52 protein-coding genes and 2 pseudogenes (1 of these 54 cut by a window edge) are annotated in these 56,782 nt (G+C 65.2%); 28 read left to right on the top strand and 26 right to left on the bottom strand.

The window, feature by feature from the left end:
- Both PQR02_RS22145 and PQR02_RS22140 read left to right on the top strand, forming a co-directional pair.
- A protein-coding gene (locus PQR02_RS22145; RefSeq protein WP_408235825.1) for an alpha/beta fold hydrolase crosses the window boundary here: on the top strand, nt 1-2,740 show its 3' portion. The gene continues 680 nt to the left of window position 1, outside the view; only the last 2,740 of its 3,420 coding nucleotides appear in the window; the start codon falls outside the window, past its left edge; its stop codon occupies nt 2,738-2,740.
- Nucleotides 2,741-2,931: 191 nt separating this feature from the next.
- Nucleotides 2,932-3,714: a substrate-binding domain-containing protein gene (locus PQR02_RS22140; protein ID WP_408235822.1), complete on the top strand. Its 783-nt coding sequence runs from the start codon at nt 2,932-2,934 to the stop codon at nt 3,712-3,714.
- A 51-nt stretch (nt 3,715-3,765) separates the two neighbouring features.
- Here the strand turns inward: PQR02_RS22140 and PQR02_RS22135 are convergent, their stop codons facing one another.
- Together PQR02_RS22135 and PQR02_RS22130 are read right to left on the bottom strand one after the other, a co-directional pair.
- Nucleotides 3,766-5,202 (bottom strand): FAD-binding oxidoreductase, encoded by a 1,437-nt coding sequence (locus PQR02_RS22135; RefSeq protein ID WP_408235819.1) that lies wholly within the window; start codon nt 5,200-5,202, stop codon nt 3,766-3,768.
- On the bottom strand, nt 5,199-6,188 hold the full coding sequence (locus tag PQR02_RS22130) for an isopenicillin N synthase family dioxygenase (RefSeq protein WP_408235816.1): 990 nt from the start codon (nt 6,186-6,188) through the stop codon (nt 5,199-5,201). The genes PQR02_RS22135 and PQR02_RS22130 overlap by 4 nt, the downstream gene beginning before the upstream one ends.
- Before the next feature lie 334 nt (nt 6,189-6,522).
- Here PQR02_RS22130 and PQR02_RS22125 point away from each other — a divergent pair, with 334 nt between their 5' ends.
- From PQR02_RS22125 to hutC (PQR02_RS22105), 5 genes are all read left to right on the top strand, one after another.
- On the top strand, nt 6,523-7,350 hold the full coding sequence (locus PQR02_RS22125; protein WP_408235813.1) for a transporter substrate-binding domain-containing protein: 828 nt from the start codon (nt 6,523-6,525) through the stop codon (nt 7,348-7,350).
- 110 nt (nt 7,351-7,460) lie between these two features.
- Nucleotides 7,461-8,111 (top strand): amino acid ABC transporter permease, encoded by a 651-nt coding sequence (locus tag PQR02_RS22120; protein ID WP_408235810.1) that lies wholly within the window; start codon nt 7,461-7,463, stop codon nt 8,109-8,111.
- An 18-nt stretch (nt 8,112-8,129) separates the two neighbouring features.
- Nucleotides 8,130-8,792: an amino acid ABC transporter permease gene (locus PQR02_RS22115; protein ID WP_408235807.1), complete on the top strand. Its 663-nt coding sequence runs from the start codon at nt 8,130-8,132 to the stop codon at nt 8,790-8,792.
- A 13-nt stretch (nt 8,793-8,805) separates the two neighbouring features.
- Entirely contained in the window at nt 8,806-9,675 is an 870-nt protein-coding gene (locus PQR02_RS22110) for an amino acid ABC transporter ATP-binding protein (RefSeq protein WP_408235804.1), read from the top strand.
- A 50-nt stretch (nt 9,676-9,725) separates the two neighbouring features.
- A complete protein-coding gene (gene hutC / locus PQR02_RS22105; RefSeq protein ID WP_408235801.1) occupies nt 9,726-10,529 on the top strand; it encodes a histidine utilization transcriptional repressor HutC in 804 nt (267 codons plus the stop codon).
- Nucleotides 10,530-10,547: 18 nt separating this feature from the next.
- Here the strand turns inward: hutC (PQR02_RS22105) and hutC (PQR02_RS22100) are convergent, their stop codons facing one another.
- From hutC (PQR02_RS22100) to PQR02_RS22060, 9 genes are all read right to left on the bottom strand, one after another.
- Nucleotides 10,548-11,336 (bottom strand): histidine utilization transcriptional repressor HutC, encoded by a 789-nt coding sequence (hutC, locus tag PQR02_RS22100; protein ID WP_408235798.1) that lies wholly within the window; start codon nt 11,334-11,336, stop codon nt 10,548-10,550.
- A gap of 90 nt (nt 11,337-11,426) precedes the next feature.
- The gene (locus PQR02_RS22095) at nt 11,427-13,076 is read right to left on the bottom strand and encodes an HAL/PAL/TAL family ammonia-lyase (RefSeq protein WP_408235795.1); all 1,650 of its coding nucleotides are present in this window, start codon (nt 13,074-13,076) and stop codon (nt 11,427-11,429) included.
- 38 nt (nt 13,077-13,114) lie between these two features.
- Nucleotides 13,115-13,906 (bottom strand): ABC transporter ATP-binding protein, encoded by a 792-nt coding sequence (locus PQR02_RS22090; protein ID WP_408235792.1) that lies wholly within the window; start codon nt 13,904-13,906, stop codon nt 13,115-13,117.
- A 56-nt stretch (nt 13,907-13,962) separates the two neighbouring features.
- The gene (locus PQR02_RS22085) at nt 13,963-14,697 is read right to left on the bottom strand and encodes an ABC transporter permease (RefSeq protein ID WP_408235789.1); all 735 of its coding nucleotides are present in this window, start codon (nt 14,695-14,697) and stop codon (nt 13,963-13,965) included.
- Between the two features lie 14 nt (nt 14,698-14,711).
- Nucleotides 14,712-15,434, bottom strand: a complete 723-nt coding sequence (locus PQR02_RS22080; protein ID WP_408235786.1) for an ABC transporter permease — start codon at nt 15,432-15,434, stop codon at nt 14,712-14,714.
- An 88-nt stretch (nt 15,435-15,522) separates the two neighbouring features.
- Nucleotides 15,523-16,347 carry a transporter substrate-binding domain-containing protein gene (locus PQR02_RS22075; RefSeq protein WP_408235897.1) on the bottom strand — a complete coding sequence of 275 codons (825 nt, stop codon included), beginning with the start codon at nt 16,345-16,347 and terminating at the stop codon, nt 15,523-15,525.
- Nucleotides 16,348-16,650: 303 nt separating this feature from the next.
- Nucleotides 16,651-17,331 (bottom strand): methyltransferase family protein, encoded by a 681-nt coding sequence (locus PQR02_RS22070; RefSeq protein WP_408235783.1) that lies wholly within the window; start codon nt 17,329-17,331, stop codon nt 16,651-16,653.
- A 24-nt stretch (nt 17,332-17,355) separates the two neighbouring features.
- Nucleotides 17,356-18,198: an arylamine N-acetyltransferase family protein gene (locus PQR02_RS22065; protein ID WP_408235780.1), complete on the bottom strand. Its 843-nt coding sequence runs from the start codon at nt 18,196-18,198 to the stop codon at nt 17,356-17,358.
- A 192-nt stretch (nt 18,199-18,390) separates the two neighbouring features.
- On the bottom strand, nt 18,391-19,074 hold the full coding sequence (locus PQR02_RS22060; RefSeq protein WP_408235777.1) for a hypothetical protein: 684 nt from the start codon (nt 19,072-19,074) through the stop codon (nt 18,391-18,393).
- Between the two features lie 338 nt (nt 19,075-19,412).
- On the opposite strand from PQR02_RS22060, the gene PQR02_RS22055 reads away from it, so the two are divergent.
- From PQR02_RS22055 to PQR02_RS22030, 6 genes and pseudogenes are all read left to right on the top strand, one after another.
- On the top strand, nt 19,413-20,936 hold the full coding sequence (locus tag PQR02_RS22055; RefSeq protein ID WP_408235774.1) for a carbohydrate porin: 1,524 nt from the start codon (nt 19,413-19,415) through the stop codon (nt 20,934-20,936).
- A gap of 99 nt (nt 20,937-21,035) precedes the next feature.
- Nucleotides 21,036-22,187 (top strand): NHL repeat-containing protein, encoded by a 1,152-nt coding sequence (locus tag PQR02_RS22050; protein WP_408235771.1) that lies wholly within the window; start codon nt 21,036-21,038, stop codon nt 22,185-22,187.
- Between the two features lie 39 nt (nt 22,188-22,226).
- Nucleotides 22,227-23,531: an iron uptake transporter deferrochelatase/peroxidase subunit gene (gene efeB / locus PQR02_RS22045; protein ID WP_408235768.1), complete on the top strand. Its 1,305-nt coding sequence runs from the start codon at nt 22,227-22,229 to the stop codon at nt 23,529-23,531.
- 66 nt (nt 23,532-23,597) lie between these two features.
- A pseudogene (locus PQR02_RS22040) lies at nt 23,598-24,633 on the top strand (iron ABC transporter substrate-binding protein).
- The gene (locus PQR02_RS22035) at nt 24,634-26,238 is read left to right on the top strand and encodes an ABC transporter permease (protein ID WP_408235765.1); all 1,605 of its coding nucleotides are present in this window, start codon (nt 24,634-24,636) and stop codon (nt 26,236-26,238) included.
- A gap of 75 nt (nt 26,239-26,313) precedes the next feature.
- The gene (locus tag PQR02_RS22030; RefSeq protein ID WP_408235762.1) at nt 26,314-27,369 is read left to right on the top strand and encodes an ABC transporter ATP-binding protein; all 1,056 of its coding nucleotides are present in this window, start codon (nt 26,314-26,316) and stop codon (nt 27,367-27,369) included.
- On the opposite strand, the gene PQR02_RS22025 is transcribed toward PQR02_RS22030, so the two are convergent.
- A complete protein-coding gene (locus tag PQR02_RS22025; RefSeq protein WP_408235759.1) occupies nt 27,366-28,250 on the bottom strand; it encodes a LysR family transcriptional regulator in 885 nt (294 codons plus the stop codon). The genes PQR02_RS22030 and PQR02_RS22025 overlap by 4 nt on opposite strands.
- Before the next feature lie 112 nt (nt 28,251-28,362).
- Here PQR02_RS22025 and PQR02_RS22020 point away from each other — a divergent pair, with 112 nt between their 5' ends.
- Nucleotides 28,363-29,283 (top strand): DMT family transporter, encoded by a 921-nt coding sequence (locus PQR02_RS22020; RefSeq protein WP_408235756.1) that lies wholly within the window; start codon nt 28,363-28,365, stop codon nt 29,281-29,283.
- Between the two features lie 92 nt (nt 29,284-29,375).
- On the opposite strand, the gene PQR02_RS22015 is transcribed toward PQR02_RS22020, so the two are convergent.
- The 3 genes from PQR02_RS22015 to PQR02_RS22005 all read right to left on the bottom strand — a co-directional run bounded on the left by PQR02_RS22015 (nt 29,376) and on the right by PQR02_RS22005 (nt 31,496).
- Complete coding sequence (locus PQR02_RS22015; RefSeq protein ID WP_149672499.1) at nt 29,376-29,627, bottom strand: Txe/YoeB family addiction module toxin; 252 nt, start codon at nt 29,625-29,627, stop codon at nt 29,376-29,378.
- Between the two features lie 10 nt (nt 29,628-29,637).
- Nucleotides 29,638-29,931, bottom strand: coding sequence for a type II toxin-antitoxin system Phd/YefM family antitoxin (locus tag PQR02_RS22010; RefSeq protein WP_408235752.1), 294 nt, complete (start codon nt 29,929-29,931; stop codon nt 29,638-29,640).
- A 266-nt stretch (nt 29,932-30,197) separates the two neighbouring features.
- A complete protein-coding gene (locus tag PQR02_RS22005; protein ID WP_408235749.1) occupies nt 30,198-31,496 on the bottom strand; it encodes an MFS transporter in 1,299 nt (432 codons plus the stop codon).
- A 184-nt stretch (nt 31,497-31,680) separates the two neighbouring features.
- On the opposite strand from PQR02_RS22005, the gene PQR02_RS22000 reads away from it, so the two are divergent.
- Genes PQR02_RS22000 through mdcH form a run of 8 tightly spaced genes read left to right on the top strand, consistent with a single transcriptional unit; the run spans nt 31,681 to nt 38,761 of the window.
- Complete coding sequence (locus PQR02_RS22000; protein WP_408235746.1) at nt 31,681-32,457, top strand: GntR family transcriptional regulator; 777 nt, start codon at nt 31,681-31,683, stop codon at nt 32,455-32,457.
- Between the two features lie 4 nt (nt 32,458-32,461).
- The gene (gene mdcA, locus PQR02_RS21995; RefSeq protein WP_408235743.1) at nt 32,462-34,132 is read left to right on the top strand and encodes a malonate decarboxylase subunit alpha; all 1,671 of its coding nucleotides are present in this window, start codon (nt 32,462-32,464) and stop codon (nt 34,130-34,132) included.
- A 2-nt stretch (nt 34,133-34,134) separates the two neighbouring features.
- Nucleotides 34,135-35,130 carry a triphosphoribosyl-dephospho-CoA synthase gene (locus PQR02_RS21990; RefSeq protein ID WP_408235740.1) on the top strand — a complete coding sequence of 332 codons (996 nt, stop codon included), beginning with the start codon at nt 34,135-34,137 and terminating at the stop codon, nt 35,128-35,130.
- Nucleotides 35,118-35,432 (top strand): malonate decarboxylase subunit delta, encoded by a 315-nt coding sequence (locus PQR02_RS21985; RefSeq protein ID WP_408235737.1) that lies wholly within the window; start codon nt 35,118-35,120, stop codon nt 35,430-35,432. Before PQR02_RS21990 ends, PQR02_RS21985 begins: the two co-directional genes overlap by 13 nt.
- Nucleotides 35,429-36,313 carry a biotin-independent malonate decarboxylase subunit beta gene (locus PQR02_RS21980; protein WP_408235734.1) on the top strand — a complete coding sequence of 295 codons (885 nt, stop codon included), beginning with the start codon at nt 35,429-35,431 and terminating at the stop codon, nt 36,311-36,313. Before PQR02_RS21985 ends, PQR02_RS21980 begins: the two co-directional genes overlap by 4 nt.
- Nucleotides 36,310-37,125, top strand: a complete 816-nt coding sequence (mdcE, locus tag PQR02_RS21975; protein ID WP_408235731.1) for a biotin-independent malonate decarboxylase subunit gamma — start codon at nt 36,310-36,312, stop codon at nt 37,123-37,125. Before PQR02_RS21980 ends, mdcE begins: the two co-directional genes overlap by 4 nt.
- Nucleotides 37,125-37,829 carry a malonate decarboxylase holo-ACP synthase gene (locus tag PQR02_RS21970; protein WP_408235728.1) on the top strand — a complete coding sequence of 235 codons (705 nt, stop codon included), beginning with the start codon at nt 37,125-37,127 and terminating at the stop codon, nt 37,827-37,829. Before mdcE ends, PQR02_RS21970 begins: the two co-directional genes overlap by 1 nt.
- Nucleotides 37,829-38,761 carry a malonate decarboxylase subunit epsilon gene (gene mdcH / locus PQR02_RS21965; protein WP_408235725.1) on the top strand — a complete coding sequence of 311 codons (933 nt, stop codon included), beginning with the start codon at nt 37,829-37,831 and terminating at the stop codon, nt 38,759-38,761. The genes PQR02_RS21970 and mdcH overlap by 1 nt, the downstream gene beginning before the upstream one ends.
- A gap of 254 nt (nt 38,762-39,015) precedes the next feature.
- Here the strand turns inward: mdcH and yjfF are convergent, their stop codons facing one another.
- The 5 genes from yjfF to PQR02_RS21940 form a co-directional block, all read right to left on the bottom strand.
- On the bottom strand, nt 39,016-40,122 hold the full coding sequence (gene yjfF, locus PQR02_RS21960; protein WP_408235722.1) for a galactofuranose ABC transporter, permease protein YjfF: 1,107 nt from the start codon (nt 40,120-40,122) through the stop codon (nt 39,016-39,018).
- On the bottom strand, nt 40,119-41,162 hold the full coding sequence (locus PQR02_RS21955) for an ABC transporter permease (protein WP_408235719.1): 1,044 nt from the start codon (nt 41,160-41,162) through the stop codon (nt 40,119-40,121). Before PQR02_RS21955 ends, yjfF begins: the two co-directional genes overlap by 4 nt.
- The gene (locus PQR02_RS21950) at nt 41,159-42,790 is read right to left on the bottom strand and encodes a sugar ABC transporter ATP-binding protein (protein WP_408235716.1); all 1,632 of its coding nucleotides are present in this window, start codon (nt 42,788-42,790) and stop codon (nt 41,159-41,161) included. Before PQR02_RS21950 ends, PQR02_RS21955 begins: the two co-directional genes overlap by 4 nt.
- Before the next feature lie 195 nt (nt 42,791-42,985).
- Nucleotides 42,986-43,972: an ABC transporter substrate-binding protein gene (locus tag PQR02_RS21945; protein ID WP_408235713.1), complete on the bottom strand. Its 987-nt coding sequence runs from the start codon at nt 43,970-43,972 to the stop codon at nt 42,986-42,988.
- Nucleotides 43,973-44,176: 204 nt separating this feature from the next.
- Nucleotides 44,177-44,776 (bottom strand): alpha-ketoglutarate-dependent dioxygenase AlkB family protein, encoded by a 600-nt coding sequence (locus tag PQR02_RS21940; RefSeq protein ID WP_408235894.1) that lies wholly within the window; start codon nt 44,774-44,776, stop codon nt 44,177-44,179.
- 164 nt (nt 44,777-44,940) lie between these two features.
- Here PQR02_RS21940 and PQR02_RS21935 point away from each other — a divergent pair, with 164 nt between their 5' ends.
- The gene (locus PQR02_RS21935; RefSeq protein WP_408235710.1) at nt 44,941-45,525 is read left to right on the top strand and encodes a malonic semialdehyde reductase; all 585 of its coding nucleotides are present in this window, start codon (nt 44,941-44,943) and stop codon (nt 45,523-45,525) included.
- Between the two features lie 48 nt (nt 45,526-45,573).
- Here the strand turns inward: PQR02_RS21935 and PQR02_RS21930 are convergent, their stop codons facing one another.
- On the bottom strand, nt 45,574-45,912 hold the full coding sequence (locus tag PQR02_RS21930; protein WP_408235707.1) for a hypothetical protein: 339 nt from the start codon (nt 45,910-45,912) through the stop codon (nt 45,574-45,576).
- Nucleotides 45,913-46,289: 377 nt separating this feature from the next.
- Here PQR02_RS21930 and PQR02_RS21925 point away from each other — a divergent pair, with 377 nt between their 5' ends.
- Nucleotides 46,290-47,453, top strand: coding sequence for a metallophosphoesterase (locus PQR02_RS21925; RefSeq protein ID WP_408235704.1), 1,164 nt, complete (start codon nt 46,290-46,292; stop codon nt 47,451-47,453).
- Between the two features lie 20 nt (nt 47,454-47,473).
- Here the strand turns inward: PQR02_RS21925 and PQR02_RS21920 are convergent, their stop codons facing one another.
- Nucleotides 47,474-47,998: a hypothetical protein gene (locus PQR02_RS21920; RefSeq protein ID WP_408235701.1), complete on the bottom strand. Its 525-nt coding sequence runs from the start codon at nt 47,996-47,998 to the stop codon at nt 47,474-47,476.
- 394 nt (nt 47,999-48,392) lie between these two features.
- Between PQR02_RS21920 and PQR02_RS21915 the strand changes: the two are divergent.
- A pseudogene (locus PQR02_RS21915) lies at nt 48,393-49,096 on the top strand (MgtC/SapB family protein); the annotation flags it as partial.
- Nucleotides 49,097-49,259: 163 nt separating this feature from the next.
- Nucleotides 49,260-49,514: a GlsB/YeaQ/YmgE family stress response membrane protein gene (locus tag PQR02_RS21910; RefSeq protein ID WP_149672522.1), complete on the top strand. Its 255-nt coding sequence runs from the start codon at nt 49,260-49,262 to the stop codon at nt 49,512-49,514.
- Nucleotides 49,515-49,574: 60 nt separating this feature from the next.
- Here the strand turns inward: PQR02_RS21910 and scpC are convergent, their stop codons facing one another.
- From scpC to PQR02_RS21895, 3 genes are all read right to left on the bottom strand, one after another.
- On the bottom strand, nt 49,575-51,089 hold the full coding sequence (gene scpC / locus PQR02_RS21905; protein ID WP_408235698.1) for a succinyl-CoA:acetate CoA-transferase ScpC: 1,515 nt from the start codon (nt 51,087-51,089) through the stop codon (nt 49,575-49,577).
- Nucleotides 51,090-51,294: 205 nt separating this feature from the next.
- Nucleotides 51,295-51,513, bottom strand: coding sequence for a hypothetical protein (locus tag PQR02_RS21900; RefSeq protein WP_408235695.1), 219 nt, complete (start codon nt 51,511-51,513; stop codon nt 51,295-51,297).
- Between the two features lie 144 nt (nt 51,514-51,657).
- On the bottom strand, nt 51,658-53,850 hold the full coding sequence (locus PQR02_RS21895; RefSeq protein ID WP_408235692.1) for an FUSC family protein: 2,193 nt from the start codon (nt 53,848-53,850) through the stop codon (nt 51,658-51,660).
- A 199-nt stretch (nt 53,851-54,049) separates the two neighbouring features.
- On the opposite strand from PQR02_RS21895, the gene PQR02_RS21890 reads away from it, so the two are divergent.
- Nucleotides 54,050-55,021, top strand: coding sequence for a LysR family transcriptional regulator (locus PQR02_RS21890; RefSeq protein WP_408235690.1), 972 nt, complete (start codon nt 54,050-54,052; stop codon nt 55,019-55,021).
- Nucleotides 55,022-55,111: 90 nt separating this feature from the next.
- On the opposite strand, the gene PQR02_RS21885 is transcribed toward PQR02_RS21890, so the two are convergent.
- Entirely contained in the window at nt 55,112-56,491 is a 1,380-nt protein-coding gene (locus tag PQR02_RS21885) for an IS4 family transposase (RefSeq protein ID WP_408235687.1), read from the bottom strand.
- Between the two features lie 105 nt (nt 56,492-56,596).
- Between PQR02_RS21885 and PQR02_RS21880 the strand changes: the two genes are divergently transcribed.
- A partial coding sequence (locus PQR02_RS21880; RefSeq protein WP_408235684.1) for a transposase occupies nt 56,597-56,782 on the top strand: 186 nt, incomplete at its 3' end.

The following is a 56,782-nucleotide window of genomic DNA, read 5'->3' as shown; positions in this document are numbered from 1 at the left end:
CGCGCAGATTTTCACGGGGGCCGCGGTGCATTCGGTGACGCGCGAGCCCGGCGCGCAGCAATGGAAGGTGAGCTTCCAGCTAGTGCAGCTCGGGCGCGAAAGCTATGACGCGCCAGACCTGTTCGTGAGCGCGGATATCGTCATCGTGTCGGCCGGCACGATCGGTTCGACCGCCTTGCTGCTGCGCTCGCGCAAGGAAGGGCTGAGCACGTCGGACATGCTCGGCCAGCATTTCACCGGCAATGGCGACGTGCTCGCGTTCGCCTACAACACCGACGACACGATCAACGGCGTCGGCTGGGGCTCGCACGAGGCAGGCGAAATTGCGCCGGTCGGCCCGACCATCACCGGACTCATCGACAATCGCGGCACCGCTAACGTGACGGACGGCTACGTGATTGAAGAAGGCTCGCTCGCCGGGCCGGTCGGCGCGGCGCTGGTCGGCATGCTCGGCGGTGCCGCGCCGCTCGCAGGCGAGGACGTGGGCGGCCCGCGCTCGCTGCATGACCGGCTCGCCTATGACGCGCGCGTGATCGAGAGTTTGCTGCGCGGTCCGTATCATGGCGCGCTCAACCATACGCAAAGCTACCTGGTGATGGCGCACGACGACGAAAGCGGCCGGATCAGCGTCGACGACAAAGGCCGCGCGCGCATCGCGTGGGAAAACGCGGGCAAGCAGCCGATCTTTCAAACGGTCGAAGACGCGCTCAAACAGGCGACCGTGCCGCTCGGCGGCAAATACCTGCGCAATCCGATATCCACCGATATTCTCGGCAACCGGACCGTCACCGTGCATCCGCTCGGTGGCTGCGGCATGGGCGAGGATGCCGGACAAGGCGTGGTCGATCAGATGGGCCGCGTGTTCAGCGGCGCGGCGGGCAACGCGGTGCACGAGGGCCTGTATGTAATGGACGGCGCGGTGATGCCGATGTCGCTCGGCGTCAATCCGCTATTGACCATTTCCGCGCTGGCCGAGCGCAATTGCGCGCTGCTCGCGGCCTCGCATGGCTGGGCGATCGACTATGCGTCCAAGGGCGCCGCGGCGCCACCGCCCGCGCAACAGATCGGCTTGCGCTTCACGGAGATGATGGTCGGCAGTTACATGCCGGTCGTTCCGGGCCATGCTGGCGACGCCGCCGCGAGCCCGATCGAGTTCACGCTGACCGTCGAATCCGATGATCTCGCCGATATGATCGGCAATCCGCAGCATCTCGCCCGCACCGCCGGCACGCTGACCTGCCCCGCTCTGTCCGCGCAACCGATGACGATCACCGAAGGCACGTTCAATCTGTTCGTCGTCGACGCATCGGACGTCGACGAGCGCGACATGAACTACCGGATGACGCTCAATGCCGTCGAAGGCAAGACGTATTATCTGAGCGGCCAGAAGATCATCACGCGCACGTCGCCGGTCAATCTGTGGGAGCAGACCAATACGCTCTACGCCGAGCTTCGCGAGTCGCAACAGGCGGACGCGCCGGTGATCGGCAAGGCGACGCTGATCATCACGCCCGAAAACTTCCTCAAGCAGCAACGCACGCTCGAAGTCACCCATGCACCCGATCTGAAGACGCGCCTCGAATGGACGCTGAAGTTCGGCAAGTTCTTCGCGGGCGTGCTGTTCGACGAATACGGCGGCGTGGCCTCTCCGTTGCAGTTCCTCGGGCCGAAGCCGGCGCCGCGTCTGAAGCGGGCGCTGCGCGCGCCGGTGCCGCAAGTCGTTTTCTTCGATACGCCTGATGGAACCACGCTGCGGCTCACGCGCTACGTCGACCCCGCCCGCAACGCGACGCGCCCCGTGCTGCTGATTCATGGCTCGGGCGTGTCTAGCCGCATCTTTTCCACCGACCTGATCGCGACCAACATGGTCGAATATCTCTGCGCGGCCGGCTACGACGTGTGGCTCGTCGATCTGCGCGTCAGTATCGAAATGCCGAGCGTGTTGGTGCCGACCAACGTCGACAAGGTCGCTCGTGAGGACATCCCCGCCGCCGTCGCCAGGATCCGCGAGCTGACCGGCGCGCAGGAGATACAGGCGGTGGGTCACTGCCTCGGCGGGCTCGCGTTGAGCATGTCGTTGCTGTCCGGACTCGAAGGCGTGCGTTCGGCGGTCATCTCGCAAGTGTCGACGCATCCGGTGCCGGGCACGCTGCAAAAGATCAAGGCCGGCCTGCACATCCCCGACATCATGCAGCATCTCAACGTGCGCGATCTGACTGCGTATACGCAGGACGACGCGTGGCCGCAGAACCTGCTCGACGAAGCGCTGCGCCTCTATCCGATCGATGACGACGAGGAGTGCGGCAACCCGATCTGCCATCGCGCGACCTTTCTGTACGGCCTGCTCTATGAGCATGAAAAGCTGAACGAGACGCTGCACGCGAATCTGCAGGAATTGCTCGGCGTACACGATGTCGAGGTCTTCAAGCACCTCGCCGCGATGGTGCGCGCGGGCCGGGTCGTCGATGCCGCGGGCAGGGATGTTTATCTGACCGGCACGGACGGCATGAAGGGCCTGGCGGGCATGCGCCTGCCGATCGGCTTCATCCACGGCGATAGAAATGAAACCTATCTGCCGAAAAGCACCGAACTGACTTTCGACATGCTCGTCAAGCAATTCCCCGAACAGCCCTACGAACGGCATCTGATTCCGGGCTATGGGCACATCGACTGCATTTTCGGCAAGGACGCGTCGGTCGATGTTTATCCGGTGATCGCGCGGTATCTGAACGCGCATTGACCAGCGCCCTGCTTCGATCCACACCCGGCCGCCGCCCGCGCGACCAGGCTTCGCCGCGACGCGGCGGGTTCTCCTCTTGCCCGCGCTGCGGTATGGTTCACCCTGCGTAGCGGCGGCGCCACGCGCTTCGTTGCCGACGCGCCCGCCTTTCATTGCGCTTTTACCCACTTCGCAGGATCACGCTTATTCCGATGAAATCCTTCTTTCTCTCCATGCTGACCGCAGGGCTGCTGGGCAGCGCCGTCGCCGCCGCGAACGTGCAGGCGGCCGAGCTTCACGTGATGAGTTCAGGTGGCTTCACCGCCGCGTATAAACTGCTCGGCCCGAAGTTCACCGCGTCGACGGGCAACACGCTCGACACCATCCTCGGCCCGTCGATGGGCAACGCGCCCGAAGCCATTCCTCATCGGCTCGAACGCGGCGAACCCGCCGACGTGGTCATCATGGTCGGCTACGCGCTCGACGACCTGATCAAACAAGGCAAGGTCGTTCCGGGCTCTCGCGTCGAACTCGCGGATTCGCGCATCGGCATGGCCGTGCGCGACGGCGCGCCCAAGCCCGATATCAGCTCAGTCGATGCACTGAAGGAAACCCTGCTCCATGCGAAATCCATTGCTTACTCGGATAGCGCGAGCGGCGTCTATATCGAACGCGAGCTGTTCAAACGGCTCGGCATCGAGGATCAGGTAAAGGCCAAGGCGAAGATGGTGCCGAAGATTCCGGTCGCGTCCGTGGTCGCAAATGGCGATTACGAGGTCGGCTTCCAGCAGGTCAGCGAGTTGCTGCCGGTGCAAGGCGCGACGTTCGTCGGCAAGATTCCCGAATCGGTGCAATCGGTCACGCGATACGCCGCGGGCATTCCTGTCGGCGCGCAGCATCCGAAAGAGGCGAAGGCGCTGCTCGACTACCTTGCGTCGCCCGATGCGCAAGCGGCGGTTAAATCCACCGGGCTTGATTCCGTTGCGACGCATTGAAGATTCGCTCGGCGCGCCTCGGGTCACCCATTACGCGCCTTGCGCCGGCGCTCAGAACAGCTTGCCCGGATTCAGAATGCCGTGCGGGTCCAGCGCGTGCTTGATCGCGGCCATCGCCGCTAGCTCCGCCGGCGAACGCGAGATCGGCAGAAACTCGCGCTTGAGCAAGCCGATCCCGTGTTCCGCCGACACCGAGCCGTGCAACGGCCTGAGCATCTCGTAGACGAACGCGTAGACCGCATGATGATCGACACCGGCGATCGAATGGCCGTCGACGGTCACGTGCAGATTCGAATCCCCGATATGCCCGAAGAAATACGACGCGTTGCCCGGCCAGCGCCGATCGAGCGCCGCGCGGCAGCGGTCGACGAACGCGCCGATCTCGCCGATCGGCAAGCTCACGTCGAAGTTGATCGCATCGAGCCGTACCGGAAACTCCGCGGTGCATTCGCGAATCGCCCACAACGCGCGCGCATCGGCCACCGATTGCGCGATCACCGCATCGCGAATCGCGCCCGCCTCGAGCGCTTCGGTCAGCGCAGCGGCGAACCGTTCGCCGTCATCGCCCGCATCGAAGCTCGCGTGCTCGATCAGCGCAACCAGCGGATGCGCGGCGGCGAACGGCGAACGCGCGCCGGTCAGCTTCACGCCGAAGTCGTAGAAGTCCGGCCACATGATCTCGAACGCGCCGATGTCGTTGCCAAAGCGCTTCGATAGACGGCGCAGCAGGTTCACCGCGGCGTCGTACCCGTCGAGCGCCACGAGCGCCGTGTGACGCGCCGCGCGCTGCGGATAGAGCCGCAGCACCGCGCGCGTGATCACGCCGAGCGTGCCCTCGGAACCGATGAACCAGTGCTTGAGGTCATAGCCGGTGTTGTTCTTGACCATCTTGCCGAGCGAGCTCAGCACGTCGCCATTGGCGAGCACCACTTCGAGGCCGAGCACCTGATCGCGCGCGGTGCCTGACTGGATCACGCGGTTGCCGCCCGCGTTGGTCGCGAGATTGCCGCCGATCTGGCACGAACCGCGCGCGCCGAGATCGAGCGCGAGTTCGAAGCCGGCTTCGGCGGCGGCTTCCTGCGCGGCTTGCAATGTGGTGCCGGCGCGCACGGTCAACGTCGCCGACGCGGTATCGACTTCTTCGACGCCGCTCAAACGCTCGAGCGATAACGCGATGTCCGTGGCCCGCGCGATCGCGCCGCCCGCGAGTCCGGTCATGCCGCCTTGCGGCACCACCGGCTGATGCGCCGCGTGGCAGATCGCCAGCGCGCGCGAGACTTCTTCCGTGGTGCGCGGCAACAGCAGCGCAGCGGGACGCGTCGGGTCGTGACGCGTCCAGTCGGTCATCGCGCGTTCGCCGATCTGTTCGCCGGTGCGCACCGAATCGCCGCCGAGCGCGGCGCGCAATGCGTCAAGTGTCGACGCGAGCGGCGCGGCGGCGTTTGTTTCGACTGCTGTACCGCGGCTTGCCCTGGCTTGATCTGTCATGCAGTGGTCCCTTGCGTGCCTTGAGCCGCATGTTTCTTCCGATAGCCCATCGAATCGTTGATGCGCCCGAGGATATAGTCGCCCGCGGCGACCGGCTGATATTTGAGGTCGGCCTCGCTCGTGCCGAGTTCGCGCGGATCGACCATCGCGCCGTAAGTCGGATCATAGAACGTCGCGATCGAATAGCGCTCGCGTCCCGACGCATTGACCACGCGATGCAGCGTGGAGCGAAACCGGTCATTGGTCCAGCGGGCGAGCAGATCGCCGACATTCACGACGAAGCTGCCCTCGACGGGCGGCGCATCCACCCACGTGTTGTTGGCGATCTCGCGCACCTGCAATCCGCCCACCTGATCCTGCCACAGCAACGTGATGCATCCGTAGTCGGTATGCGGTGCGATGCCGAACTGATCTTCGTCCGATTGGGGCGGCTGCGGCGGATAGTAGACCATCTGCGTGCGTTGCATCCGCTTGGTGTAGCGCGGCGCGAAGAAACGCTCGTCGACACCGAGGCTCACCGCCACCGCGCGCAGCAGATCCGCGCCGCACGCCGCGACCGCGTCATAGTAGCCATACAGCGCGGGGCGCAGTTCCGGCATGAAGTCCGGCCAGTTGTTGGGCCCGCGCAGCGCCTGGCCCGCGAGCACGTCCGGATCGTCTTCGGGCAATTGGAGGCCGATGCTGAAAAACTCCTTGTAGTCGGGCCGCTTCGCCTGGTACATGGTTGCGTCGCCGAGCGCGTTGAAACCGCGATGCCGCTGATTGACCGCCACGCGTCGCTTGGTCTCCACCGGGAACGCGAAGAACCTGCGCGCCGCATCGGCGGCGGCATCGATCGACGCTTGCGGCACGCCATGATTGACGATGTAGAAGAAGCCGATCGTCGTGCACGCTTCGCGAATTTCCTGTGCCACGCGGCGCAGCGCCTGCGGGTCTCCCGCGCGCACGCCGGCGAAGTCGATGATCGGAATGCGGGTCACGGGCATGGCGTTGCTCCCTGAAGGGCCCTGAAGGGCGGTTGAATCGAATGACGACGACTGACCACAATCGACTGACGAAAGCGGCGCGTGCGCCGTGGTGGCAGCATCATGCGCAAGACCGCCTGCAATCCTTCACGCACCGCGCGCATTGCCGTTGTATATACCGCCAAAAGCACACCCGCAAGTTGCTTTTCAGCCCTTCATATAAGGGCTTTTCTCTAGCCACACGTTTATTTGTTTCACGCGAAAAACGCGGTATATACTGCCCCGCATGAACCGCGCCGAACGCGCCGAACGCATCGCTTTCGCACGGCACCGCTTTGCCAACCGGAGAATCCCCATGAGCATCCTTGCAGGCTGGAAGTGTCGTCTGGTCATGCTGACGTTGTGCGCGGCAAGCGTCGCCGCTCACGCGGACGACCAGCTCGCCAAAGTGAAGAAAGCCGGCGAACTGGTGGTCGGCACCGAGATGCAGTTCGCGCCGTTCGACTTCCTCGAAAACGGTCAGCAGGCGGGCTTCAACAAGGACCTGTTCGCCGAGGTCGGCAAGGAAATGGGCGTGAAGGTGCGCTTCATCGACCTGCCGTGGCCGAGCGTGCTGCCGGGTCTCGAAGCGGGCAAGTTCGACATGGTGGGCGGCCCGCTGACGGTCACGAAGGCACGCATGGACCGCTACACGTACACGTTGCCGGTCGCGGACGCCACCGACGCGCTGCTCAAACGCGCGAACGACGCGTCGGTCAAGCAATCGTCGGACATCGCGGGCAAGACGGTCGGCGCGGGCAAGGGCTCGGCGCAGCTCGACCAGCTGAAGACCTATGTCGCCACCTTGCCGAAGCCGCCTGAAATCCGCGAGTACGTCGACAACAATCAGGCTTACGCCGATCTCGCCGCCGGCCGCATCGCCGCCGTCGCGAACTCGATGACCAATATCGCGTATGTGGCCAAGCAACGTCCGGAGACGTTCGCGGTGGTGCAGCCGCCGTTCGGCGCGAAGGTGTACTTCGCGTATGCGCTGCGCAAGGACGCCGACAGCAAGCCGCTCGCCGACGCGTTCAACGCCGCGCTCGTCAAGATGCACAACGACGGGCGGCTCGCCACGTTGCAGAAAAAATGGTTCGGCGTCGCAATGGACGCGCCGACCACGATGCCCGCGCCGAACTATTGATCGCTGCACGCAGCGATCAAACTGAGTTGTCGATGCAGGTGTCTTGACGCGTGCGATGCGCTCCGCCGCGAGCCGCATCGCCGTCATCCGTTCCAGCGAGTGCGCCGCTTATGTTCAGCACGACTGTCTTCGTCCAGGGTTTGCCGCTGTTGCTGCACGCGGCGCTCGCCACCATCGGCATTTCGCTGACGGGGCTCGTGATCGGCTTCTTCGTCGCGATCGGCGTGTGCGCGGCGCGGCTCTCGCCCAAGTGCGCGGCGCGCATGATCGGCGGCGCTTATGTGTTCTTCTTTCGCGGCGTGCCGCTGCTGGTGCAGCTGCTGCTGGTGTACTACCTGCTGCCGTTCGCGGGCATCAACGTGTCGCCGGTGGTGGCGGCGATCAGCGCGGTGTCGCTGTGCTCCGCGTCGTATATCGCCGAGATTCTGCGCGGCGGCTTTCTCAGCATTCCGCCGGGTCATCTCGAAGCCGCGCGCATGCTCGGCCTGTCACCGTTCGACATGTTGCGGCGCATTCTGGTGCCGCAAGCTTTCCGCTTGACGCTGCCGTCGCTCGTCAACGAAATGGTGCTGCTCATCAAGGCTTCGTCGTTGATCTCGGTGGTCGGCGTGGCCGAGCTGACGCGCACCGCGCAGAACCTCGCCGCCAGCACGTACCGGCCGCTCGAAGCGTATCTCGCGGCGGGGCTGATCTACTTCGTGATCTGCGGTGCGCTCGCGCTCGTCGCGCATGCCGCCGAATATCGTTTTCAGCACGCCTGACCCACTTGAGCCCACGCCATGCAGACGCTCGACCCCTCCGTCATCACGCACAACCTGCAGCCGATCGCCGCCGGCCTCGCGACGACGCTCGGCACCTGGGCCGCGGGCGTCGCGATCGGCCTCGTGATCGGCTTTCTGATCGCCGTGCTGCAACTCTTTTGCGGGCGTTGGGTCCGGGGCCTGCTGCGCGTCTATATCGAACTGTTTCGCGGCACGCCGTTTCTCGTGCAACTGTTTCTGCTGTACTACGGCGGCCCGTCCGTCGGCCTCACCCTCGAACCGATGACGGCCGGCGTGCTCGGTCTGGGCCTATACGGAAGCGCCTATTTCGCCGAAGCATTCCGCTCCGGCTTTCAGTCGGTGCCGCCGGGACATCTCGAAGCGGCGTCGTGTCTCGGGCTCACGCGCTGGCAAGCCGTGCTGCGCATCCAGGTGCCGCAAATGCTGGTACTGATCGTGCCCGCGCTGACCAATCTGATCATCGTGCTGAGCAAGGAGACCGCGGTGCTGTCCATCGTCACCGTGCCTGAGCTGACTTTCGTGCTGACCGGCATCGGCTCGGCCACCTTCGCTTTTGTCGAAACGCTGCTGGTGCTGTGCGTGTGCTATCTCGCGCTGGTCGAACTGACCTCGCGCGCGGGCATGTGGGCCGAGACCCGCATCGCACGCTTCATCGCATGAATCCGGAGCCTTTATGAATGCCATCGCCGACATGCCCTCCTCCGCGTCCACCACTGGCATCGCCAAGCCGCCAGCCGCGCCGCTGATCGAAGTGCGCGATCTGCGCAAGCGCTTCGGCGAAATCGAAGTGCTGCGCGGCGTCGATCTGCAGATCGCGCGCTCCGAGGTGGTGTGCATCATCGGCCCGTCGGGCTCGGGGAAGAGCACGCTGCTGCGCTGCCTCGCCGCGCTCGAAACCTACGATCAGGGCGACGTGCGCATCGAAGGCGAGCTGCTCGGCTATAGCGAGCGCAACGGCAAACGGGTGCGCGCGTCGCAGGCGCAGATCAATCGCGTGCGCCGCAATGTCGGCATGGTGTTCCAGCAGTTCAACCTGTGGCCCCACATGAGCGCGCTAGGCAATGTGATGGAAGCGCTGCTGCGCGTGCGGCACATGTCGCGCGACGAAGCGCGCCGCCGCGCCAACGCGATGCTCGAAACGGTCGGCCTCGCGCACAAGGGCGATGCGCATCCGGCCAAACTGTCGGGCGGCCAGCAGCAACGTGTGGCGATTGCGCGAGCGCTGGCGATGGAGCCGCACATCATGCTGTTCGACGAGCCGACCTCGGCGCTCGATCCGGAACTGGTCGGCGAAGTGCTGCAGGTGATGAAGCAGCTCGCGCGCGACGGCATGACGATGGCCGTGGTCACGCACGAAATGGGCTTCGCCGCGCAGGTGGCCGACAAGGTGATGTTCATCGATCAAGGCCGCATCGCCGTGCGGGGCGATCCACGCGAGGTCTTTCACGACGCCACTCAACCGCGCTTGCGGCAGTTCCTGCAAAACTACTTCGACCGCAACGCGTTCTGGACGCGCGACGCCGGCGACGCGCCGCCGCTATGAACGCGCACCGGTTTCCGTCCTCCTCGCGCGAACGGTAGCGAGCGCCGCCCATGACCTCTCCGGTTCGCAGCAAGGCTCACGGCAAGCCGTCTTCCGACGCGGCGATGAAGAGCGCGCGCAGCGCCGACGACGTGCCCGCCGCGCGCTACGAACAGGTCAAGCAGCACATCCGCCAGATCATCGAATCGGGCGCGCGCCAGGCGGGCGACCGTCTGCCGTCTGAACTGGATCTCGTCGCGACGCTCGGCGTGTCGCGCATGACGGTCAATCGCGCGCTGCGCGAACTCGCGGACGCGGGGCTCGTCACGCGCGTCTCCGGCGTCGGTACTTTCGTCGCGCGCAGCAAGCCGCAATCGACGCTGCTGATGATCGCGCATATCGGCGACGAGATTCGCTCGCGTGGCCACGAATATCGTTGCGACACGGTGCTGTCGCAACGCGAGACGGCGTCGGTGATGGTGTCGAACGCGCTGGGGCTCGCGCCCGGCGCGTCGGTGTTTCATGTGATCTGCGTGCACCGGGAGAACGGCCTGCCGGTGCAGCTCGAAGACCGCTACGTGAATCCGGCGGTGGCGCCGGACTTCCTGTCGCAGGATTTCTCGGCGGTCAGGCCATCCGAGTATCTGCTCGAGATCGTGCCCGCGCACGATGTCGAGCATGTCGTCGACGCGGCGCTGCCGACGCGCGTCGAAGCCGAGCTGCTGCAAATCCGCGCCGAGGAGCCCTGCCTCACGCTGATGCGCCGCACGTGGACGAACGGCGTGGCGGTGACGTTCGCGCGCTTCGTGCATCCGGGCTCGCGCTATCGGCTGGGTTGCCGCTTCTCACCGGATATGTGGCAGCGCCAGGGGTGATGCACCCCAACGCGTGGGCTAAACGTTCCCCGCCAGATGAAAGCGTGACGCCGGATGCCATAAGCGCACCGACGTCGCCACATCGTCGCCGACCCATGTGCGACGCCACAGTTGCAGACACGGCTCGCCGATATCCATCATCAGATGCCGGCGCACGTACGCGTCGGGCTTTTGCGCGTAGATGCGAAACTCCGCGCGCTGGATCGGCGCGAGCCGCACCATATAGTGATTCGGCGTCTCGACCGTGAAGTCCTGTTGCAGGTAGTCGGGAAACACTTTCGGATTGACGTAGCGGTCCTCGTACTGGATCGGCTCGCCTTCTTCGCTGTGCACGATGCACGAGTGAAATGCCGGGCCGCTCGCCAGGCCGAGCGCTTCGAGCGCGAGCGGGTCGTCGCTCGGTTCGAGGGTCAGCACGCTCGCCGAATGCCGATGACCTCGGTCGGCGATTTCGTCGGCGATATTGCGGATTTCCAGCACCGTCGATTCATAGCGCTGCGGCGCGACGAACGTGCCCGAGCCTTGTACGCGCGTCAGCACGCGTTCGGCCGTGAGTTCGCGTAGCGCGCGCGAAACCGTCATGCGCGCGACGCCGAACTCCTTGACCAGTTCCATTTCGGATGGGATCAGCCCGCCCGGCTTCCAGTCGCCCTCGCTGATGCGCCTGATCACGTAACGCTTGATCTGCTCATACGCGGGCAATGCCTTGAGCGGCATCTCGCGATGGCGATGGGGTTGGCCATGCGGCTGCGCGGGTTGCGCGCTTTGCTCTGCTTGCGCTGTTTGCGCATTTGTAATTGTGTTCACTCCGACCTCGTGGGTAGTACGCGGCTGGTACAAGGTGTGCACCGTGGCCGGTTCGCCGGCGGATACGCCCGCTTACCGGCATTGTCTCCATCATGCCATGTGCGCGGCGGCCAGCCCGTTGTCGACTGCGGCGCTCGCGGCAGCCCGGATGCTGCCGGCGGCGGTCGGACTCGTCACCGTGGCGCGTGCCGGCTGCTGCGCACCGTCGACGGTGGTCACCGCTCGCGGCCCAATGTTACCCGGGTTCGGTAGAGGCGGCGGCGCTTCGTCGGCGATCATCCGGAACGCGACGCTCATGTCGTCCGCGAGCGGCCGGTCGTCGCGATAGGTCGGCACGGCGCGCCGCACGCGTTGCCGGAGCGCTTCGGTATGCGGCGCGCGCGGCGCGTCGCTGCTTTGCAGGTCGTAGGCTTGCGTGGCCGCCAGCAGTTCGATCGCGACGATACGCCCGGCGTTGTCGATGATTTCCAGCGCCTTGAGCGCGGCAGGCGTGGCGTGGCACAGGTGATCCTCCTGCAAGCCCGACGTGATGCCGCCGTCGAGACTCGCCGGCATGGCGAGGCGCCGGTTCTGCGCGACGAGCGAAGCCGCCGTGTACTGCGCGATCATGAAGCCCGAACAGGTGCCGCCCGGCTCCGCGAGAAACGCCGGCAAGCCGCTGACCAGCGGATTGACGAGGCGGTCGAGGCGCCGCTCCGCCATCGCCGCGACCTGCGCGATCGCCGTGGCCAGGCTGTCCATCGCCAGCGCGATCGACGCGCCCACCGCATGCGCCTGCGAATAGACGCGCGGCTCCTGCGGCGTGCCGGCGACGATCGGGTTGTCGGTGATCGACGCGAGTTCGCGATTGACCACGTCGGCGGTCGCGGCCAGCACATCGCGCGCGGCGCCGTGCACGTGTGGAATGGTCCGCATGCTCAGCGGGTCCTGGGTGCGCTGGCCGATCACCGCCGCGAGAATGCCGCTGTCGGCGAGTGTCGTGCGCAACCGCTCGCCGACCAGATTGAGGCCGGCGGAAATCCGCAACGCGAGCGAGTCTTCGTCGAACGCCGCGAGCTGGCCGCGCAAGTTCTCGAAGCTCATCGCCGCGATCATGTCGGTCCAGTCGAGCAGTCGCGCGGCGCGCGCCATCGCCAACGCCGCGAGGCCGGTGACGCACGGCGTGCCGTTGACCAGGCTCAGCCCTTCCTTGGCTTCGAGCACCAGCGGTTCGAGCCCCAGCATCCGCAACGCGTCGCGCCCCTTGAGGCGCTCGCCGCGATAACGCACATGCCCCTCGCCGATGCAAACGAGCGCGATATGCGCCATATGGCTCAGATAACCGACCGAACCGAACGCGGGCACCTCCGGCAGACAATCGGCATTGAGCAGCGCAACCAGTTGCCCGGCGACTTCGAGCCGGATGCCCGAATGTCCATGCGCGAAATTATTGACGGCCGCGGCCATGATCGCGCGCGTCTCGGCGACGCCGAGCGGAGCGCCGACGCCGACCGCGTGGCTCATCAGGATGTTGCGCGACAGCGTGCGCTGTTCGCCCGGCGACACGATCACGTCGCACAACGCGCCCACGCCGGTATTCACGCCATACGCGCGAATCCCGCGCGCGACGATCTGCTCGACGAGTTCACGCGCCGCCGCGATACGCGCGCGGGTGCCGCTGCAAAGTTCGAGTGGCTCGCCAGCCGCGACTGCTGCTATTTGAGTCCAGTCAAGAGGACGTTCGGAACGGATCACGGTCATAACGGTGTTTTACCTGGTCGATTACCTGGTGATACTGATCAATGCGTGCTGCGATCCTGATGACTCGACACGAACTGCCGGAAGCGCGCCGACTTGCAATCGACGAACACTTCGTCGGGCGTCCCGTCCGCATCCACCTGCCCCTGATACAGGAACAGCACGCGGTTCGACACATGACGCGCGAAACCCATCTCGTGCGTGACCACCAGCATCGTGCGGCCCTCTTCGGCAAGCGAGCGCATCACACGCAGCACTTCGCCCACCAGTTCGGGATCGAGCGCCGAGGTCGGCTCGTCGAACAGCATGACCTTCGGATGCATCGCCAACGCGCGCGCAATCGCCACACGCTGTTGCTGACCGCCCGACAGATGCGCCGGATAGTGGCCGCGTTTTTCCGCGAGGCCGACTTTGGCGAGCAGCGCCTCGGCCTCTTCGACCGACTCGGCGCGGCTGCGCTTTTGCACACGCATCGGCCCTTCGATCAGATTTTCCAGTACCGTCATATGCGACCAGAGGTTGAAGTTCTGGAACACCATGCCGAGTTGCGAGCGCACGCGGTCCACCTGGCGGCGGTCGCTCGGGTGCAGCTTGCCGTCCGCGCGGCGCTTCATCTTCAGCTCTTCGCCGGCGAGCGCGACCGAGCCGTCATCGGGCGTTTCGAGCAGGTTCAGGCAGCGCAGGAACGTGCTCTTGCCCGAGCCGCTCGCGCCGAGAATCGAGATCACATCGCCCTCGTGGGCATCGAGCGAAATGCCTTTGAGCACGTGATGATCGCCGAACGATTTATGAATGTTCTTGACCGACAGTGCGACGGGTGCCGTAGCGTTCATGGAGTTCTCCAGGTTCATCCGGAAGGGCCGGTCGTTCAGGACGCGGCGCGGCGTGCTTAGGTGGTGGCGGAGACCGGGCGGGTCGGCGCGGTCTGAATGGCGACCGGACCCAAATGGCGCGACAGACGCGTTTCGAGCAGGCCGAGCGCGCGCACGATCACGAAGTTCAGGAACAGATAGATCAGCGCCGCGCAGACGAATACTTCAGTCGTGCGATAGGTCTGCTGGATGATCTGCTGCGCGACGCCGGTCACCTCCCACACTGTGACGAGGCTGGCGAGCGCGGTCGACTTGACGAGCAGCACCGCTTCCGTCGAATACGCGGGCAGACACTGGCGCAATGCGATCGGACCGATCACGCGGCGCAGCAGCGCGAATCCCGACAGGCCGATCGAATAACCCGCCTCGATCTGGCCGACCGGCACGGCCATCAGGCCGCCGCGAATGATTTCGGCGGTATATCCCGCCGTGCATAGCGCAAGCGACAGCACCGCGCACAGGTACGGCTCGCGCAGCACCGGCCACAGGAAGCTCTCGCGAATCACGCCGAACTGGCCCATCCCGTAATAGACGAGGAACATCTGGATCAGCAGCGGCGAGCCGCGAAACACGAGGATATAAGCGCGTGCGAAGCGGTTCGGCAGCCAGCGCGGCGACATGCGCATCGTGACGATCACGAGCGAGAGCAGACCGCCGAGCACCAGCGACGAGAAGAACAGCCCGAGCGTGGTCGGCACGGCTGCGATCAGTTGCTTGAGCGTATCGAACAGAAAGTCGAAATCGAAATGCATGGTGCCCGCTCCCGTCAGTTGCGCGCGAAGTTGCGCTTGAAGGACCGGCCCACGCGCGCCTCGGCGCGGTTGAAGACCCGGTTCGAGATGCTGGTCATCAGCAGATACAGCCCGCCGCCCACCACGAAGAACGTGAAGTACTGATGCGTGGAGCCCGCCGCCACCTGGCTCGTGCGCAGCAGTTCCGCGAGCCCCGTGACGGAGATCAGCGCCGAATCCTTCAGGCTCAGCTGCCAGACGTTGCCGATGCCGGGCAGCGCGAAGCGCAGGACTTGCGGAATCAGAATGCGGCGCGCCATCGTCAGCGTGGGCATGCCGATCGAGCGCGCGGCTTCGAGTTCGCCGCGCGACACCGCCAGCACCGCCGCGCGATACACCTCGGCCTGATAAGAGCCCGAAATCATGCCGACCGCGAGCGCGCCGATTACGAACGGCGGCACGCCGACGAAACCTTCCGCGCCGAACCACTGGCCGACGGTGGTCACGAGCGTCGAGCCGCCGAAATAGAACAGATAGATCACGAGCAGCTCAGGCACGCCGCGAAACACGGTGGTGTAGATATCGCCGATCACGCGCAACGTGCGAAAGCGCGACAGCTTGGCCGCCGTCACCAGCGCGCCGAACACGGCGCCCACCGCGAGCGCCGCCAGCGTGAGCACGACCGTCATCAACGCCGCGAGCAGCAGCACGCCGCCCCAGCCTTCCGGCCCGAAGCCGAGCATTTGTATCAGAGCCATCCCCTACTCCTCGTTCATGACCGCGGATCGAACCAGCCGGCACACGCGATGTCGCCGCGCGTGCCGCATCTTCCGAGCGGCGTGCGCATCAAGGCGTCACGTCGGTCTTGAACCACTTTTCGGAAAGCTTTTTGACGGTGCCGTCGGCCAGCGCGGCGCCGATCGCGGCGTCGAACTTCGCTTTCAGCTCGGGGTCCTGCTTGCGGAATGCGAGTCCTTCGCCCGGTCCCCAGATCGGGCCGCCGATCTTCGGACCGGCCATCGTGATCGACGAGTTTTCTTTCTTGTCGAGGTTGGCCGCGTAGTAGGTCACGTCGTCGAACGACGCGTCGATGCGGCCGTTCGCCAGATCCAGATCGCGTTCGGGCGAGGTCTTGTAGACGCGGATGCTGGCGACGTCCTTGAAGCCGTCGTTGATGAATTTGGTGTAGACCGTGCCCGACTGGATGCCGATGGTCTTGCCCTTGAGCTGCTTGCGGAGTGAGTCGATGGCAGGCATATCGGCCTTCGGGTCGCCCGACAGCTTGACGATGCCGGCCGTGGGCACGGCCTTCGGCAACACCTTCACATCGGCCACCGCGAAGGTGGCGGGCGTCGCGGCGTAGGGCCGCGAGAACGCGATGATCTTTTCACGCTCCGGCGTGATCGAGACCGCATCCATCAGGACATCGAACTTACCGGCTTGCAGGCCGGGAATCATGCCGTCCCAGTCCTGGGCGACGAGGTTGCATTGCAGCTTGGCACGCTCGCACAGATTGGCGGCCAGTTCGGGTTCGAAGCCGCCCAGCTTGCCGCCCGGCAAGGTCAGATTCCACGGTGCGTAGCCGCCTTCCAGCGCGATCGTCACGGTCTTCCAGTCTTTAGCCTGCACCGATGCCGCAAAAATCGTCGCGGCGCCGAGAACGGCTCCCATCAATGCGTGTGCTGCCGTTCTGCGCTTCACTTTCACGTCGAAACTCCTTTGATTGAGGAAACCGCCGAGCTGGCTCTTCTAACTGCCGCCTGATTTGTATAGACAAGCTTGCACGAGTCAAAAAGCAGGAGCAAGAGGATTCAGCGCAAATCCGCCGAATCCTCGGGTAAGCCCCTAGATGGCACCGTCGAATAAGGCTCTGCGGGGAGTTCTTAATGACCGGAAGTCAAAGGAAGATGTCGCCGCGTGAATGTCGCACAGCGCATTTTGTCTAGACAGGTTCGCGCAAAGAAGAAATGCGCTCTACCAGATGAGCGGCACGAAGCGAAAGCGCACCCGCGCCATGTACTCCGTATAACCGTCGAGTTGCGCGGCCAGCAGCCGCTCTTCGCGCACCGCGCGCCAGCCCATGCCGAACACCATCACCGGCACCAGGGCGAGGCCCCACCATGAACCGAGCAGCAAGGGCGTGCCGACGAACATCAGCAACGCGGCGCAATACATCGGATGGCGGATATGCGCATAAGGGCCGCTGTCGATCACCTTGTGGCCGCGGCTCGTCTGAATCTTCACGACCGGCGCCGCATAGGTGTTGGCCTTGAACACGAAGCGGCACATGAAGATGCACAGGAACACGCACAGCGCACCGAGGCTGACCAGCGCGACCGGCAACGGCGCGGACCAGCGAAAGCGCATCGCGTCGAAGCCCATCACGACCAGCCAGCCCGACCACAGCAGCGCGACGCCCAGCATGAACAGACGGTCCCAGCGGCTCTGCTCCGCCTGTATGGGCAGCGCGAGACGCTCGGCGAGCAGAGCGGGATCATGGCGCGCGAGCCACACGCCGATCCATATGCTCAACACGCCCACCTCGATCAGATACCACCACGCCGCCGGCCAAGCCAGCGTGCCGGCCGCGCCGAACAGCAGCACGCCCATGCCGGCCAGCCAGAGCACAGTTTGCGAAATGAGGCGCGCGATCATGCTCGTGGTCCGCCATGGAATCCGTTATGCGCTCTGCGCCGGGGTACGCACGCGCTCGAATAGCGCCGCGATGTCGATGCCGATCTCGCCGGCATCCAGACCGAAGCGGTCGCGCAGACACGCGGCGAGTTCGTCGGCGCTGGCGAGTTGCCGTTCGTCGACGATCTCGCCTTTCGCCGTGCGCTCGTTCAATTGATCGTTGAACAACGTGAGACGCGTTGTTGGCAACACACGGCATACGATCAGGTTGCTCGCGAAAATCGAATCGGGCGATGTCGACGTGTACCAGTTCGACGTTTCATAGCCGATCCATTCGACCGACTGCAAGTCGAAGCGATAGACCCGCGCCCAGCTTTCGTCGTGAGCCAGCACTTCGAGATAGAGCGCCTCGCGCGCCGCGTCGGCGAGACGGAACGTGCCGTGCGGGGTCGGCTGCGCGAGGCCCGTGATCAAACGCAGCGGCGCGGTCAGGGTCACGCTGCCGAAGCCGACGTCGGCGATCCACGCGTCGGCGCCGATGTCGACGCGCAGCACCATGTGCGTGCGCGGCGGTATCGCGTCGGACTCGCGACCCCACAGCACGCGCCCGAGCAGCGGCGTGATCCTGAAGCCCAATTGCATCAGCACGTTGGCGAGCAACGCGTTCTGCTCGAAGCAGTAACCGCCGCGCCGCCCGGTGACGAGCTTGGACTCGACCGATTCGAGATCCAGCTTGACCGCACGACGCGTGAGCGGCGCGAGGTTCTCGAACGGGATCGCCGCGGGGTGCAACCGGTGGATTTCCTGAAGCACTTCGAGCGTTGCCGCGCGCGGGCCCTGGTAGCCTATGCGGGCGAAGTAGTGATCCAGATTGACGGTGTGTGACATCGGCGGAATCCCGGCAGGGTTGAGCTGGCCGCCTACGGGCCTGCGCGTGTGCATGCGGCGCGCGGCCAGGCGGCTTTCGGGACACGATCATAGCCGGTTTTGACGGGGGTCCGAGGCGGCGCACTCGACGTCCGGCAGTCTTTTTCGTGGCCGGAGCGCCGCCGGAGCGGCGCCTGAGACATCGGCCATGCGCTACTGGACGCCCTTCAATGCCGACGTCGCGATCGACGGCACGGTAATGCCGTGGCTCGACGCGAACTGCACCGCCGAATTGAGCGTCGACATCAGCGACTGCAACTGCCCCGGCGCCGATTGCGCGATATACGACGCGCTCTGCGCCGTCTGCGGATTCAGCCCGGACTGCAACAGCGAGGACGGACTCATCTGACCGATGCTACCGAGCCCCGACTGCAGGCTCGAATACTGGCTTACGCCCTTCCCAAGCGACGACAGGCCGTCCGTGAACGCCTGCTTGTTCACCGGCGTCGCCGACGCGCTGCCGCTCGCATGGCTCGCGAACGCTTGGGTCAGTTTGTCGGAGAGCGACTGCTGCGTACTGCCCACCTGCGTCAATTGACTCACCGACGGCGTTCCGCCGCCCAGCAGGCTCGCGGCCTGTTGCGCCTGGCCGGCGGCACTGCTCATGCCCATCGCCGACGCGAGGCTCGACTGGCCGCTGAGCACCTGCTGGTTCGCGCCGACATAGGTCTGCAGCAACTGCGACATGCCCCCTTCCGACGCCGGCGAGGCGCCCGCCGAGCTATCACCGCCACCGCCCAGTCCGAACTGCTTCAGATTCAGTTGTGCGTTTGCAACACCGCCAAACAGCAAGCCGCCGCTCGCCAGCATCGAAATCAAAAGATTGCGGGTCTTCATGTCCTTCTCCTTACTTTGGCTTTCCGGGTTGATCGTGCGCTTCGACACTGGGCTTTCGCGCGCGTTCGATGACCACAGCCATACGATCAGATTACATTTTCATTCGGTCCGAATTACATCTACATGCCATTTAGCGGCAGGACGTAACGATTGAAATTACAGGCCAGTAATATTGATGAGAATCGTTCTCATTTAAATTGACGGCCGTAATACGGATGAGTACGATTCTCGTTATCTGCTGCGCGGCGTCGCGGGCTGTTACGGCAAAAATCGCGGGATGGCTGGCATGCTGGCCCGCGATGCATAAATCAGTCGAAACAACGCCAATAAGGATTTCGATGAAGTTCGCCAAACTCAACGGCCCCACCGCCCAGATGCATCCACTTCGCGACTGCGCGACGCGCGCTAGTGCAACTCATCGTACGCGCTTGCCTTCGATGCGGCGCGCTGCCCTCTGCACCGCGTTCGCGTGGGCATCGTTGACGGCCGGCGCGGCCATTGCCGAACCCAATCCCGATGCCACCCCCGAAGCCCCTGAAGCCGACCTGAACATCAAGGCGACCCAGACCAGCCAGTGGACCGGTTTCTGGAATCGCGAGCAGATGCTCGGCGACATGGGCGGCCTGCGCCCGTGGCTCGGCAAGTACGGTGTGACGTTCTCGCTCACCGAGACCAGCGAAGTACTCGCGAATCTGCGCGGCGGCCTCGCGCGCGGTGCGGACTACGACGGGCTGACGACCGCCGCCGTCCAGATGGATACGCAAAAAGCGTTCGGCTTGCCAGGCGGCCTGTTCAACGTCAGCGCCTTGCAGATTCACGGCGCCAACCTGAGCGCCAACAAACTCGGCACGCTGAATACGGCAAGCGGCATCGAAGCCGACGACGCCACCCGCCTGTGGGAGTTGTGGTATCAGCAGTCGTTCCTGAACAAGCGCGTCGATGTGAAGATCGGTCAGCAGAGTATCGACCAGGAATTCATCACCAGCGCGTACTCGGCGCTGTTCCTGAACACCATGTTCGGCTGGCCCGCGCTGCCCTCGTACGACATGCCGTCCGGCGGTCCCGCCTATCCGCTTGCGGGTCTCGGCGTGCGCGTGCGAGGCCAGATCACGCCTTCGTTGACGGCGCTGGCCGGCGTGTTTTCCGGCGACCCGCTCGGCAACAACCCGGACAACATGAGCGGCACCAACTTCAACCTGCACAACGGCGCGCTGTGGATCGGCGAGTTGCAGTACGCGATCAACCAGCCGGCCGAGGGTGAAATGGTCGGCGCGGGCAGCAACGGTTTGCCGGGCACCTACAAGATCGGCGTCTGGTACAACTCCAACAGCTTCGCGGACCAGCGCTTCGACAACAACGGCTTGTCGCTGGCGAATCCGGCTTCGACGGGCATCGCCGCGAATCATCACGGCAACTACAGCATCTACGCGGTAGCCGATCAGATGGTCTGGCGTCCCGACCCGGACGAGCCGCGCAGCCTCGGCGTGTTCGCGCGCGTGATGGGCGGCCCCGGCGACCGCAACCTGGTGAGCATCGCGGCCAACCTCGGCGTCGTGCTGAAAGCGCCGTTCGCCGGCCGCGACAACGACAGCGTGGGCCTCGCGCTCACCTACATCAAGGTCCGCAACCACGTGAACGGGCTCGACCAGGATTTCCGCGCCTTCACCGGCGGCCCGTACGGCGTGCGCACCAGCGAAACCACGCTCGAGGCGACCTACCAGTATCAGGTCAATCCGTGGTGGCAACTGCAAGCCGACGCGCAATACACGTTCAATGCCGGCGCCGGCCAGAATCCGAACGACCCGACGCAGCCGCTGCGCAATACCTTCGTGGTCGGCGTACGGACCAATGTCACGTTCTGATGCAATTCGCGCCCACCCATACGCTATCGACAGACCCGATCCCATGCTTTCGATCATGACCGCAACCACCGTTTCGTGCGCAGGCACGCAGGCTCAATCGTGAATCAACCCACGCGCAAATTTTCGCCGCGCGCCGCGCGGACTCTCGTCGCCGCCGCTGCCGGCGCCGCCGCATTCGCGGCGGCCGCCAGCGCATTTGCCGAGCCGCAAGGATTCCTCGAAACCATCAAGCACCACACCACGCTGAGCAACACCGTGCCCGAGAACGGCGACCAGAACCCGTACGCGGTCGTGGTCGCGCCGGTCAGCGCGGGCACCATCAAGCAGGGCGACGTGCTGGTCGGCAACTTCAATAACTCGACCAATCTGCAGGGCACCGGCAGCACGATCGTCAACTATCGTCCGGACACCAAACAGATGACGGTGTTCGCCACGGTGCCGCGCGATCTGAAGGAATGCCCCGGCGGCATCGGCCTGTCGACCGCGATCACGATGCTCAAGTCGGGCTACGTGATCGTCGGCAGCACACCGAGCAACGACGGCACGACCGGCACCAAGGGCGCCGGCTGCCTGATCGTGATCGATCCGCAAGGCAAGATCGCATCGACAATCACGAGCCCGAACATCAACGACCCCTGGGGCAACATGGGCGTCGTCGACAACGGCACCAGCGCGACGCTGTTCGTCAGCAACGCGGGCTTCGGCGTGGGCGGTGCGCAAGGCACGCCGCCGGTGTTCAAGCAGGCCACCGTGCTGCGGCTGGACCTCGACGTGCCGGCCGGCAAGCCACCCGTCGTGAAGAAGGAAACCGTGGTGGGCAGCGGCTTCGGCGCGCAGGCGGACAAGGGTGTGTTCCTCGTCGGGCCGACCGGGCTCGCATTGTCGAACGATCAGAAGCTGCTGTACGTGTCCGACGCGATCGGCAACCGCATCACCGAAATCGACGACCCGTTGACGCGCGACACCAGCGCCGGCGTGGGCCGCCAGCTCACCGCCGATGGCCTGCTGCATCGCCCGCTCGCGATGGTCACCGCGCCCAACGGCCACCTGCTGGTGACCAATGCGCTGAACGGCCAGATCGTCGAAATCGATCCGGCGACCGGCAAGCAGATCTACGCGCGCTGGATCGACACCGACAAGGCGCAATCGCCGCCGGGCAACGGCGACCTGTTCGGCCTCGCGATGACGCCCGAAGGCGACGGCTTCTACTACGTAGAGGACGACGTGAACACACTGGTGCTCGCGAAGTGAGCAGGCCCGCTGCCACGCGACAATGAAGGCGAAGTAACCATGACAAACGATCAACCGCCGCGGCCCTCACGGCGCGGCTTTCTGAAGGCGGGCGGCGCCGCGGTGGCCGCCGGCGCTAGCCTCGGCGCGGGTCTCGCGGCGCCCCAGGCCGCGCTCGCCAAAGCCCAGCTCCACAGCGCCGATCCGCAGCTGGCCGTCGAGCCGTTCTACGGCGCGCATCAGGGCGGCATCGTCACGCCGCAGCAGAGTCACACCTACGTCGCCGCGCTCGATCTGACGACCGATAAGCGCGACGACGTGATCGCCTTGCTGCGCGCGTGGACCGACGCGGCCGCGCGTCTCACGCAAGGTGGCACGGCCGCCGCGCTGCCGGCGGGCGACGCCGGCGACAACAAGGCCGCGCCCGATTCCGGCGACGTGCTCGGTCTCGGCCCCAACGGTCTGACGATCACGTTCGGCTTCGGCCCGGGCCTGTTCGCGAAGGACGGCAAGGACCGCTACGGCCTCGCCGCGCGCCGCCCTGCCGCGCTCGTCGATCTGCCGCGCTTTAACGGCGATCAGCTGATTGCCGAGAAAACCGGCGGCGACCTCTTCATCCAGGCGTGCGCGAACGATCAGCAAGTCGCGTTTCACGCGGTCCGACAACTGACGCGGCTCGCATACGGCAGCGCGGCCATGCGCTGGGGCCAGGCCGGTTTCCTGTCGGGTCCGCGCGGGCAGACGCCGCGCAATCTGATGGGCTTCAAAGACGGCACCAACAACCCGTCGACCGCGAAGCCGCAATTGATGAACGAGTTCGTGTGGGCCGGCGGCTCCGCCGACGCGCCGTGGATGGAAGGCGGCACCTACACCGTCGTGCGGCGCATCCGCATCACGCTCGAACACTGGGACAACATGGAACTCGGCTTCCAGGAACAGGTGGTCGGGCGGCACAAGTACAGCGGCGCGCCGATCGGCAAGAAGAACGAGTTCGACGCAGTGGACCTGAAGGAAGAAGACAAGGACGGCAATCCGGTGATTCCGGAGAACTCGCACGTGCGTCTGTCGAATCGGGCGAGCAACAACGGCGCGCAGATTCTGCGCCGCTCGTACTCGTACAACGACGGCACGAACTTCTACATCGAGCGCTGGCCGCCATGGCGCCAGGAAACCGAGTACGACGCGGGATTGATTTTCGTCGCGCATCAGAGCGACCCGCGCACCGGCTTCATTCCGATCAACGACAGGCTCGCGAAGTTCGACATGATGAACCAGTTCACGACCCACGTCGGCAGCGCGATCTTCGCGGTGCCGCCGGGGGCGAAGCCGGGTTCGTATATCGGCGCGGGGCTGTTCGAGACGTAAGGCAGACGCTGGAAGACACAGACGACCTGGATCAACCAAACCTCACCACAACTGGACTTCTGGAACATGGCTTATTCCTGGTTTGGCACCCGCCTGCGTCTTGTGGGCAGCGTGGCCGCGCTCACGCTGGCTGCTTTCGCGACGGTGCCGTCGGCGGCCCGCGCTGCGTCGATCACGCTGTATAACGCGCAACACGAGCAGGTCGTCAATGTGCTCGCGAAAGACTTCGAGAAGCAGTCGGGCATTTCGGTGAAGATCCGCAACGGCGAAGGCCCGGCAATGGCCGCGCAGATCGTCGCCGAAGGCGCCGCTTCGCCCGCCGACGTGTACTTCACGGAAAACTCGCCGGAGCTGATGCTGCTCGAAGAAAAGGGCCTGCTCGCCAAGGTGGACGGCGCCACGCTCGCTGCCGTGCCGGCGCGCTTCAATTCGCCGAGCGGCGTGTGTGTGGGTCGCCGTGACCGCGCGTGAAAACGTGCTTGCGTACAACACCGCCAAACTGCAGCCCGCGCAACTGCCGCAATCGCTGTTCGATCTCGCCAAACCGGAATGGAAAGGCAAGATCGGCATCGCGCCGAGCGACGGCGACTTCCTGCCGCTGGTGAGCGCCGTGCTCGCGCTGAAAGGCGAACAGCAAACCGTGCAGTGGCTCAAGGGCCTGAAAGCCAACGCGCAGATTTTCGACGACGACGAAGGCGTGGTGGCCGCGGTGAACCGTGGCGGCGTCGCCACCGGCCTGATCAACAACTACTACTGGACGCGTCTGCATGCCGAACTCGGCGAGGCGAAGACCCGCAGCGCGATCCATCACTTCGGCAACGGCGACGCTGGCGCGCTGGTGAACGTGTCGGGCGCGGCGGTGCTGAAGTCCGCGCACAACCCGGACGGCGCACAGAAGTTTCTCGCCTATCTGGTCAGCGAGCGCGCGCAACAATTGATGGCGAATAGCCACGTGATGTTCGAATACCCGCTGCACGCGGGCGTGGCGCCGGACCCGATCCTCAAGCCGTTCGCCGAATTGAGCCCGCCGGCGCTGACGATCCGGCAACTGGGCGACGATAGCCAGGCCGGCATGCTGCTGCGCCAGGCCGGTCTGCTGTAAATGAGCGAAGCCCTGTCAGCCGGACCCCCGGCTATCCCCACCGCTCCGGCGCGCGCCCGTTTGCGCGCGCCGCGCGGTTTGTTCGCGGCAGCCGCGCTCAGCGCTTTGCTGGTGCTGCTACCGATTGCGTTTACGTTCTGGCGCGCCGCGAGCTTCGGCGCCGCCGAGGCGCTCGATCTGGTGTTCCGGCCGCTGGTCGGCGAACTGCTGGTCAATACGCTGATGATCACGGTGGCGACGACGCTCGTATGCGCGGTGATCGGCACCGCCGCCGCATGGTTCGTCGAGCGCACGCATTTGCCGGGACGTCGTGCGTGGGCCGTGCTCAGCGCCGCGCCGCTCGCGATGCCCGCCTTCATTTCGAGCTACGCGTGGGTCTCGCTCAGCGAGGATTTGCAGGACTTCAACGGCGCGTTGCTGGTGTTGAGCTGCGCGTATTTCCCGCTCGTCTATTTGCCGGTCGCCGCCGCGCTGCGCGGCATGGACCCGGCGCTCGAAGAAAGCGCGCGCGCGCTCGGCTGCAACCGCTGGAGCAGCTTCGTGCGCGTGGTGCTGCCGCAATTGCGGCCGGCTTTGCTCGGCGGCATGTTGCTGGTTGCGCTCGGCGTGCTGTCGGAGTTCGGCGCGTTCACGCTGCTGCGCTTTCGCACCTTCACCACGCAGATCTATGCGGACTTCCGCACCGGTTTCGACGGCGGCGGCGCTTCGCTGCTTGCCTGTCTGCTGATTGTGATCTGCCTGATCGTGCTGGCCTTCGAGTTTCGCGTGCGCGGCGCGGCGCGTTATGAACGCGTCGATCGCGGCGCGCGGCGCGCGGTGTTGCGCTACGAGCTCGGCGCGTGGCGCTGGGTGGTGGTCGCCGGCTTTGCGCTGCTCACCCTCACCACGCTCGGCGTGCCGCTCGGCATGATCGGCTACTGGCTCACGCAGCCGGGCGCGGCCGCCGTCACGCCGGCGGATGTGTCGCCCGAGCTGCTGCTCAATGCGACGCTGTCGTCGCTCGGCTTCGGCTTCGCCGCCGCGCTGCTGACCACCTTGCTGGTGGTGCCGCTCGCGTTCCTGCTGGTGCGCTACCCCGGCCGCTTCGCGACGCTGTTCGAACGCACGGTGTTTCTCGCGCAAGGCGTGCCGGGTCTGGTGATCGCGCTGGCGATCGTGTCGCTCGCGGTGCATGCGCTGCAACCGTTCTATCAAAGCGCGACGCTGCTGGTGGTCGCGTACGCGATGCTGTTCATGCCGGTCGCGCTGGTGAGCGTGCGCGCCGCTTTCATGCAGGCGCAGCCGCGCCTCGAAGAGACCGCGCGCGCGCTCGGCCTGAGCTGGCCGCAGACCCTGGTTCGCGTGATGCTGCCGCTCGCGGGGCCCGGGCTTGGCGCAGCGGCGGCGATGGTGTTCATCTCGGTCGTCACCGAACTGAACGCGACGCTGCTGCTCTCGCCTCTGGACACGCAAACGCTCGCCACCCAGGTCTGGGCCGACACGTCGACGATGGCCTTCGCCGCAGCCGCGCCGTACGCGGCGCTGCTCACCGGCATTTCGCTGCTGGCGTCGGGGCTGCTGTTCGCGCTGCTCGGCAGGTCGGCGCTGCTTGGCGAGCGCGGCTGAGCGGCTTGCGATGCCACTAACGCCGCCGACGCTCGCGACGCCGCTGAATCAACGCGCTTTTATGATCGGATTTTCATGAGCGAACTTCGTATCCGCGGACTGGGGAAATCGTTCGACGGCCAGCCGGTGCTGCACGGCATCGACCTGTCGGTCGAGCGCGGCACGCTGCTCGCGCTGCTCGGCCCGTCGGGTAGCGGCAAGACCACGTTGCTGCGTGTGCTGTGCGGGTTCGAACGCGCCGATGGCGGCAGCGTCGAGATCGACGGCCGCCGCATCGCCGCCGACCATCTGCACGTGCCGTCGGAACAGCGGCGCATCGGTTATGTGCCGCAGGAAGGCGCGCTGTTTCCGCATCTGTCGGTCGCCGACAACATCGTGTTCGGCTTGCCGCGCACGCAGCGCCGCGCGCGGCATCGGGTGGCCGAACTGCTGGAGCTGGTCGGCTTGCCGGCGGACTTCGGCGATCGCGCGCCCCAGCAGTTGTCGGGCGGCCAGCAGCAGCGTGTCGCGCTGGCCCGCGCCCTGGCGCCGGCGCCGACGCTGGTGATGCTCGACGAGCCGTTCTCGTCGCTCGACGCCGCGTTGCGGCTCGAAACCCGGCAGGCGGTGTCCAGCGCGTTGGCTGCCGCCGGCGCGACGGCCGTGCTGGTCACGCACGACCAGTCCGAAGCGTTGTCGCTCGGGCATGAAGTGGCGGTGTTGTGGAACGGCCGGCTGATCCAGACAGCGACGCCGGAGACGCTGTACCAGCGGCCGGTGACACGCGAACTGGCGTCGTTCGTCGGCGAGGCGGTGTTGTTGCCGGGGATGGCCCGACAGGACCGCGTGAGTTGCGAACTCGGCGACCTGGCGCTGGCCGCGCCCATCACCCAGGGCGCGGTCGATGTGATGGTGCGGCCCGAACAGATCCGCCTGCTGCGCGCCGGTGAGACGACATCCGATGGCGCGGCTTATGACGCCGTCGTCACCGAAGTGGTCTTCCAAGGGCAGGACGCCGGCGTGGCACTGCAATTGCAATCCGGCTCGCGGACGATGGTGCGCGCCCGGGTGCCGGGTTACCTGTGTCCACGGCCTGGGGAACAGGTGCGGGTTGCGGTGGATGGGAAGGTGACCGCTTATTTGCGGGGTTAGGGTTCCACCGCTCCCCGCGACGACGTGCGCAACGACAAATCCTGCACCATCTGCGCGGCCAGATAATCGCAAGTCGGGCGGTCTGATTTGGCGCTGCGCGCCACCACGATCTCCAGCGGCGCGATCTTCGGCAAGCCTTGCGCTTCGCCGAGAATCGCGAGCCGCGCCGGCACACTGCAACGCGTGAGCGCGATCACCGACAGCCCCGCATCGACAGTCGCCACCAGCCCCATCAGGCTGGCACTGCTGAACGCCGCCCGATAGCGAATCCGCGCGCCATCCAAGGCGGCGAGCGTATGCTGCCGCGCGACACAGCCGGGCTCGTAGAGCCCCACCGGCAACGGCGAGGCCGCCAGCACCGGCGTGTCCACCGACGCCCCCGCCCACACCATCGGTTCGCTGCGCGCGAACTCGCCGCGCAACTTGCGATCGCGCGTGACGAACGCGAGATCGATCTTGTTATCGGCCAGCATCGGTGCGAGCGACGTGCTCTGCGCGCAGACGATCTCGATCTCGACGTGCGGGTACAGATTCGAAAAGCGCCGCAACACCGGCGACAGCAGCGACGACACGTAGTCGTCCGGCGCGCCGAGCACGACGCGCCCCGTCACCTCGGGCCGCACGATGGCCGACCACGCCTCCTCATGCAGCGCCAGCACTCGCCGCGCGTATTCGAGCAGCGTATTGCCGGGCCGCGTGAGCGACAGATTGCGCGTGTTGCGGGCGAACAGCGTGGTGCCGAGCATGGTTTCGAGCCGCTTGATCTGCATGCTGACGGCCGCCTGCGAGCGATGCACAGTGGCCGCCGCCTTCGTGAAGCTGCCCGTTTCCACCACCGCGACGAAGCTGCGCAACAGATCGACGTCGAATTCCGGGTGCATGATTTATCAATTCAGCTGATGGAATTGCTCAATTTAATTCGTTTGTGGGGGCCGCGCAAGCCGCGCAATATTGGGGGACATCAGGTCAGACCACGTCACGGAGCCGTTTCGCATGTCCCTCACCCCTCGTCAACAAGGTGCGATCACGCTCGCGAGCGGCGGGCTTCTGATGGGCACGATCGGTGTCTTCGTCGAAGAAGCGCGGCTCGACGCGCCGACGCTCGTGTTCTTTCGCTGCCTGTTCGGCTTTCTGTCGCTCGCCGCGTATTGCGCGTGGAAGGGCTTCTTCACGCGCGCGCATTTCACGCGTCGCACCGTCGTGCTCGCGCTGGTGTCGGGCGTGCTGATGGTCACCCAGTGGGTCGGATTCTTCGACGCGATTCATCGCACCAGCATTGCGGTGGCGACCGTGGTGTTTCATGTGCAGCCGTTCTGGGTCGTGCTGATCGGCGCGGCGCTGTTCAACGAGCGCCTCGGCGCGGACCGGCTTGGCTGGATCGCGACCGCCTTCGTCGGTCTCGTGCTCGCATCGGGCGTCGCCGCGACGGAGAATCTGCAGGGCCATGCGAGCTACCTGATCGGCATCGGCGAAGCGCTGGTGGGATCGCTGCTCTACGCGAGTGTCACCCTGATTGCGAAAGGGCTCGGCAATTTACGGCCGCATCTGCTGACGCTCACGCAATGCGCGGTCGGCGTGGTGTGCCTGCCGTTCATCGCGCCGCTTGGCGCCGTGCATATCGGCCCGATGCAGTGGTTCTGGCTGGTCGGCATGGGCGTGCTGCACACAGGACTCTCGTATGTATTGATCTACGGCGCGCTGCCCAGACTGAGCACGCCGGTGATCGCCGTGCTGCTGTTCGTCTATCCGCTCACGGCGATCGTGGTGGATGCCCTCGTGTATGGCCGGGCGCTGTCGCTGCCGCAGCTCGCGGGGATGGCGCTGATCGTGGTGGCGAGCCTCGGCGTCAATCTCGGCTGGCCGCTGATATCGTGGCTGCGGGCCGGCGGGCGGGCACGGCGGCACGCCGATTGAGACACGGTCGACCGCCGCATCTTGCGACGGCGCCGACACTGCCCGCTCGCACCGCTGCGGCGAACAGGAACAAGCTTCGCGGCTGCCTTCTTCTAACGGTCGTAATGAAAGCGGCAAGCGATCACGTAAACTTTGCCCGCTCTCGGCAAGTAGACCAGCCGGTCGGCAAGCGTGATACGGCGCGACCATAAGCCGCTCAGGCTGCCGACCAATGCCTCCGGCTTTCCCGTGCCGCTGTACGGATCGCGCCGGCACTCTTCCAGCAACGTGTTGATCTTGCGCAAGACCTTCGGATTGGTCTCCTGCCAGTACAGATAGTCGTCCCACGCTTCGTCGGTAAACATAAAAACGCTGTCAGCCTTTGCGGCCTCCACGTTGCGGCTTTTCTGTTGGTTCATCGGTCAGCAGTTCGCGCACAGTCGCACCGCCGGCGTTCAATTGCGCGATGGATCGGGCAAGCCGCTGGGCGTTCTTCGACGAACTCAACAGATACAAGGTCTCCTGCATCGCGTTGAAATCGTCGAGTGACACCATGACCACGTTCTCGCCGCTTTGCCTCGTGATAAGCATTGGCGTGTGATCCCGGCAGACGTCGTCCATCGCTTGCTTAAAGCCGGCACGCGCCTCGCTGTAAGTAAGGACGTTCATTCGTTATCCGATCTGAGAGGTTGCCCTCCAGCCGCTCCTGTCAAGAAGTTAGAGACGATTCCCACCGCACGGAAAGCTCTCACGGCCACGACCGCCGGTCGAGACCAGCGGTTTCCGAAGCATAAAAATCCTTCCGGGGTTCGGCAGTCATTGTACATAGAACTGTACAGATCGGCAAACCCAAAACTGGCGGAGAAAAGCGTCGTCCAACCGAGGGAAAGCATGCCCGCTCGCAGCCGCTCGCGCCACTCGGCCGAACGGCGACCTCACTGGGGCAGCACTTCCCCTTTCGTCTCCGGAGCGAACGGAATCACGAACAGCCCGATCACGAACGCGAGCGCGGTCAACGCAACCGGCACGCCGAGCGTATGCATGTGCAGCACCGCCGCGCCGAGCAGAAAGTTGACGCCGGCGCCGACGAACCGCCCGAACGACGTGCAGAACGCAAACGCCGTGGCCCGCACGCGGGTTTCGAACTGCTCCGGCAGCCACAAGCTGAACAGCGCGAAATTGCCGCCGAAGAAGCCCAGCACGAACAGCCACGCGATGAACGGCGCGAGCCCGTTCGGCAGATAGAGCGCCCAGCCGAAACTGCCGAGGATCGACACCGCCATGCCGACGAAATAAATCGCCAGCGTCTTCTTGCGGCCGATGCGCTCGGCGATCGGCGGCAACGCGAGGCAGCCGAGAATCGTCCCGATGGACAGCAGCCCCGTCGCCAGCGACGCCATTCTGATCGAATCGCCTTTCGCGAGACCGGCGCGGGTCGCCAGTTGAATCACCGCGGACGGCTCGTACACCGCGCCGGCCCACAGGCCGATGATCGCAATCGTCAACAGGATGCACGCGACCCAGGTTCTGCGCCGATAGGCCGGCCCAAGGATTTCGCGCAACGGACGGGTGCGCACGGTGCTTGCTTCAGCTTTTTGCCACTTCTCCGGCTCCTTCACGCGCAGCAGGATCAGAATTGCCACCACCACCGGCACCGCGCCGGTGAGGAACATTGCGCGCCAGCCGAAGTGCACGCCGATCGTGTAATTGAGCGCCGCGGCCAGAAAGAAGCCGGCGTAGTAGCCCGTTTGCAGATAGCCCGCGCCCATCTTGCGGCGATCCTCCGGCCACGCTTCGGCCACGTAAGTGCCGGCCAGCGCCCACTCGCCGCCGATGCCGACGCCCGCGATGAAGCGATAGATGCCGAGTTCCCACACATTCGTCGAGGTCGCGGCGAGCCCCGTGAAAATCGCGAACGTGAAGATGGTGCCGGCCAGCACCTTGGTTCTGCCGAAGCGGTCGGCGAGCGGCCCCCAGATGAACGACAGTCCCCAGCCGACCAGGAACAGCGCGAACAGGATCGACCCGGCCAGCCCGACGTTCGCCGGCGTGGCCGCGAAACCCGAGCGCGGCAGCAACTCGGTCAGGGCCGGCGTCAGCACCAGCGCGTAGATGAACGAGTCCATGCCGTCGAGCGTCCAGCCCGCCCATGCCCCCCAGAATCCTACGATCTGCGAACGATTGAGCGGCGTGCGGCGCCGCGCGACCGGCGTGCGGTCGGTCAGTGTATTCATCATGCTCCTCCGGTCCTACGGTTGGCATACGTAACAGGAACGACGAGATGGCGCGCTGATTGAGGCAGTGCTTCGCGGCCCCTCGTCGTATAACGAAAGCAGGCCGCGCGGCAGGCCCGGTGGAAAATTCTTCCGGGTTTGTCCTCGTGCCAAACGCGTCTTTTTATATATAATATTTGATGCTATGAGCGACGCAACAGATGGTTTTCCCCTGGTCACGCCCGCGCGCAGCCCGTTTTTGCCCGCTGCAGCGCCGCGTGAGAGCACCCCGCGCGTGATCGCGGAGGCGCTGCGCACGGCGATTGTCGACGGCACCCTGGCGCCGGGCGCGCCGCTGCGGCAGGACGCGATTGCGCGGCACTTTTCTGTCAGTGCAATTCCCGTGCGCGAAGCGCTGCGCCAGCTGGAAAGCGAAGGCTGGGTGCGCGCCGCGGTGCACAAGGGCGTCACGGTCGCGCCTTTGTCGGCGGACGAAGCGCGCGAGATCTACGAGATCCGTTCCGCGCTGGAAAGCCTCGCCATCAGCCTCGCGATTCCAAACCACACCACCGCGACGCTGCGCGAAGCGACGAGTCTGTGCGAGGCCGCCGAGCGCGAGCCGGACCCGTCGCTCTACGTCGCGCGCAATGCCGCGTTTCACATGAGCCTGTACGCGCCCGCCGGGCGCGCGCAACTGGCGGACATGATCGGCGTGCTGCATCGGCGGGGCGAACGGTATCTGCGCCTGAAGTTCGGCTTGCCCGTGTACAAGGGTGAGTCCGACAATGAACACGCCGCGCTGCTCGACGCCGTGCAACGCCGCGATGTCGCGGCGGCGCAATCGCTGGTGGTCGCGCATCTGCTCGGCACCGGCGAACTGCTGCATCGTTTTCTGACCGAACGCGCGCAGGCGGAAGCCGCGCTCGCGCATCAACCGAGGCCGCGCGGCAAACGCCCGCGCGCCACCACCGGAGTTGACTGAGCCGATGATCCGATCCGCCGAAACCGCTGCGTCACCACCCGCCGCCCGTCGCTGGACCACGCGCCGCGACGAGAAGAACCGCCGCCTGGCCGCCATTGCACCCTGGCTCGAAGACGGCGTCCTGCCGACCCACCGCATCGTCGATGCGCTCGAAACGCTGATCCAGCCCGGCGACCGCGTCGCGCTCGAAGGCGACAACCAGAAGCAGGCCGACTTTCTGTCCCGCTCGCTCGCCAAGGTCGATCCGCAAAAGATCCACGACGTGCATCTGCTGATTTCGAGCATTAGCCGTCCTGAGCATCTGACGCTGTTCGAGCGCGGCATCGCGCACAAGGTGGATTTCTCGTTTGCCGGGCCGCAGAGCTTGCGGGTCGCGCAACTGCTCGAAGACGGCCAGCTCGAAATCGGCGCGATTTATACGTACGTCGAGCTGTACGCGCGCATGTTCGTGGACCTGACGCCGCAGGTCGCGCTGCTTTGCGCGGAAAAGGCCGACCGGCACGGCAATCTGTACACCGGCCCGAATACCGAGGACACGCCGACCATCGCCGAAGCCGCCGCGTTCCGGCATGGCGTCGTGATCGTGCAAGTCAACGAAATCGTCGACGAACTGCCGCGTGTCGACATTCCCGGCTCGTGGGTGGACGTGGTCGTGCAGGCGGACCGGCCGTTCGCCGTCGAGCCGCTCTTCACACGCGATCCGCGCCACATCGGCGACCTCCAGGTGCTCACCGCGATGATGGTGATTCGCGGCATCTACGAACCGTATGGCGTCGCCTCGCTGAATCACGGCATCGGCTTCGACACCGCGGCGATCGAGTTGCTGCTCCCCACTTACGGCGAGTCGCTCGGGCTGAAGGGCAAGATCTGCTGCAACTGGACGCTCAATCCGCATCCCACGATGATTCCCGCGATCGAATCGGGCTGGGTCGACAGCATCCATTGCTTCGGCAGTGAGGTCGGCATGGAGGCGTATATCGAGGCGCGCCCCGACGTGTTCTTCACCGGCAGCGACGGCAGCCTGCGCTCCAACCGCGTGCTGTGCCAGCTGGCCGGCCAATACGGCGTCGATCTGTTCATCGGCTCGACCTTGCAGATCGACGCCGACGCGAATTCGTCGACCGTCACGCGCGGGCGTCTCGCCGGCTTCGGCGGTGCGCCGAACATGGGCCACGATCCGCGCGGCCGGCGTCATTCGAGCGAAGCCTGGCTCAAGCTGTTGAAGGACCAGGGGCCGGTGTCGCGCGGCCAGAAGCTGGTCGTGCAACTGGCCGAGACTTACAAGAAAGGCGGCGAACCGACCTTCGTCGATGAACTCGACGCCGTCGCGGTCGGTGCGAGAAACGGCATGCCGGTCGCGCCGGTGATGATCTATGGCGACGACGTCAGCCACGTCGTCACCGAGGAAGGCATCGCGCATCTGCACAAGGCCGAAGGCATCGACGAGCGGCGCGCGGCGGTGGCCGCCGTGGCCGGCGTGACGCCGATCGGCTTGCGCGCGAAGCCGGAGAAGACCGCCGAATTGCGCCGGCGCGGCATCGTCGCGTATCCCGAAGACCTCGGCATCCGGCGCGGCGAAGCCAAGCGTTCGCTGCTGGCCGCCCGCAGCATCGACGATCTGGTGACGTGGTCGGGCGGTTTATACGCGCCGCCTGCGCGCTTCAGGAGCTGGTGACGATGGCGCCCGCTGCCTTGTCCAGGCGCGCGGAAGGACGAGCGAATGCGACGCTGGCCGCGCCTGCGGATTCGCACGCCACGCTGGCACCCGTCTCACCCGACGATGCGCATCTGGCGCGTTACGCGGTCACTGCGCTGATCGACGAAGCACAGCTCACGCCCAAGCCCGCGCTGGTCGACCGGCGCGGCAGCGGCGCGCATCGCGACCTCGATCTCGCGACGATGCTGCGTTCGGCGCATTCGCTCGAACCGACCTTCGCGGCGCTCGCGCGCGCCGCGCGGCGCCGTGGCGAACCGTCCGCGCTGCTGCGCACCGAACTCGCGCAGATCGGCCTCGCCGGCGAGCAGGACATGTTGCGCGCTACCGGCGGCAGCAACGCGCATCGCGGTGCGATCTGGATCGTGGGCCTGCTGGTGGCGGGGGTGGCTGTCGAGGCGCGCGCCGCTGCATCCGCGCTGGCGCCTGCGGTTGCGTCCGGCCATGCCAGACATCCAAGCGCAGCGCGAATCTGCACACGCGCCGCGCACATCGCGTGCTTCCCGGACCGTTTCGCCGCGCCCTCGGACAGTCACGGCGAACGCGCACGCCAGCGCTATCAGGTGGGCGGCGCGCGCCGCGAAGCGCAGGACGGCTTCCCGCATGTGATCGACGTGGGCCTGCCCGCGCTGCGCGCGGCGCGCGCCCGGGGAACCGGCGAAAACGCCGCGCGCGTCGACACACTGCTGGCCATCATGGCCTCGCTCGACGACACCTGCCTGCTGCATCGCGCGGGCCTGCCCGGTTTGCGCGCCGGGCAACACGGCGCGCGACGCGTGCTGGACGCCGGCGGCAGTTCGATGCCGGCGGGCCGCGCCGCGCTGGCCGCGCTCGAACACGAACTGCTGTCGCTCAACGCATCGCCTGGCGGCGCGGCCGACCTGCTCGCCGCCACCCTCTTTCTCGACATGCTGGCGCCTCACGACGCCGGCCGGAGCCCAGACCCATGGAACATCTGACCTTCGACTATCCGGCGCAACGCGCCGTCACGACCCGCGCGCATGTCGGCGTGGTCGGCTCGGGCGATCTGGAAGTGCTGCTGTCGCCCACCGGCAGCCCCGGCGCGCTCGCCGCGCACGTGGTCGTGCGCACCAGTGTCGACGGCTATAGCCACATCTGGAAGAGCGTCCTCGACCGCTTCTTCACCCGCTACGACGGCGCCGCGCAAATCGAAATCAACGACTTCGGCGCGACACCCGGCGTAGTCGCGCTACGGCTCGCGGAAGCGGTCGAAGCCGCCGAAACGGGAGACGACGCATGAACCCGCTTGCAAGCGCTCATTCCGCGCCGCTATTGCGCGACAGTTTCATCGAACTGCCGGCGCGCGAGCGCGCCCGCTCGTTGCTGGACGCGGGCAGCTTTCGCGAACTGCTCGGCCCGTTCGACAAGATCGAGTCGCCGTGGCTCGCGCTGCAAGGCGTCGTCTGCCAGGCCGACGACGGCTGCGTGATCGCGCGCGGCACCATCGGTGGCGAGCCCGCGGTGATCGCGGCGATCGAGTCCGCGTTCCAGGGCGGCAGCATCGGCGAAGTGTCGGGCAGCAAGATCGCCGCGGCGCTCGATATGGCGTTGCGCGACTGCGAACGCGGCAAGCTCGTGCGCCCGGTCGTGCTGTTCGAAACCGGCGGCGTGCGATTGCAGGAGGCCAACTTGGGCCTCGCGGTGATCGCGGAGATTCAGGCGGCGATCGTCGCATTGCGCCGGCATGTGCCGGTGGTCGGCGTGATCGCCGGCATGGTCGGCTGCTTCGGCGGCATGTCGCTCGCGGCCGCGCTGTGTTCGTATCTGATCGTGACGAAGCAGGGCCGGCTCGGCATGAACGGCCCCGAGGTGATCGAGCAGGAAGCCGGCATCGACGAACTCGATGCGAGCGACCGCCGCCGCGTATGGCAACTGATCGGCGGCGAGCAGCGCACGGCGACCGCGCTCGCCGATCGGCTGGTCGACGACGCCGCCGACGCGGTGCGCGCCGCCGTGCATGCGGCGTTCGCGCAAGGGGTGCCGGCCGCGCATCGCAGCGAACAGGTCGAGGTGTTTCTGAAGCGGCTCGCGCTGATCGATCCCGCCAGCGTCACGCCGCAGAGCATGCGTGACGTGTACAACCCCGAACTTCACGACGCCACCGGCAGGGAGCAGGCATGAGCGACACCTTTTCGAGCCGCGGCGCGCGCTGGTTCCACGCGCTGGCCGGTGAACCGTCGGGCAAGCCGCCCGTGTGGAGCGGCGATGCGTCGCTCGGCGGCGAGACCGCGCGCTTCATCGCGGTCGTGCCCGACCCCGCCAACCGCTTCCCGCGCGCGACCGATAACGTGGTCGGCCTCGAACAGGGCTGGCAGCTCGCGCGCGCCGTGCGCGAGGCGATCGAACAGGATGCGGCGGCCGGCGCGCGCCGGCCGATCGTCGCGATCGTCGATGTGAAGAGCCAGGCGTACGGCTATCGCGAGGAAATGCTCGGCATCCATCTCGCGTGCGCGGCCGCCGTCGACGCGTATGCGTGCGCGCGCGAGGCCGGCCATCCGGTGATCGCGCTGATCGTCGGACCGGCGATGTCGGGCGCGTTCCTCGCGCACGGCTATCAGGCCAACCGCATCGTCGCGCTCGACGCGCCCGGCACGCTGGTGCACGCGATGGGCAAGGAAGCCGCCGCGCGCGTCACGCGCCGCACGGTCGAAGAACTCGACGCGCTCGGCGAAACCATCGTGCCGATGTCGTATTCGATGGCGTCGTTCGCGAAGCTCGGGCTGCTCGACCGCTTGATCGAAGGCGTCGATGCGGATGCGCCGGACGCGTCGCAAATCGAGCACGTGCGCGAGGTGCTGGCTGAGCAGATTCGCAGCGCGCGCGACGGCGAGCGCACGCTCGCGCATCGGCTGGAATCGGTGGCGGCGCGCACGAATCGCGCGGCGTCGATCGAAGTGCGCCGGCGTCTCGCCGAACAATGGGATGCCGTGTGATGCGGGTGTGCGCAGCGCCACCATTTGCCGGCGCGCATGCGCTGGCATGCGACGCGCGCTGGCGGCCGCACGACCTGCTGCGCTTGCGGCGCCTGCCCGCATTCGACGACGAACCGGCGTGGGTCCGCGCGGCATTCGAGCGCGCGCCCTATGCGGTCGTCAGACGCGCACTCGCCGCCGAGGGCTTCGTCGCGATCGGTGTGCGCGGTGTCGGGCGGGCGCAGCGGTATGGCGCATGGGCACAGGCTGACGATATCGAAAGCGCCGTGCCGCCAGAAGCGTTGAGGCAAACCGCGCCGCCGGCCGGACGCGCTGCGCTGCCACCGTTCGCGGCCCTCGCCTGTTTGCGGAGCGACGCTGCCGGCCCGCTCGCCGGTTTTGATTGGGGACCGACGGGCAGCGCCGGTTTTGAACTGGCAACACGAGTGGCAACGGTGACCGCGTCGAGCGATCTCGATCTGCTGATCCGTACGCCCGAACCGCTCGCGCACGATCTCGCCCACGCATTGTTCGATCAACTGCAAGCGCTCGCGACACATGCCGGCATGCGTATCGACGCGCAACTCGAAACGCCCGTGGGCGGTGTCGCGCTGGCAGAGTGGGCGGCGGGCAAAGCGCGCGTGATGGTCCGCGGCGCGCGCGGCCCGCAATTGATCGCCGAGCCTTGGGCCGCCGCTCGGGTAACGCGTAGCGGTGTCGTCTGATGCTCGCGCTGCTGTTTCCAGGTCAAGGGGCGCAGACCGATGGCTTTTTGCACAATCTGCCGCCCAATCGCGCGGTGCGCGACACGCTCGAAGAAGCCTCCCAGGTGCTCGGCGTCGATGTGCTGACGCTGGACACGCCGGAAGCGCTCCGCTCGACCGTCGCCGTGCAGCTCGGCCTGACGATAGCGGGTGTGGCGCTTGCGCGCGCGCTCGCCGATGAACAGCTCGCGCCTGAGATCAGCGCGGGGTTGTCGGTCGGCGCGTATGCGGCGGCGGTGAGCTGCGGCGCGGTGCAGTTCGCCGACGCGTTGAAGATGGTGCGGCGGCGCGCCGAGCTGATGGAAGCGGCATACCCTTCCGGATATGGCCTCGCGGCGATTTCAGGTTTGACCGAGTATCAACTGGAAGCACTCGCCGCGCGGCATGCGGATGAGGATCGGCAGCGCGTCTATATCGGCAATGTAAATGCGCCGCGCCAGATCGTGATGGCGGGCGCGAACGATGCGCTGGACGCGTTCATCGTCCGCGCGCTGGCGGCGGGCGCGCGCAAGGCCACCCGGCTCGCGGTGAACGTGCCGTCGCATTGCGAACTGCTCGCGCAGGCCACCGATGAACTCCTCGCCTATGCGAGCGAAGTGCCTTTTCATGCGCCGCGCAGCACCTATATCGGCAATCGCGGCGGCCGGCCGTTGTATAAGGCCGACGCGATCCGCGACGATCTCGCCACCAACATGCGCTACACCGTGCGCTGGTTCGATGCGCTCACGGCGATACAGGAAATGGGCGCCCGCGTGCTGATCGAAGCGCCGCCGGGACAGGTGTTGAGCGACATCGCGCGCGATAACTTTCCAGACACTACCGCGCTCGCGGCCAGCAGCTTTTCGTTCGAAAGACTCGTGGCGACGGCTCGTAAGCGGCTTGCGATGGATTGAACGGAGCGCGAGGCGTCGCTGCGAATCGCGGCCGCTTCGCCAGCACGCCGCGTCCAGATCAACTGCCGTTTCAACGCCTTCGCATGCTGATCGCTCGCGCTGCGCGTGGGGCTGCCAACCGTAAGCCATCGGCGCTCACTCAGCGCGACGCGGATCGGCGATCCACACCCGCGCTGAAACCGCGCCATGCTCAAGGAAGGCAGCTCACCGCCAGAGCCGCCGCAGCGCAAGCAGCAACGCAACCACGCCCCACCTCACGCCTGCTCCGGCGCCCGCCCAAGCACCTGCGAATCCGACGCCGTCGCCGACGTTTCACCATGCGCGTGCCCGTGCCCATGCCCCGGCGTCGTCAGCGCGCCGGAGCCACCGGGACGTCCCACCGACTTCGCGTGCCGCTCGATCAGCCGTTGCAGCAGGCAGAACGCGCACAGCAGCGCGCCGATCACGATGCGGGTCCACCACGAACTGAGCGTGCCATCGAACGTGATCAGCGCCTGGATCGTGCCGAGAATGCCGACGCCGAACAGCGAGCCGATCACGTAGCCGACGCCGCCCGTCAGCAGCGTGCCGCCGATCACGGTGGCCGCGATCGCATCGAGTTCCATGCCCTGCCCTTGCAGACCGTAGCCCGACAACACGTAGAACGTGAACACCGCGCCGCCGAGCGCGGAGCAAAAGCCGCTCAGCGCATACACGCCGATCCGCGTGTGCGCGACCGGCAGCCCCATCAGCAACGCCGAACGCGGATTGCCGCCGACCGCGTACACGTTGCGGCCGAAGCGCGTGAAATGCGCGACATAAATCGCGCCCAGCAGCGTCACGAGCGCGATCAGCACGTTCGCCGTGACCGAGCCGATACCGATGTCCAGACGAAACGCCGAGATCTTCTGGAACGTCGGATCGGTGATCGTGATCGACTGCGTGGTGATCAGAAAGCACAGGCCGCGCGCGAAGAACATGCCGGCCAGCGTCACGATGAACGCCTGCAGGCGGAAGAAGTGAATCAGCGCGCCCTGCACCGCCCCGAACACGGTGCCCATCACCAGCACGATCGGGATGATCAGCCACACCGACAGATGCATGTGCTCGGATAGCACCGCCTCGACGATGGTCGTCAGCGCGACGACCGACCCCACCGACAGATCGATGCCGCCGGACACGATCACGAACGTCATGCCGATCGCGACGATCAGCAGGAACGCGTTGTCGACCAGCAGGTCCAGCAGCACCTGCCACGAGAAGAAACCGGTGTACATCACCGAGCCGAAACCGAACAGCGCGAAGAACAACAGGATCGTGACGGCGATCGGCAGCGTGCGCGGATCGACGAGATGGGCGAGCGCTTCGAGAAGTCGTCTCATCGTGCCACCCCGCGCTGCCTGAAGATCGACGCGCCGAACGACATCGCGAGTGCGCGCGCCGCCGGCGACTGGATCACGCTGACCGCGAGCACCACCGCCGCCTTGACCACCAGCGTCGCCTCAGGCGGCACGCCGATCGAATAGGTGGTGTAGGTCAGCGTCTGGATGATCAGCGCGCCCAGCACCGTCCCCGCGAAACTGAAGCGCCCGCCGAGCAGCGACGTGCCGCCGAGCGTCACCGCGAGAATCGCGTCGAGTTCGAGCAGCAGGCCGGCATTGTTGCCGTCGGCGCTGCGCACGTTCGAGCTGATCAGGATGCCCGCCATCGACGCGGTCAAGCCCGAGAAGCTGTACACCGCGAACACGAGCGCCTTGGAGCGCAAGCCGACCAGGCGCGTCGCGACCGGATTGACGCCGATCGCGCGAATGAAGAGTCCGAGCGCCGTGCCTTCGACGAGCGCGGCGGTGGCGAGCACGGCGATCGTCGCGATCCACACCGAACACGGCACGCCCAGCCAATAGCCGCCGCCGACGAACAGATAGCCAGACGCGCCGATCGGAATGATCTGCCCGGCCGTCAGCAGCTGCGCGATGCCGCGGCCCGCCACCATCAGAATCAACGTGGCGATGATCGGCTGCATGCCGACGAAGGACACTAGCAAGCCGTTCCACATGCCGCTCAGCACGCCGACGATCAACGCCGCCAGCAGTGCCTGCGCGACCAGCCCCGCGCTCGGCACGGGCTGCGTCGCGAGGATCGTGGCCGCGGCGGCGCCCGCGATCGCCACCACCGCGCCGACCGAAATGTCGATGCCGCGCGTCGCGATCACCAGCGTCATGCCGATCGCGACGAGCACCAGCGGCGCGGCGCGATTCAGCACATCGATCGGCGCGCCGAACAGATGGCCGTCGAGCATCCGCAGCGACAGGAAATGCGGATTCACCCACAGGTTCAGACCGCACAGCAACGCGAGCGTGATGCACGGCCAGATCAACGGACGCTCGACGCCGTCTCGCGCGAACCAGTTCGATAGCTTCATTCGCCGCTCCCCGCGATGAGTCGATAGATGTTGTCTTCGTTCGACGCCTTGCCGGCGACCTCGGCGATCTTGCGCCGGTCGCGCAGCACCGCGACGCGGTGGCTCACGCGCAGCACTTCGCTGATCTCCGACGAAATGAACAGGATGCTCAGGCCGTTCGCGCACAGTGCCAGCAGCCGGTCCATGATGTCGAACTTGGCGGCGACGTCGATGCCGCGCGTCGGTTCGTCGAGGATCAGTAGCTTCGGGTCGGTGGCGAGCCAGCGCGCGAGCAGCGCTTTCTGCTGGTTGCCGCCGGATAGCAGGCCGATCGGCTGCTCGGCGTCCGCAGCCTTGATGCCGAGCCGCTCGATCCATAGATCGGCCAGTTCACGCGCGCGCTGCCGGTTGATCTTGCGCCACCAGCCGCGCCGCGCCTGCAGTGCCAGCAGAATGTTTTCGCGGATCGACAGCTCGGCGACGATGCCCTCTTTCTTGCGGTCTTCCGCGCAATAGCCGATGCCGTGGCGCACCGCGTCGCGCGGCGAGCGCAGCCGCACGGGCCGGCCCTGCACGAGAATCGTGCCGCTGTCCGCGCGCTCCGCGCCGAACAGCAGGCGCGCGGTTTCCGTACGGCCCGAGCCGAGCAGGCCGGCGAGGCCGAGAATCTGGCCGGGTTGCACGTCGAGATCGATCGGCTGCAGCGTGCCGCGCCGTCCGACGCCGCGAAGTTCGGCGAACGGCTGCGCCGCCTGGTCGTGCTGCGGATCTTGCGCGCCGTCATCGGAGGTGTGCGCGGAATGGGCTTCGTGCGCGGCTTCGCGCAAGCGCGCGCTCATGCGCTCGTGACCCACCATCTTCGAGACCAGCTGATCGGCGGACAGATCGCGCGCCAGGTATTCGCCTTCGCGCTCGCCGTTGCGCATCACCGTGATGCGGTCGGAGATCGCGTAGGTCTGTTCGATGAAATGCGTGACGAACAGAATCGCGATACCCGATTGCTTAAGATGCCGAAGGATTTTGAAAAGCTGCGCGACTTCGCTGTCGTCGAGACTCGAAGTCGGCTCGTCGAGAATCAGCACGCGCGCATCGACCGACAATGCTCGCGCGATCGCCACCATCTGCTGCACGGCGATCGGATACGCGTCGAGCGAGCGCGTGACGTCGAGCGTCACGTCGAGGCGCGCCAGCGCGGCCTGCGCGCGCCGTTTGATGTCAGGCCAGTCGATCGCGCCGAAGCGCTTCGGCTGCCGGCCCGCGAAAATGTTTTCCGCCACCGACAGGTTCGGACACAGGTTCACTTCCTGGTAGAGCGTGCGAACGCCGGCCGCTTCGGCTTCCTGCGGCGACGCAAACGCGACCACTTCACCGCCGAGGCGGATCGTGCCCGCATCGGGCGCGATGACGCCGGTCAGCACGTTGATCAAGGTGGATTTGCCGGCACCGTTCTGCCCCATCAGCGTATGAACCTCGCCGGGAAACAGGCGGAAATCGACCCGCTGCAGGGCCTTCACACCGGGGAATGTCTTGCTGACGCCGGCCGTGGCCAGAATGGGTTCAGGCGCGCGGGCGGCGCCGTCAGCGCCGTCGAGGATGGCGCCGTGCGCGCCAATAGCCGGCGGGTTCGGTTCGGAAGCGGGATGAGTCATGGACCTCGCTCGATCGGCTATGCGTGGGTTCGGCAGGTTCCAGCGGCATCCTGTTGAAAAGAGACCGCCCGCTGCCGAAGCAGCCCGGGCGGCCAGGCACCACTGGAGAAACCTGTTCGATCTATCCGTACTCGTGCATCTCCTCCGCGCCGCCTATGCGGCGGCGCATGTCGTGAGGAAAGCCTGGTCTGCGCTTCAGTACTTGCGCGTCGGCAGAGTTTGCGCCGCAACGCTCATCGGGAAGACGGTCTCTTCCGTGAGGATGCGTTTGGGCAGCGGCTTGCCGGCCACCACGTCCTTCACCGCCGACATCAACTGCGGCCCCAGCAGCGGGCTGCACTCCACGTCGACATTCATCTTGCCCGCGGCCATCGCCTGGAAGCCGCCCTTGGTCGCGTCGAACGACACGACAACGACGTCTTTGCCCGGATGCATGCCGGCCTCTTCCATCGCCTGGATCGCGCCGAGCGCCATGTCGTCGTTATGCGCATAAACGACGTTGATCTTGTTGCCGTAGGTCTTGATGAACGCTTCCATCACCTGCTTGCCGCCGGCCAGCGTGAAGTCGCCGCTTTGCGACGCGATGATCTTGAACTTGGGATCGCTCTTGATCACTTCGATCAGACCGGAGTGCCGGTCGTTGGCGGGCGCCGAGCCGACCGTGCCCTGCAGTTCGGCGATGTTGATCGGGCCTTTATCGTCCTTGTAGTGATCTGCGAGCCAGTGGCCGCCGCGCCGTCCTTCCTCGAGGAAGTCGGAGCCGATCATCGTCACATAAAGCGAGGTGTCTTTGGCGTCGATGTTGCGGTCGGTGAGGATCACCGGAATTTTCGCGGCTTTGGCTTCGCGAAGCACCGGTTCCCAGCCGGATTCAACGACCGGCGAAAATGCGATCACGTCCACCTTTTGCGCGATGTACGAACGGATCGCCTTGATCTGGTTTTCCTGCTTCTGCTGGGCGTCGGAGAATTTGAGCTTGATCTTCGCGTCCGCTGCGGCGGACTTGACCGACTCGGTGTTGGCGGTGCGCCATGCGCTTTCCGCGCCGACCTGCGCAAAACCGAGGGTAATCTGTTTGTCCTGCGCGTAAGCGCCCGGCGTAGCCAGCGTCAGCGCGCCGATGCCCGCGGAAAGTGCGAGTGCGCCCAACGCACGACATGCGGCACGTCGTGTATTCGCCATGACTGTCTCCTGATCGTTGTTGTACAGGCGACCCAGCGAACCTGCCCAGCCCTTCGGCCCTCACGGTGCGCGGATCGTGATGTAGCGTACTGTCTGGAGCGTTAACCGTCCAATCATATGATTCGCGGAGGCAATACCAATTGTGGTATAGCCGGCGAGATCGGCGCTGGAGGGGACGCCAGCGAGCGAAAAAAAACGGAAAAATTAACGGCCCGCCGCGCGCGGCGTCACCCAGCGAAAGGTCAGATTGACCCGCTCGCCCATCACGCGCGGCTCTTTCGGAACCCGGTGCCGCCACTGTGCCTGGGTGTCGCCCTTCATCACCAGCAAGCTGCCTCCCTTCAACGAGAAAGACCGCACGACGCCGGTCTTGTTGTGCCGCAAATCGAACGTCCGCGCGACGCCCAGGCTGACCGATGCGATAACCGGCTGCGCGCCGAGTTCGGGCTCGCGGTCCGCGTGCCAGCCCATGCTGTCCGCACCGCTGCGGTAGCGGTTGAGCAGCACGCTGTTAAAGCGCGCGCCACAGACGGCCTCCACGGCCGTCCTCAGTTCGGCGACGACCGGCGTCCAAGGTTGCGGTACGTTGCGAATGCCCGAGTAGACGTACACCGCGTCCGGCTCGCCCTGCCACGCGGTCAGCCGTGGCAGCGCGACGCGGCCGGCGGGCGTGCCCATCGTGTCCTGCCGCCAGGCCACTTCGCCGATCAGCTGCGTCAAAGCGCGCGCCGCGTCGGCGGGCGGCAGCCAGTCGGGATACCAGTCGACGTCGGGCGCCGGCAGGTCGTCGAAAAGATCCATCATGCGAATTACCTGGATGCTGAATGCGATCGCGCGGACAAACCATGCGCGGTGAGAACCGTGGTGGCTATTATGGCGGCAACGACGCATGCGCTCGCTCATGTGGGTTGCGCTGTCATTCCACGCTGTTGTTAAAATTTCTCACTTTTTCGTAACGGACTGCCGTCATGACTCTTTCCGATCAGGCACTCGATCAACTTTTTCGCGAAGCGCGCACCCATCACAGCTGGCAGCCCAAGCCGGTCGACGACGCCATACTCAGGCAACTCACCGAATTGGCCTTGCTCGGACCGACCTCGGCCAATTCGAGCCCTGGCCGCTTCGTGTTCGTCAAAACGCCGCAAGGCAAGGAAAAGCTGCGTCCGGCGTTGTCGGCGGGCAATCTGGAGAAGACGATGGCTGCGCCGGTCACGGTGATCGTCGCGATGGATATGGCGTTTTACGAGCATCTGCCGCGACTCTTTCCACATGCGGACGCGCGCAGCTGGTTCGCCGGCAACGACCGCGCGATCGCGGACACGGCATTTCGCAACTCCACGCTGCAAGGCGGCTATCTGCTGCTTGCCGCCCGCGCGCTCGGTCTGGACACCGGTCCGATGTCAGGCTTCGACGCCGCCAAAGTGGACGAAGCGTTCTTTGCCGGCACCACCGTGAAGTCGAATTTCCTGATCAATCTCGGCTATGGTGATCCGTCGAAACTGTTCCCGCGCAATCCACGTTTCTCGTTCGACGAAGCCGCGCGGATTGTCTGATGCCCCGGCGCCGCTGGGTGCGGCTGGGTGCATTGGCGGCCGCTGCGCTCAGGTGAGGATCGCCACGTAAAACACAACCGTGCCGATCAACGCGCCGACGAAGCAAAAGCCCTCGTCGGCCTCGTCGCCATTCGAGCGCAGCCATGCGCCGACGACGCCGAACAGTCCCGCGATGCCCAGCGCGACGCACAGCATCACCACGCCGAATAGTGCGCTCTTGCCCAGTTCGGAGAAGTCGATGTTGCGCACGCCGAAATACAGGCCGAGGGCCATCAACGAAATACCGACGAGCGGCAACATCACATGGCTGCCCTCGCGCCCGACGTGGTGCGCGTGATGCTCATGATGCGCGTGGCGCAATTGATGGCCCGGTCTGAGCAGCTTCATGATGTGCCTCCCCCATCGCCTTTTCCGGCGACCAAACCCGTCATTGTCGAACCGCTGCGGCCCTCGCGGCGACCTTGAAACGAGCCGGTTCCTTTTGAGAATAGTCCACGCGCGGACACAATTCAAAGCCCATTTAATTAGATTGTCATAGCACGCTTTCACAGGTCTCGCGGGCGCGGGGAATTGCTGCAATGCACGATTGTGTTCGCGCTTTCCGGGGCAGAATGCGCGGTGCGTAATCCGCAAATCTGGCGCCACCGGCAAGCGCCGGCACATGCCGGTAGAATGGTTCGCCCGGTCGCGAGCAGCGCTGCTGCCCACGAGCCATCGCCGACGCTCCTCAGTTCGTGCCGGCCCCTTCCCGCCCTGATCCTCTTATGCGCCGCTCATCATTTTTTGTTCGTTTCATTCTGATTGGCATCCTGCTGCATATCTACGTTGGCTTGCGTCTGATTCCGGATATGCCGGTCGACGCCACCGGCCGCTGGGTGAGCGGCGCGTGGCTCGTGCTGTCGATCTTTCTGATTCCGCTCGGCATGATGGCGCGCAGTATCAAGCGACAACCGCTCGGCGACCGGCTTGCTTGGGTCGGCCTGCTGGCGTTGGGCTTCTTCTCGTCGCTGCTGGTGCTCACCTTCGCGCGCGACCTGGTGCTCGCCTCGCTGCTGACCGTCGATGCGATCTGGCCGAACGCCATCGCAATCGCCCATTGGCGCACGGGCTCGGCGGCCGCGGTGCCGTTGCTCGCGCTGCTGTCGACGCTGGTGGGTCTGTTCAATGCGCGTCGCCGCGCGAAGGTGGTAACGATCGATGTGCCGATCGACGACTTGCCGGCCGAACTCGACGGCTTCACGATCGTTCAGATCAGCGACATTCACGTGGGGCCGACCATCAAGGCCCGCTACGTCGATGCGATCGTCGACGCGGTGAACCGGCTCAAGCCTGATCTGATCGCCGTCACCGGTGACGTGGTGGACGGCAGCGTGCCGCAGTTGACCCGGCACACGCAACCGCTGTCGCGGCTCAGCGCCCGTCACGGCGCTTTTCTCGTAACCGGCAACCACGAGTACTACGCCGGCGCGAATGCGTGGATCGACGAGTTCCGGCGCCTGGGCCTGAACGTGCTGCTTAACGAACACGTGGTCGTGGATCACGACGGCGCGCGCGCGGTCATCGCCGGCGTGACCGATTATTCGGCAGGCCATCACGACCCGTCGCATCGCAGCGATCCGGTTGCGGCGCTCGCGGGCGCGCCAGGCGACGTGTTGATCAAGGTGCTGCTCGCGCACCAGCCACGTTCCGCCGAAGCAGCCGCGGCGGCGGGCTTCACGCTGCAGTTGTCGGGCCACACGCACGGCGGCCAGTTCTTCCCGTGGAATTTCTTCGTGCGCCTTCAGCAGCCGTTCACGGCGGGTCTCGCACGCCTGGACGGACTGTGGGTGTACACGAGCCGAGGCACCGGCTATTGGGGCCCGCCGAAGCGGCTGGGCGCGCCGTCGGAAATCACGCGCTTGCGCCTCGTACCCGGCGAGCCGGACTAGCTTGACGCTTAGCAGATTGATTACTGCGCCGGCGCGACGGCCACGCTGACTTGCGGCGCAAACGTCACCGACACCCGCATGCCCGGCGTGACATTGGCGACCGCCGCCGGTTCACGGCTCTGGATATGGAACGCCGAGCCGTCCGCGCCCTTCAGCGCCAATACGCCGGTCGCGCGATCGATTGCCGTCACCTCGGCGGTCAACGTTTGCGCGGTGTCGCGCGGGGCGGCTTGCGCGAGCTTGCCTTGATCGTCCGCGGCATGCGTGACCCGGATCACCGCGTTGCGGATCATCCGGATATGGACCCTGCTACCCAATGAGATCTGCGCGAGGTTGCGCGCGTCCGTGACGGTGAAGGCGCCTTCGCCGCCATGCGCGTCGAGCACGGTCAACGAGTGCTTCGCCTGGTCGATTGATTTCACGACGCCTTCCGCCTGCATCGTGCGGCTGCCTTCGAACGGTGCGGGCAGAAGCGCCGCGGACGATACAAGCGGCGCAAACGCCAGCAACGCGCCGGCAACGATGCCGGAAGCTTTCACTTTCATACATTCCTCAAATAGGCTGGACGGCGGAAAAGCAACGATGTCGTGCTGATGAATGGCGCGTGGCTCGACGCGCAAAGACGACTGTGCAGTACACGTACCAACACGCGAGCAAAGCCGTCACAAGCAAAGCGCAAAATGCGCATGTGAATTGAGCACCGCAGCAGCACGACACGCTCCGGAGTATCCCGACAGTGTGTTTTCCAGGACGATAAGCGTCAATATTCGGAGTCCGTATTTACGCGCGGATTGTTCCGTAAAGATCGGTCGAAACGTCCTCAAGCATGCGACGAAGCATTCGATCCGTCCCGCGACCCTGGCTTGACTTGAGTTTGCCTAGCTGCCTGGAATTCGCCAACTCCATTCAACCGAACATGCGCGCCAACCTTTCTGAACGATGACATTCGAATTCGTCTGGCGGCTCCTTGCCGCCTTTGCCTGTGGCGTCGCCATCGGCCTCGAGCGGCAGATGCGTCAGCGCAGTGCCGGCCTACGCACCATCACGCTGGTCGCGAGCGGCGCGTGGCTGTTCGTCACGCTTGGCGTGCTGACGGCACCGGCACGGCCGGCATCTCGCAAATCGCCGCGTATGTGGTGTCCGGCGTCGGCTTTCTCGGTGGCGGCGTCATCATGCGCGACAAGGGTTCCATTCAGGGGATCAACACTGCGGCGACGCTGTGGTGCTCGGCGGCGGTAGACGTGTTGTGCGGCGCGGGTCACTACGGGCCGGCGCTCGCCGGCACCGCGGTCGTGTTGCTGACCAACACGGTGCTGCGCCAAGTGAGCCGCACGATCAACGCCGCACCGGTTTCAAACGCCGACCTGGTGCGCGAGTACATGCTGACGATCGTCTGCCGCGAGGCCGACGAGATCCACATTCGCACCGCGATTTCCAATTCGATGTACTCGACGCCACTGTCGTTTCAAAGTTTGACGAGCGAAGACGTCGAGCACGATACCGGACGCATCCGCGTGACGGCGACGCTCAAGCGGCATCCGAAAGACCAGTCGAAGCTCGAACAGACGGCATGCCGGCTGAGCATGGAAAAGAGTGTCTCCAGCGTGAGCAGGACGGCCAGAGAAGCGGAGCCGACGCCGGAGTGCCGCGTCGCGTGCAGGCTCCCCTTGTCAGCGCGCATCGTCTACACTTCATCTGCACTAGATCAGAGATTGTTAATTCCGCGTCCTGAACATGGACGGTCCCGTCACCTTCGACTAAGCTCTAGCACCGTGATTTTTTTCACTTAACCATGGAGTACCGAATATGGAACACGGCATCATTGCATGGCTCATCATCGGCGCGATCGCGGGCTGGCTCGCAGGTGTGCTGGTCAAGGGTGGCGGCTTCGGCCTTATCGTCGACATCATTGTCGGGATCGTCGGCGCGTTCATCGGCGGCTGGCTTGCCGGCGTGCTGCATATCTCGCTGGGCGGCGGCTGGATCGGCTCGATCATCACCGCTGTGATCGGCGCGGTCATTCTATTGTTTCTTATCCGCCTCATCCGACGAGGCAGTTGAGCACCGCATCTGATGTCCGAAGAAGCGTCAGGGGGGAACGCCATCTGACGCTTCGCTGTTTCAAAGACCCGTCCGGGTCGCCGGCAACATCGAGCCGGTATCATGCAACCGCATATGCCAGGCGAAGGCCTGGTCCAACCGATGCGGCGTCTGCCCTCCCCCTCCCAAAGCGTCCCGATAGTAGTCACGCAGCAGATCGCGATACAGCGGGTGTGCGCAGTTTTCAATGATCAACATCGCGCGTTCGCGCGGCGCCAGGCCGCGCAGATCGGCAAGACCCTGCTCCGTCACGACCACGTCCACGTCGTGTTCGTTGTGATCGCAGTGCGGCACCATCGGCACGATGCTCGAAATGCGGCCGCCCTTCGCCATCGACTTCGTGGCAAAGATCGCGCACGACGCGTTGCGCGCGAAGTCGCCCGAGCCGCCGATGCCGTTCATCATGTGCGTGCCGCCCACGTGCGTCGAATTCACGTTGCCGTAGATATCCAGTTCGAGCGCGGTATTCAGCGCGATCAGACCAAGCCGGCGAATCACTTCAGGATGGTTGCTGACTTCTTGCGGACGCAGCACGAGGCGGTCGCGATAGCGCGCCAGTTCGCTGAACACCTGCGCCTGGCGCGCGGCCGACAACGTGATCGATGCACCCGACGCGAAGGTCACCTTGCCGGCGTCCATCAGATCGAAGGTCGAATCCTGCAGTACTTCTGAGTAAATTTCGAACGCGTCGAAAGGCGAATCGACGAAGCCCGCGAGCACGGCGTTCGCGATCGTGCCGATGCCCGCCTGCAAGGGCGGCAATTGCCGGGGCATGCGTGCGCGCGACACTTCGTGCCGGAAAAATTCGATCAGATGGCCGGCGATCAACTGGGTTTCCTGATCCGCCGGGAGCACCGTCGACGAACTATCGGCCATATTGGTGATGACGATCGCCGCGATCTTCTCGAGCGGAATCTCGATGGCCGGTGTGCCCACGCGGTCCTGCGCACGAACGATGGGCAGCGGCTCGCGGTTCGGTCTGCGGCCCGGAATCCAGATGTCGTGCAGCCCTTCGAGCGCGAGCGGCTGCGCAAGATTGATTTCGACGATCACCTTGTCGGCGAGGATCGCGAAGCTGGCCGAATTGCCGACCGAGGTGGTCGGCACGATGCCGCCGGTCTCGGTGATCGCGACGGCTTCGATGATGGCGACGTCGAGTTTGCCGAGCTGGTTCGCGCGCAGCATCTCGACGGTTTCGGACAGATGCTGATCGACGAACATGACCTCGCCGCGATTGATCGCGTCGCGCAAGGTCTTGTCGACCTGGAACGGCAGACGGCGCGCGAGCACGTTCGCCTCGGTGAGCGTGCGGTCCACGTCATGACCCAGCGATGCGCCCGTCATCAACGTGATACGCAGCGGCTTGCCGTCGGCGCGCGCGCGCTCCGCCAGCGCCACCGGGACGGCCTTGGCGTCGCCCGCGCGCGTAAAGCCGCTCGCGCCCACGCGCATGCCGTCCTGAATCAGAAGCGCCGCTTCGGCGGCTGAGGTGATTGTTCCGCGCAGTGCGGTACAACGAATCCGGTCTTCGTACATGAAACTGACTCTCTCCATAATCCCCAGGTGCGGACTACCGGTGCGCACGTCTGCGGTGTGCTTCGCTCAGTAGCCAGAATGTCGCACCCGCCGCGGCGTCGCCCCGGCTTCTCGATGGGGACGGCGTCGCGGCCTCGTGTTGCGCCGTTTGCGCAGGGGTCGCGGCAGGTGCTACCCGTACTTCAGGTGTTGCTCGTGGCGCTACTTAGCTGCCGAAATAGATATTGCAGAAGCTCACCGGGCCGACGCACTCTTCTGCTTTGGCCTTCGGCGCTGCGACGCGGCCGTGCGCGGCGACGTCGTCGGCGCGCTGCTGCGCATTCGCCTGGGCAACTTGTTGCTCCGGTGCGGCAGGTGCTGTTTGCGCATGAGCGATAACAGCGGACAGAGAGCAGGCAATCAGGGCAATCTTCAATACTTTCATTTCATTCTCCAGGGCTTACGGTAACTGCGTGGCAGTGGTGAAACTATAGGATTGCCACTCACGCAGATAAACGGGGCTGGCCGGAAGTGATCTTTCCAATTGGTGGAAGGATCGCTGGGAATGGAGGGAGTCGGCGCGGATCGCCTAACGCGCGTTGAACGGCGCGTCCTTGTCGAGCAACGCGGTGCGAATGAAGTGCAGGCACCCCAGGATGCGCTGCATGTCGTGCCGTCTGTCGCGATCGGCATGCACCTTTTGCAGCATGTCCTGCGCGATCCACGTAGCCGAGCGCACGGAGACGAGTGCTCGTTCGAGCGCTCGCGTATCGGGCCGCTCGAAGAGCAGCGCGAGGTCGGCGCGAGTGCGCTCGATAGCACCGCTCCAGCGTGGAAAAAGCGCGTCCGCATAAGCGGCGCGCGCCGCTTCATTGCGCAGATCGATCACCGCGTGGCCGACTTCGAGCGTGGCGAGCATCCAGCGCAACGCGTCGCGCCGACGCCGCGAACGCCGCGTCAGGAGCATGCGCAGTTGCGAGGTCAGGTCGTGCGTGCTCGACTGGAAACGCTGATTGAGTCCCGGCAATTCGCCCTTGCACGCGAACACGGCTTGCGCGCGCAAGTCGCTCATGATTCGTTCGATGAGCCACGGCATGTCGGCTGGAAAGACCACCGCGAAGACGAGCGCCGCCAGCAGCATCGACGCCGTGAGCGCGATGCCGTTATTGACGAGCAGATCCGGTGCATAGGCGACGACGTTGTCCGGTCCCGCGAGCAGGCAGAAAAACACCGAAAAACCGATGCCGTACCCGGCTGCATCCTTGCGTGTCGCGATGAATGCGCCGAGCGCAAGCACGGGTGCGAGCATGGTGCAAAGCAATGGGAAGCCGTCGATGTTCGGATACACGTAGCACGTGAACAGATAGCCGGTCATGGTCGCGAGCACCGCGCCGACCGCCATCTGCCCGGCCATCTTCGTCGCGTTCGGCGCGGTCGACGTCAACGCGCATGCCAGCGCCGCGCCGATCATCGCGAGGCCGCCGCTCGGCCAGTCGGTCGCGATCCAGAATGAACCCGCAATTGCCATCGCCACCGCGGAGCGCACGAACGTAAACCCGACGACGAAGCTGTTCGTGTGGCTCACGTAGCGGCTCGGATTGCGCCGCTGCGGCTGGCTCTCTGGCTTGCGCCGAGCCAACGATGCGTAGATCTCCGAATAGCGGATCCACTCGTCGACGAAGCGGTATAGCAACTCCGCCGCCGTGTCGAAGTCCGCCAGCGATTCGGCGGCTGCCGGCTCGAGTGGCCGTCTCGTTTCGCGCACGCGCCGTGGCAGATTCGCCTGGAAGAGACGAAGGCCGCCCAGTTGCGCGGCATCCGCAGCGTCCGCGGCCGGCGCGCAGCGCGGTGCAAGCAGTGCGGCCAGTTCATGGAAGTACGGTGTGATCGCCGCGATCACCGGTGCCGCGCCGCTCGCGCGCAACCGCTTGAGCAACTGGTGCAATGCGTGTAGCCGCGCGCAGGCATCCATGAACTCGCCGTTCAGACGGCCGAGATGCTGGCTGCGCGAACGCATCGCCGGGTCTTCGAAGGCGGCGAAGGTACGCGTCGCCTCGAAACCGACGATCTCGTCGACGAGGTCCGCAAAGCGCCGCTCGAATTGGCCACGCTCGATACCGCGATCCAGCACGTCGGCAGCGAACGCTGTAAAATTTGCGAATCGATTTCGCAGCGCGCGCCGCAGCGCAAGACTCGAGCGCTGCGGCACGATCAGCGCACTCACCGCGCTTGAACACACGATGCCGACCGCCACTTCCGCCGCGCGCGTAAGCGCCGCCAGAAACAGATCGTGCGGCGCCGTGACATTCGGAATGCCAATCAGGGCGGCGGTGTAGCCCGCCAGCACGAAGCCGTACCACCTGAAATGCCGATACCGGACTGCCGCAGCAATACAGGCGCTCACCCAGCCGATCATGCCGAGCATATACAACTCGGGCTGCTGAACGAACAGCGCGCCGAGCGCGAGCGCGGCGACCGTCCCAACCGCTGTGCCGAGAATCCGATAGAAACTCTTTGCGAGCACCATCCCGCTGAACGGTTGCATCAGCACGAACACCGTCGTCATCGCGATGCGCGGTTGCGGCAGATCGAACAGCATCGCCATGCCCAGCGCCAGCAGACCCGCCGTGACGGTTTTCAGCAGATGCAGCCAGATCAAACCGTCGCTGGTCGACCAGTCGCGTACGGCGGGAATGAACGCCTTGCGATTGAATGTTTGCCACAGCACGCTGCACGGGCGGAAGAGGTCCGCCGTCGGTTTGATCGCATGTTGGCGTTTCATCTGAAAGCAATGCGTCCCGGTTGGTCGCTGAAAGAAGCGCCGGCGAACACCGCACACACCGGCAGGCAAGGCGCCGATTGTAGGAGCATGCTATGGAGGCATTAAGGGGATAGGTGCGGAACGTCCCTTCCAGAACGGACAACAATGCGCCTGCGACACAGGCGGACAATACGGCTTCTGCCGTGAAATAGAAGGATCGATGGATACGTTACAAAATATGCGAGTGTTCGTGCGCGTGGTCGAAGCGGGTAGTTTCACCGCCGCCGCGCAGTCGCTCAATTCGACGACCGGCGCGATGTCGCGCGCGGTCTCGGAACTCGAAGCCCATCTGCGTACGCGCCTGCTGAACCGCTCGACGCGACGACTCGCGCTCACCACTGCGGGCGAGCGCTATCTGAAGCGCTCCCAGCAGATTCTCGCGGATGTCGACACCGCGGAAGAGGAAGCCAGTTGCGCGCACGAGCGGCCGACGGGTGCCTTGCGCATGCATAGCTTCGCGAGCATCGGACAGCATTATGTGTTGCCGGCCATCAAGCGCTATCGCGCGCTTTATCCGGAGGTGACCGTCGAATTGACATTGTCGCAGCGCATGCCGGATCTGTTCGAAGGCAGCGCCGATGTCGCCGTGATCGGCGCCTCGACTTTGCCGGATTCGGATCTCGTGTCGCTGCCGCTCGGGACGACCTTCAGCATTTTGTGCGCTTCGCCGGCTTATGTGCGCGCGCACGGCGCGCCTCAAAAGCCGGCTGATCTAGCGAATCACGAATGTCTGATCCTGCACACGCCGGCATTTCCACCGCACGAATGGGTGCTCGACGGCCCGCACGGCAGCGAGATGATGGAAGTGAACGGCCCAGTGCACGTGAACATCGCGGAGTCGCTGATCGTGGCGATTCGCGAAGGAATGGGTATCGGGATGGTGCCGCTTTATGCGGCTATTTCGGGGTTGCGTGATGGCACGTTAGTGCGAGTGTTGCCGGAACATACGCTGCAAAAGATGAATGTTTATGCGCTGTATCCATCCCGCAAGTTCATCGATGCAAAGACAAGGACGTGGGTCGAATTCTTGCGTACACACCTGCCGAACGTGATTGCACGCGATGAGGCGCTGCTGGCTGAGGTCGGGCAAGCGAATTCCGGTGATGTCGAGTTGCCTGTGGGAGGAAGGTAAGCGTCGCGGCGCGGCCATCTTGATCTGTGCAATCGGAGACGCCAAAGTGGTTCCCACCATTTTGAGTCTCGTCTTTACCCACAAATAAGGTCATTCGTTCTGCCTGAAGATGCGGTACATCTCCGTAATCTCGTGCAGAGCGAGAAAGCCGCGCCACATAACGGTTGGCCCAGGTGGACGATCATGCTTGCGCGCGAGGTAACCGCCGAGTTTTGCGATCCACAGCACGACCTGCGTCAGCGTTGGAAGCCGAGCAGGCAACGTCGTCGTGTTGTGTACGCGGCAATACAACGCGCGCCATTCAAGTGGTTGAAGCAGCACATCGCATGGCAGATCGCCGTCTATTCGGGCCAGCAACGTCGCGTACAAGATGCGCCAACTGATTACGGCAAATAAGGCGGTGGCACGCACGAATCGATCGAGATTGCCGAATTGCCGTGCCTCGACGCGACAACCGCTCTTGAGTATGCGATGCCACGACTCGATCGTCCAACGCCGCTCATACCATTCCAGGCGTTCCAGTGCTTCTTCGCGAGTATTCGTGGGCACCGAAGTGAGTAGCATCCATTCAAGGGGTTCATGACCTTCGGCAACATCCGCTTCTAGGGCGTGAATCGCGAACACCTCAACGTTGGGTAATCTTCTGGGGCGTCGATAGCGCGGTGGGCGCAAGCTCACCGGCGCGCATCGCAACGTTAGGCGTGCGGTGCGTGCGACCGTGCTACCCGAACCTGGAGTCTTCAATTCAGTGAAGCCCAGCACCGGCGCTGCGACGATCGTCTCCCACAGATACTTCTGCGGATGCGCCACCCTGCGATTCCAGCTCGCACGAACTAGCCAGTCGACGCCAGCAGGGCGATCGGCCCTGAATACGTCGTAAATGTCTCCCTCACGATCGCATACGCCAATGCAATGCGTCTGCGGACAATGCGCTTTGAGCGCGCTCAGGTGTTCCAGTCCTTCAAGCCATTTCGCGCTTTCCTTCTCCCGGATCGTGCGCCGCCTGCCCAACTCGCCCTTACCGCGCTCCTCGGGTGTACGCGTCCAGGTCTTCATGCCCAACACACCCAACGGCAACCCTTCTGGGGTTACCGCCAGCATGCTATGCATCATAAAACCGCGAAGATTATGGCCTGCGCAATGGCCTAGACCTTCCGTCGCATGCAGATGCGTAAGATTGAATTCGGTCGTGTCCTGTACAGCCAACACGACCGACGCCTCCCGCATGCGTTCGAGCGTTCGACCAATATGCGAACCGAGCACGCCGTCGGGATCTACCTTCGGATTATCAAAAAACCGGTACGCAGCTTTAAGGTCCGCGCCTTTAAGCGACTGGGGAAAAGAACATTGTGGAGCGCCCGACAATCTACCTGCAAGTGCGATCAAGCGCTGAGTTAGGCGAGCGTCACCCAGTTGCGCCGCGCCGAACTCAACACTTGCCCAGTCATCGGGATCGCTCGCATCAGACAATGTTGAACATCGCCCACAAATGTCGTATGGGCGGAAGTTAACATCACGCGTCGCAGTTTACAAGTCAACCCGCCAAAGATGTGGGTAAAGATCAGATTTTGAGTAGTGGGAACCATTTTGGGATCAGAAGAGAAGCCACCGTCGGGAACACGTAAAGGCAGCCCGAACCATAGCCCAGAGTTTCGACGTCGCCTGGCCGCGGCTGCAGGTGAACCAGGCGTTTCTGTTTCGAAACTCGCCCGGGAACATGGCATCAACGCGAACATGTTGTTCAAGTGGCGGCGGCGTTAC

It is taken from the genome of Paraburkholderia sediminicola (assembly GCF_046026895.1).
Taxonomy (GTDB): domain Bacteria; phylum Pseudomonadota; class Gammaproteobacteria; order Burkholderiales; family Burkholderiaceae; genus Paraburkholderia; species Paraburkholderia sediminicola_C.
This window is presented reverse-complemented; position numbering and strand designations above follow the sequence as displayed.

Coding starts and splice junctions, on each gene's coding strand:
- PQR02_RS22140 (WP_408235822.1), top strand. CDS start 2,932: ATGAAATCCTTCTTTCTCTCCATGCTGACCGCAGGGCTGCTGGGCAGC.
- PQR02_RS22135 (WP_408235819.1), bottom strand. CDS start 5,202: ATGACAGATCAAGCCAGGGCAAGCCGCGGTACAGCAGTCGAAACAAAC.
- PQR02_RS22130 (WP_408235816.1), bottom strand. CDS start 6,188: ATGCCCGTGACCCGCATTCCGATCATCGACTTCGCCGGCGTGCGCGCG.
- PQR02_RS22125 (WP_408235813.1), top strand. CDS start 6,523: ATGAGCATCCTTGCAGGCTGGAAGTGTCGTCTGGTCATGCTGACGTTG.
- PQR02_RS22120 (WP_408235810.1), top strand. CDS start 7,461: ATGTTCAGCACGACTGTCTTCGTCCAGGGTTTGCCGCTGTTGCTGCAC.
- PQR02_RS22115 (WP_408235807.1), top strand. CDS start 8,130: ATGCAGACGCTCGACCCCTCCGTCATCACGCACAACCTGCAGCCGATC.
- PQR02_RS22110 (WP_408235804.1), top strand. CDS start 8,806: ATGAATGCCATCGCCGACATGCCCTCCTCCGCGTCCACCACTGGCATC.
- hutC (WP_408235801.1), top strand. CDS start 9,726: ATGACCTCTCCGGTTCGCAGCAAGGCTCACGGCAAGCCGTCTTCCGAC.
- PQR02_RS22095 (WP_408235795.1), bottom strand. CDS start 13,076: ATGACCGTGATCCGTTCCGAACGTCCTCTTGACTGGACTCAAATAGCA.
- PQR02_RS22090 (WP_408235792.1), bottom strand. CDS start 13,906: ATGAACGCTACGGCACCCGTCGCACTGTCGGTCAAGAACATTCATAAA.
- PQR02_RS22085 (WP_408235789.1), bottom strand. CDS start 14,697: ATGCATTTCGATTTCGACTTTCTGTTCGATACGCTCAAGCAACTGATC.
- PQR02_RS22080 (WP_408235786.1), bottom strand. CDS start 15,434: ATGGCTCTGATACAAATGCTCGGCTTCGGGCCGGAAGGCTGGGGCGGC.
- PQR02_RS22075 (WP_408235897.1), bottom strand. CDS start 16,347: ATGGGAGCCGTTCTCGGCGCCGCGACGATTTTTGCGGCATCGGTGCAG.
- PQR02_RS22070 (WP_408235783.1), bottom strand. CDS start 17,331: ATGATCGCGCGCCTCATTTCGCAAACTGTGCTCTGGCTGGCCGGCATG.
- PQR02_RS22065 (WP_408235780.1), bottom strand. CDS start 18,198: ATGTCACACACCGTCAATCTGGATCACTACTTCGCCCGCATAGGCTAC.
- PQR02_RS22060 (WP_408235777.1), bottom strand. CDS start 19,074: ATGAAGACCCGCAATCTTTTGATTTCGATGCTGGCGAGCGGCGGCTTG.
- PQR02_RS22055 (WP_408235774.1), top strand. CDS start 19,413: ATGAAGTTCGCCAAACTCAACGGCCCCACCGCCCAGATGCATCCACTT.
- efeB (WP_408235768.1), top strand. CDS start 22,227: ATGACAAACGATCAACCGCCGCGGCCCTCACGGCGCGGCTTTCTGAAG.
- PQR02_RS22035 (WP_408235765.1), top strand. CDS start 24,634: ATGAGCGAAGCCCTGTCAGCCGGACCCCCGGCTATCCCCACCGCTCCG.
- PQR02_RS22030 (WP_408235762.1), top strand. CDS start 26,314: ATGAGCGAACTTCGTATCCGCGGACTGGGGAAATCGTTCGACGGCCAG.
- PQR02_RS22025 (WP_408235759.1), bottom strand. CDS start 28,250: ATGCACCCGGAATTCGACGTCGATCTGTTGCGCAGCTTCGTCGCGGTG.
- PQR02_RS22020 (WP_408235756.1), top strand. CDS start 28,363: ATGTCCCTCACCCCTCGTCAACAAGGTGCGATCACGCTCGCGAGCGGC.
- PQR02_RS22015 (WP_149672499.1), bottom strand. CDS start 29,627: ATGTTTACCGACGAAGCGTGGGACGACTATCTGTACTGGCAGGAGACC.
- PQR02_RS22010 (WP_408235752.1), bottom strand. CDS start 29,931: ATGAACGTCCTTACTTACAGCGAGGCGCGTGCCGGCTTTAAGCAAGCG.
- PQR02_RS22005 (WP_408235749.1), bottom strand. CDS start 31,496: ATGAATACACTGACCGACCGCACGCCGGTCGCGCGGCGCCGCACGCCG.
- PQR02_RS22000 (WP_408235746.1), top strand. CDS start 31,681: ATGAGCGACGCAACAGATGGTTTTCCCCTGGTCACGCCCGCGCGCAGC.
- mdcA (WP_408235743.1), top strand. CDS start 32,462: ATGATCCGATCCGCCGAAACCGCTGCGTCACCACCCGCCGCCCGTCGC.
- PQR02_RS21990 (WP_408235740.1), top strand. CDS start 34,135: ATGGCGCCCGCTGCCTTGTCCAGGCGCGCGGAAGGACGAGCGAATGCG.
- PQR02_RS21985 (WP_408235737.1), top strand. CDS start 35,118: ATGGAACATCTGACCTTCGACTATCCGGCGCAACGCGCCGTCACGACC.
- PQR02_RS21980 (WP_408235734.1), top strand. CDS start 35,429: ATGAACCCGCTTGCAAGCGCTCATTCCGCGCCGCTATTGCGCGACAGT.
- mdcE (WP_408235731.1), top strand. CDS start 36,310: ATGAGCGACACCTTTTCGAGCCGCGGCGCGCGCTGGTTCCACGCGCTG.
- PQR02_RS21970 (WP_408235728.1), top strand. CDS start 37,125: ATGCGGGTGTGCGCAGCGCCACCATTTGCCGGCGCGCATGCGCTGGCA.
- mdcH (WP_408235725.1), top strand. CDS start 37,829: ATGCTCGCGCTGCTGTTTCCAGGTCAAGGGGCGCAGACCGATGGCTTT.
- yjfF (WP_408235722.1), bottom strand. CDS start 40,122: ATGAGACGACTTCTCGAAGCGCTCGCCCATCTCGTCGATCCGCGCACG.
- PQR02_RS21955 (WP_408235719.1), bottom strand. CDS start 41,162: ATGAAGCTATCGAACTGGTTCGCGCGAGACGGCGTCGAGCGTCCGTTG.
- PQR02_RS21950 (WP_408235716.1), bottom strand. CDS start 42,790: ATGACTCATCCCGCTTCCGAACCGAACCCGCCGGCTATTGGCGCGCAC.
- PQR02_RS21945 (WP_408235713.1), bottom strand. CDS start 43,972: ATGGCGAATACACGACGTGCCGCATGTCGTGCGTTGGGCGCACTCGCA.
- PQR02_RS21940 (WP_408235894.1), bottom strand. CDS start 44,776: ATGATGGATCTTTTCGACGACCTGCCGGCGCCCGACGTCGACTGGTAT.
- PQR02_RS21935 (WP_408235710.1), top strand. CDS start 44,941: ATGACTCTTTCCGATCAGGCACTCGATCAACTTTTTCGCGAAGCGCGC.
- PQR02_RS21930 (WP_408235707.1), bottom strand. CDS start 45,912: ATGAAGCTGCTCAGACCGGGCCATCAATTGCGCCACGCGCATCATGAG.
- PQR02_RS21925 (WP_408235704.1), top strand. CDS start 46,290: ATGCGCCGCTCATCATTTTTTGTTCGTTTCATTCTGATTGGCATCCTG.
- PQR02_RS21920 (WP_408235701.1), bottom strand. CDS start 47,998: ATGAAAGTGAAAGCTTCCGGCATCGTTGCCGGCGCGTTGCTGGCGTTT.
- PQR02_RS21910 (WP_149672522.1), top strand. CDS start 49,260: ATGGAACACGGCATCATTGCATGGCTCATCATCGGCGCGATCGCGGGC.
- scpC (WP_408235698.1), bottom strand. CDS start 51,089: ATGTACGAAGACCGGATTCGTTGTACCGCACTGCGCGGAACAATCACC.
- PQR02_RS21900 (WP_408235695.1), bottom strand. CDS start 51,513: ATGAAAGTATTGAAGATTGCCCTGATTGCCTGCTCTCTGTCCGCTGTT.
- PQR02_RS21895 (WP_408235692.1), bottom strand. CDS start 53,850: ATGAAACGCCAACATGCGATCAAACCGACGGCGGACCTCTTCCGCCCG.
- PQR02_RS21890 (WP_408235690.1), top strand. CDS start 54,050: ATGGATACGTTACAAAATATGCGAGTGTTCGTGCGCGTGGTCGAAGCG.